The sequence below is a fragment of the Streptomyces sp. SAJ15 genome (assembly GCF_007595705.1).
Classification (GTDB): Bacteria; Actinomycetota; Actinomycetes; order Streptomycetales; family Streptomycetaceae; genus Streptomyces.
Map to the genome: position 1 here is coordinate 1 of NZ_NISY01000010.1, position 57,671 is coordinate 57,671.

Consider the following 57,671-nt stretch of genomic DNA (forward strand, 5'->3'; position numbering starts at 1 on the left):
CCCGGCGGTGCCGAACGGCCGCAACCGGTTAGGGACGAGGGTGCGCCGCGCCGCGCACCGGGGGGTCGGGGTCGTGGGGGCGGCTGGCCCCCACATCCCGCCGCGATGGCGAGAAGCCCAACGTCGGAGCCCGGCGGTGCCGAACGGCCGCAACCGGCTGGGGGCGGGGGGTGCGCCGCGCGCCGCGCACGGGGGTCCGGGGGCGTGGGGGCGGCTGGCCCCCACATCCCGCCGCGATGGCGAGAACCCCGACGTCGGAGTCCGGCGGTGCCGAACGGCCGCAACCGGCTGGGGCGGGGGGTGCGCCGCGCCGCGCACGGGGGTCGGGGGCGTGGGGGCGGCAGGCCCCCACATCCCGCCGCGACGGCGAGAACCCCGACGGCGGAGCCCGGCGGTGCCGAACGAGCCGCAACCGGCTCGGGAACGGGGGTGCGCCGCGCCGCGCGCTGCCCGCGAGGGCGCCCGCCCCAGCCCGCCGCGAAGGCAGACACGTCCCCCGACATCGAACCCCTAGCGGGAGGCGCCCCCGTACCCGGCGATGTCGCGCGGGCTGCGCGCGCCCGGGCCCACGTAGCGGGCCGACGGCCGGACCAGTCGGCCCGTCCGCTTCTGCTCGAGGATGTGCGCGCTCCAACCGGCGGTGCGGGCGCAGGTGAACATCGAGGTGAACATGTGGGCGGGGACCTCGGCGAAGTCGAGCACGATGGCGGCCCAGAACTCCACGTTGGTGGCGAGCACCCGGTCCGGCCGCCGGTTGTGCAGCTCCTCGAGGGCGGCCCGCTCCAGGGCCTCGGCCACCTCGAAGCGCGGGGCGCCGAGCTCCTTGGCCGTACGACGCAGCACCCGGGCGCGCGGGTCCTCCGCGCGGTAGACGCGGTGGCCGAAGCCCATGAGCCGCTCGCCGCGGTCGAGGGCGCCCTTCACGTACGCGACCGCGTCACCCGTGCGCTCGATCTCCTCGATCATGCCGAGCACGCGGGACGGAGCGCCGCCGTGCAGCGGGCCGGACATGGCGCCGACGGCGCCGGAGAGCGCGGCGGCGACATCGGCGCCGGTGGAGGCGATGACGCGGGCGGTGAAGGTGGACGCGTTCATGCCGTGCTCGGCGGCGGAGGTCCAGTAGGCGTCGACGGCGGCGACGTGCCGCGGGTCGGGCTCGCCGCGCCAGCGCCGCATGAACCGCTCCACCACGGTCTCGGCCTTGTCGATCTCCCGCTGGGGCACCATCGGCAGGCCCTGCCCGCGGGCCGACTGGGCGACGTAGGAGAGCGCCATCACCGCGGCCCGTGCCAGGTCCTCGCGGGCCTGCTCGGCGTCGATGTCCAGGAGCGGCTTGAGTCCCCAGACGGGCGCCAGCATGGCGAGCGCGGACTGCACATCGACCCGGATGTCACCGGAGTGCACCGGGATGGGGAAGGGTTCGGCCGGCGGCAGACCGGGATCGAAGGCGCCGTCGACCAGCAGGCCCCAGACGTTCCCGAAGGAGACGTGACCCACCAGGTCCTCGATGTCGACGCCCCGGTAGCGGAGCGCGCCGCCCTCCTTGTCGGGTTCGGCGATCTCCGTCTCGAACGCGATGACTCCTTCGAGCCCAGGCACGAAGTCGGACATCAGGCGGCTCCTCGTGATGTGGTCGACATGAGCGGTCGACAGTCGACTAAAAGCGGCTCAATCGGCTTCTTGACGGGTGTACCCGGTCTTGCGGTGCTTTTCGGTTACCCCGGTGATGCCCCGTGCGGGGAGGGGCTCATCCTGCCCCGGCGCACGGCGGCGGGAGCCGCACGGCCACAGTGGACCAGCACAAGATTTTGCGCGGTCGGGCACCGACGGGGAAGGGTGAGAAGCGGCACACCGTGCCATTTGGGCCGGAGGGGTTACGCGCGTCGGCCCCGAGGGAAGGCCGATACCGTCCCCTGTCGTCGCCCGGGGATGCTGCAAGATAAGCGCGTGCCTCACGACGACTCCCACGACGTCCCCCGCCACGATTCTCCCGCCCCGCACGATTCTCCCGCCCCGCACGATTCTCCCGCCCCGCACGATTCTCCCGCCCCACGCGACTCCGCGCCCGAGCGGCCCGATTCACTCGCCGGCTACACGCTCGACCCGGCCGCGATGCGCAAGCACTACCGCACCGAGGGCCTGACGGAGGCGGAACTGGCCGCCACCCCGTTCGAGGAGTTCACCCGCTGGTTCGCGCAGACGGTGCGCAGCGGGCTGCCGGAGCCGAACGCGATGGTCGTCTCGACGGCGGACGCGACGGGCCGGCCCAGCTCTCGTACGGTGCTGATGAAGTCGTACGACGACCGCGGCTTCGTCTTCTACACCAACTACGACTCCCGCAAGGGCCGAGACCTGGCAGCGAACCCGTATGTCTCGCTGATCTTCCCCTGGCACCCGCTGGCCCGACAGGTGGTGGTGACGGGCGTGGCCGAGCGCACCGGGCGCGATGAGACGGCGGCCTACTTCCGCACCCGCCCGCACGGCTCCCAGCTGGGCGCGTGGGCCAGCCCGCAGTCCACGGTGATCGGCTCCAGGGAGGAGCTGGACCGGCTCTACGCGGACCTGGCGGACCGCTATCCGCCGGGCGAGCAGGTCCCGGTGCCGCCGCAGTGGGGCGGCTTCCGGGTGGTCCCGGAGACGGTGGAGTTCTGGCAGGGACGAGAGAACCGGCTGCACGACCGACTGCGGTACGTGCGCGTCACGGGCGACGAGGGCGACCGGGGCTGGCGTGTGGAGCGGCTCTGCCCGTAGCGGGTCCGTGGGTCGGCGGCAGGGCCCATCCGGCAAGGCCGGCCGCCGGGCCCGTTAGCCGTGGCCGTGAGCCGTGGCCTGTTCGGCGCGGCCCGTTAGCCGCGGCCCGTTCCGCGCGGCTCGTTCGTCGGCGGCCGCCCGGCGGGGCCGCGAACGCAGACGACCCGCGAGCTCAGTCCCTCGCGCCGGCTGGTGCGAGGGGCCGGCCGGACGTACCGGCGAGCCCGCGGGTCGGGTGACTGCTGGGAATTGGACCGGCGACTACCGCCGGTACCGCGCAAGAGCGCGACGACGGGCCGTCAGCCCGCAGTCACCTCACGCGTCCGGTTGCCATACATCTGCCGAACCACCTCCCTTCTCGTGTACCTCACACACTAGGAACCCCTCCGCGCCCGCACAACCGAATTTCTGGCGGGCAACGATTTCGGCGAACCCCGTGTGGCACGCGTCACGTTCGAGTTCAATAGCCCGACGTGCAGCAGATGCAGCCGCAGCCGCGGACCGCGCGTACAGCAGGGGGTGTCGGGTGACCGCTCCGCAACGTTCCGAACCCGCCCGGTCGAAGCCGACGACGGCACTGGCCGCGGAAGCGGCCCCGCCACCACCGGAACCCGATCGCGGCGACCGCTCCGACCGCGACGACTCCGTACTGCTCGCGGCCCTGCTCGACGGCATGGACGCCGCGCTCTGCGCCTTCGACGCGGAGGGCACGGTCACCCACTGGAACCGCGAGGCGGAGCGCATCCTGGGCTGGACCGCGGCCGAGGCGGTCGGCCGCCGGGGGATCACCGGGTGGGCGGCGCGGCCCGCCGACGGCCGCGAGGTGGAGGCGCGGCTGATGGGCGCGATGAGCGCCGCCGGCCGCCAGGTGCACGAGTTCGCACTGCTCACCAAGGAGGGCAACCGGGTCCTGGTGCGCACCCAGACATCGGTCGTGCAGGGCCCGGGGGGCCGGCCTGCGGGGGTGTACTGCGCGTTCAGCGAGGTGCACACCCAGATCGACCTGGAGCGGTCCATCGCGCTGAGCGAGACGCTGCTGGACGACGCCTCGTGGGGGGTGATCCTCGTCGACGCCGACCTGCGGCCGGCGGTGGTCAACGACCATGCCGCGCGGGCGCTGCGGACCGGCCGTACGGCGCTGCTCGGGCGCCCGCTGGGCGATGTCCTGGCGCAGGGCGTGGAGGAGGCGGAGAGCGCCCTCCAACACGTCCTGGCCGAGGGCACGCCGCCCGCACCGGCCGAGATGTGGGTGACACCGCGTGCCAGGGTCGGCGGCGGGGACGCGGGCGAGAACGACGGCCCCGGGACGGGCTCCGGCTCCGGTTCCGGGGCCGGTTCCGTGAGCGGGGAGCGCGAGCTGGAGCGCCGCTGCTGGCGCAGCGGGTTCCTGCGGCTGGCCTCACCGCTCGCCGAGGAGCCGGCGCCGCTCGGCGTGGCCTGGATCTTCGTGGACGTGACCGACGCCAAGCAGGCCGAGCAGGAGAGCTCGCGGCTGCGCTTCCGCAGCAACCAGCTGCACCGCGCGGCGCGCGCCGCCGCCGAGTGCGAGGACCCGGTGGAGGCGGCCACCGTGCAGTTGGACTTCGCGCTGGCCGGCTTCGCGGACCATGCGCTGATCGACCTGGTCTGGGAGCCGCCCGCCGTCGCGCCCGTCGTTCCGCCGACCGTCGCGCGGCGCGGCGGGCCCGCGCGGTCCGCCGGCGGGCCGGACGCCCCCGGCGCCTCCCCGGCCGTCGGCGGGACGGCGGACGGCGCCCGCGGCGGCCTGGCCGGGCTGGCGGGCGACGGGTCCGCCGGGCTGCCGGACACCACCGGTCCGGTGCGGCTGGTGCGGACGGCCGCGACACCCGCCGGCGCGAGCGGGCTGAGCCCCTGCCCCTGCCAGCCGGTGCTCTCGGGCGGCATTCCGGTCGCCTATATGGAGGGCCACCCGGCGCTCCAGGCCGCCGAGCGCTGCGGTTCGGTGCGGGCCAGCTCGGGGCGGATGGAGGGCGCCGCCGCCGCGCAGTGGGCGGCCACCCGCAAGTGGCCGGAGGGCACCGCGCACGGCCTGTGCTCGGTGCTCCGCAGCCGGGGCCGCACGCTGGGCGTGGCCACCTTCCTCCGCGGACCGAGCCGCCGCCCCTTCGACCGCGCGGACGCGGCGTACGCCGAGGACGTGTCCGTACGGGTGGCGGCCGCCCTGGACCTGGCGCGCCAGCTGGGCGGGCCGAGGAGCTGAGCCGCTGGGCCACCGAGCGGCGGACCGGCAGTGGTGGGCGTGCCCCGGCGGGTGGGGCGCGCCCGCGCGGCAGCCGGGTCGCGGTGCGGACGCCGCGCCCCGGGCCCCGCCGCCGCTACCGCCGGTAGAAGATCCGGTCGGCGTACTCCGCCATGACCCGCCCGTTCCACTCGTGCCCGCCGTCGACGTTGCCGGAGCGGAGCATCGGCGGGTCGATGCCGCGCGCGGCGAGCTCGCCCGCCGCCGTCGCCACCACGGCCTGCATCAGCGCGCTGGTCACGACCGTCGAGGCGGGGCCGAAGGGAGCGCCGATCCCCTCGGCGGTCAGCTCCGCGTCGCCGAGCGGGATCTTGGTGTCGAGGACCACGTCGCAGTGGTCCTTGAGGAAGGTCCCGGAGGAGTGCCGGGACGTGGTGCCGGTCGCGTACACCAGCGACGTCACGCCGATCACCTTCAGCCCGAGCGCCCGCGCGTTCCGCGCCATCTCCACGGGCAGCGTGTTGCGCCCGGAGAGCGAGATGATGACCAGCAGGTCGCCGGCCTCGACCGGGCTGGTGTCCAGCACGGCGCCCGCCAGCCCGTCCACCCGCTCCAGCGCGCTGCCGAGCGTGGCGGGTACGACATCGACGCCCACCACGCCGGGCACCGGGAGGAGATTCATCAGCGCCAGCCCGCCCGCGCGGTAGACGACATCCTGAGCGGGCAGCGAGGAGTGCCCGGCGCCGAAGGCGAACAGCCGGCCTCCGGCGACCACGGTGTCGGCGATCATCGCCCCCGCGGCGGCGATGCGCTCGTCCTCCTCGTCCCGCACCCGCTGGAGCAGGCCGATGGCCGCGTCGAAGTACTGCCCGGCCAACTTGGGGTCGCTCATCGGCGCGGTGCCCTTTCCGTCTCCGTGGGTGCGTACGCTGGGTGGCGCGGATCACGTTGCGGTCTGGACCATCCGTCTGTCAATACGGAGTGCCGCTCTGGACCCCGTTGTCGGTGGGATGCGTCAGAATTAACGGCAGGGCCACCGCACGACACCATCGAGGGGCACGCATGTCCGGACTCATCGACACGACGGAGATGTATCTCCGCACCATCCTCGAGCTGGAAGAGGAGGGTGTGGTCCCCATGCGGGCCCGCATCGCGGAGCGGCTCGACCAGAGCGGTCCGACGGTCAGCCAGACCGTGGCGCGGATGGAGCGCGACGGGCTGGTCCAGGTGGCCGGCGACCGCCACCTGGAGCTGACGGACGAGGGCCGCCGGCTGGCCACGCGCGTGATGCGCAAGCACCGGCTGGCCGAGTGCCTGCTGGTCGACGTCATCGGCCTGGAGTGGGAGCAGGTGCACGCGGAGGCGTGCCGTTGGGAGCACGTGATGAGCGAGGCGGTGGAGCGCCGCGTGCTGGAGCTGCTGCGCCACCCCACCGAGTCGCCGTACGGGAACCCGATCCCCGGCCTGGAGGAGCTCGGCGAGAAGGCCGAGGCCGACCCGTTCCTGGACGAGTCCATGGTCAGCCTCACCGAGCTGGACCCGGGCGCCGAGGGCAAGACCGTCGTCGTGCGCCGTATCGGCGAGCCGATCCAGATGGACGCCCAGCTGATGTACACGCTGCGGCGCGCCGGCATCCAGCCCGGCTCGGTCGTCAGCGTGACGGAGTCCGCGGGTGGCGTGCTCGTGGGCAGCAGCGGCGAGTCGGCCGAGCTGGAGCCCGAGATCGCCTCCCACGTCTTCGTGGCCAAGCGCTGACCGTGCCGCGCTGACCGCCGAGCGCGGAATCGTCTCTCCGCGCTCCAGAGCGGCCCGAGAACCGGGTCCGCGCCGTCTCAGCGCCCCCTCTGTCTCCGCGTCTCCCGCGTCTCCGTCGCGCGTACCGGCCCCTACCGCACGGACGTTGACCACGCGTCACGCTCCGTGCGGATTTTCGTCTTTCACCGGTGTTCCCCGCGCGCGGGGTCGGTCCTCGGCTCAAGTGGGGTCGACGGCGCGCGAGGCCGTGCGATCCAGACCGTGGTCGTGGGCCGTGGGCCGCGGGCGGGCGCGATCCGGGGCGGTGCGACGCCCGTACGCGCGGCCGTCGACTGACGGGCCGTGGGGTCGGGCGCGGGGCGCGGAGCGGACGGGAGCGACCGCGCGGCAGCCGACGGCGACGTCAGCGGAGGGACACGTTCACCCTATTCGGCCGAGTTTCCGCCCGCGACCTGCGGTATCGAGGCACCTACCCGGTGGAGTTGCCGGAAAGCGAGCGGGCCGGTCCCGAGCGTGCCACCCTGGCGCTGACGCATATGCGTGCGGACGCATATGTGCGCGGACGCGCAGGGGGCGCGATGGACCCATGGGGCGAGACGGGCAGAACGACCGCCCGGGCGGCAGGGAAGTCGGCGGAGCGGGCACCGGGGAGAGCGGGCGCGGCCCGGCGGATGGGCGGCCCGGAAGGGGCCGACATGCTGCGGGGCCCCGGTGGCCTGCGCCGCCGGGGCCCCGCCTCCCCATGTCCCCCCACTTTTCCCCTCATTGCCTCCGGCGGCAGGGCCCGCTGTGCAGCGCGCCCTCCCGCCGGAGGCGGTGGCGACCCAAAGCCCCGAGCTCTCAGGGTCTGCCCTGGCGGACCCCCTTCCCCAAGTGGTCCGCCTCCCGCTCCTTGTCTCCCCTTGGCGGAGGGGTCCAATCCTCTTAGCCGGTCACTCAAACGAGGGGTGTTACGCGCCAAAAGCCTTTGTTCGAATACGAGTTCGATAGCCTGAGTCGGTCAGAGACAGTCGAGAGGCGAATGGGGGTGCCAGGACCCATGGTGCGGCGCATCAACGTCATCGGAGCCGGCAGCGTACGGCTCGCTGCCTGGGAGTTCACCGACCCGCCCAAACCGGCGGGCGGCGACCAAGCGGAGGCCCACCGCTCCGGAGTCCTGCTGTTGCACGGGCTCATGGGTCGCGCCTCGCACTGGGCGGAGACGGCCCGCTGGCTCGCCACCCGACATCGCGCGGTCGCCCTGGACCAGCGCGGCCATGGGCGCAGCGACAAGCCCGCTGACGGCCCGTATACGCGGGAGGCGTACGTGGCCGACGCCGAGTTCGCCGTGGAGCGGCTCGGCCTCGCCCCCGTCACCCTGATCGGCCACTCCATGGGCGCCCTCACCGCCTGGCAGCTCGCCGCCCGGCGCCCCGATCTCGTGCGGGCCCTGGTCATCGCCGACATGCGGGCCTCCGCCCTCGGCGCCGCGTCCCAGCGCGAGTGGGCGGACTGGTTCCGGTCCTGGCCGCTGCCGTTCGCCACGCTCGCCGACGTCCGCAGGTGGTTCGGGGAGGACGACCCCTGGCTGGAGCGTCCCAACGCGTCCCGGGGCGAGTTCTTCGCCGAGGTGATGACCGAGCGCGCCGACGGCTGGCGCCCCGTCTTCTCCCGCCGCCAGATGCTCACCTCGCGTGAGACCTGGGTGCATGACGCGCACTGGGAGGAGCTCGCCCTCGTCGAGTGCCCCACCCTGGTCATCCGCGGCCTGGACGGCGAGCTCGGGCGCGCCGAGGCCCAGGAGATGGTCCGCGTCCTCCCGCGCGGGCAGTACGCCGAGGTGCCGGACGCGGGCCATCTGCTCCACTACGACCAGCCGGAGGGCTGGCGCCGCGAGGTCGAGTCGTTCCTGGCGGCGGCGGTGCCGGCGTAGCGGCGGCGCGCCCGGCTTCCGGGCCCGGCGGTGTCTGACCCTGTGACAGCGGCGCCCCGCCGAACGCCCCCAGCACCCGCGGCGTGCGCCGCCACCTCCCCAGTGGTCCCTGTCCGTCGAACGGGTGACGTACTGTTCACTCCGCTGCCGTGCTGGCGGCGGTGTCGGTCGCCTCGCTGACGTGCGAGGCGTGTGCGAGGAAAGGGACAACGGGGCCATGGGGGTTCGGGACAGACTGCGCGGTTTGGGCGATGCGGTGACCTCGGCGGCGACGACGGCGGGCAAGGACATCGTGAACCGCGCCAGCCAGGCCGGCCGCGGTGGCGCCACGGCCTCCGGCGACTGGGTGCACGGCGTTCTCGGTGCGCTGCCCGCTCCGGCGGCGCCCGCCGTCGAGCAGTGGGAGTTCTCGCTGGGCGCCCTGGTGTGCCGCCATCCGCGGGTGCCCGCCATCACCGCGAAGGCGCTGCGGTCGCTGGACGGCATCGGCGCGCTGCGCTTCGGCCCCGAGTCGGTGGGCTTCGACGGCGAGGACATCCCCTGGGACAAGGTGGTGCGGATCCAGCTGCACAACGCCTTCGCCGCCATGACCACCGACGCGCTGGACAACGAGGTCGACCGGGTCCGCGAGCTGCTGCCGCCGATCCCCGGCCGCAAGTGGGCGGTCACCAAGGTCGTCGAGGGTCTGGCCGCGGTCGTGCTGGCCTCCCTGGAGCAGGCCGCCGACGAGCGCCTGGACGCGGTCAACGTGGCCTGTGAGATCACCTACCGCGGCGGCATGCTCGGCCGGGAGAAGACGCTGCGCGCCAACCTCTTCACCACCGCGCTCCTGGCCCACCAGGCCGACGTCGCGTACAGCCTGGTGGTCACCGCCCAGGCCAAGGGCGTGCCGGTGCTGCCCGCAGACCCCGGCGCGCTCAGCGTGGAGATGGTCGAGCGGGTGCGCGCGCTGCGGGCGCGCACGGACACGGTGGCGGCCGAGCTCCAGGCGGAGCGAGAGGACGACGGACAGCCGGGCCCGTCGGCCCTGCCGGGCCAGCAGGGCCACCCGGGGCAGCCCGCCTGAGCACGGTCCCCGACGGGGGCTGATGGGGCTGGTCGGCGGCGCCCGACCCGGTCGGCGGCGCCCGTGCGGATCGCCGTCCGAGTCGATCGGGCGGCGATCGGGGCCGGGCCGACCCGCCGGTCGGCCCGACCGTCGATCACGGCCCGGGTCACCGCCGATCTGCCCTCGACAGGTCCGGGCAGGTCCGGGCAGGTCCGGTCAGCCGGCGTCGCCGGAGCCGCGACCGGTGCGGACAGGCGGTCCAGGGCGGTCCAGGCGGACTCGGGCACGGTGGGTGGGCAACGGCCTCACCCGCCCTCCCGGAAAAGATCGATTCCGCATTCACCGGCGGCCTTCCGGCCCGATCTCGCTATTCGGCCTTCCGCGGTCTTCGTGTGAATGCGGAAGTCCGGTGATGCTAAGGTTTTCGATTGTGTGACCGATTGCATCTCGTATACGGGGGAGATTGCGTGAAAATTCAACACAAATTTTCGATAGTGGCGGTTTCGGTCGCGCTGAGCTTCGGTGGCGTGGTCGCGATGGCGCCCACCGCCTCCGCCGTCAACTCCTCGGCCTGCCGCTTCAATTCGCCGGATGTGAACGTCAAGGTCGACTCCACCGGGGCCCGACTGCGGAGTGGCCCGGGGAAGCGGTACGCCTCCAAGGGCGTGCTCACCAAGGGTGATTCCTTCCGCTACTGGTGCCGCACGGGTGGCATGAAGGACTACGACAAGAGCTGGTCCTACGGAAAGATCCTCAAGCGCACCAAGTCGGGGATCCCGGCGGGCACCCGCGGCTGGGTCTACAGCAGATACCTCGATATGTGACCGCATATCGCGCGGCGAATGCCCGCCGGCGCCGGCCCGGTGAAACCGACTCACTTCTCCCACGGATACGAGCGGTTGGCGAAGTGCGGACTCACGGGCCGGCGGGGTTCGGTGTCGTCACCCCTTGGTGACGGCCGTCAGGATCTCCGGCAGGCGCGCCGCCGCCCGGGGCGCGGCCAGCCGCAGCCCCGCCTCAGCCACCCCGTAGCCGTACGCCACGCCCAGCGGCAGCACCGTCCACAGCCAGTCCTGGCCGCCCGCCTGGTGCAGCCAGACGGTCAGCGCGATCAGCGGCGCGCAGATCAGCACGCCCGCGACCATCCCGCCCAGGATGGAGAGGGTCGCGATGCCGCTCTGGCCGGGCGCGACGTTCTTGAAGCCGCTGTCCTGCGGGATGGTGTACGCGTAGTAGACGGAGGAGAAGGCTCCGGTGGCGATCAGCGCGCCCGTGAGTGCCAGGGTCAGCCCCAGCGCCTCCGGGAAGGCCGCCCAGTCCTGCGTCAGGGCCGCCGAGCCCAGCACCACCAGCGTCGCGTACGGCAGCGCCACCAGGCCCAGCGCCAGCGCCCGCCCGCGCAGCTCCAGATAGGCGTCACGCGGCGTGGCGATGGTCTGCGTGACCATCCAGAAGGCGGAGTGGTCCTGGCCGAACTGGTTGTACATCTGCAGGCCCATGAGCCCCGTCGCCCAGCACGCCGCGTAGACCGAGCCGGTGCCCTGGAGCACGGTGACCACCGGGACCAGGATGCCGACGCCCAGCCCCGACACCCAGCCCGCCTTGGACTTCGGGTCCCGCCAGGCGTAGCGCAGGGTGCGCAGCGCGGCGATGCCGGTGCGGTCCGCCGGCAGCAGCCCGGCCAGCCCGCCGGACGCCTCTCCGGCGCCCCGCCGGCCCGGCTCCGCCGCCTGGAGGGTGGCCGAGTCGGGCGAGCTCATCAGTCGGGTCAGGGAACCCGCCCACCACCACAGCAGCAGCATCAGCGTGGCGGCGGCCAGCGCGAGTTGGCCGAGGGCGGCCCCGTACGCACCCTCCCCGGCTCGCCACACCGCGTCGATCGCGGAGGCGGGCGGCACCCAGCGCAGCACCTCGGCGGCGGGCGTCAGACTCTCCAGGCCGTCCTCGCCGGAGAGCTTCTGCCAGCCCAGGTTCACGAATTGTGCGCCGATCGCGATGAACAGGCCGCTGAGCAGGGCGAGATCGCGTCCCTTGCGGCTGGTGAGCAGCCGTACGTTTGCGGTCGCCACGGCTCGCGCCAACGCGACGCAGACCAGCAGCACGAGCGGCACGGCGACGAGCCCGACGGCCACGGCCGCCCCGCCGTGCGCCACGCTGACCACCGAGCCGGCCGCCAACGTCAGCGTGAACAGCGGGCCGATGCCGATCAGCGAGGAGAGCAGCAGCGCCACCACCAGCGGGCGCGGCCGCAGCGGAAGCATCACCAGCCGGGTGGGATCCAGCGTCTCGTCCCCGCTGGAGAAGAACAGCGGCATCACGGCCCAGCCGAGCGCCATGAGCGCGGTGAGGCAGACCACCAGCGCCTCGGCGTGGTCCACGCCGCGCAGCAGGATCAGCCCCAGCAGTTGGAGGGCGGCGAAGAGCGCGGTGAAGACGAGCGAGGAGATATACGCGGCGCGCCGGCCCGAGGACATGCGCAGGCCGTTGACCAGCAGGGACAGCTTGAGCCTGGCGAAGACCGGGATGGTGGTGCGGGCCGTGACCAGCCGGGCCCGGTCGGCCGCGCCCGGCGCGGGGGTCGGGGCGAGGGTGCTCATCGGGCGTCGCCGCCCAACCAGTCCAGGTCCTGCCCGGCGGCCTGGTCGCCCGCGCCCACCAGCTCCAGGAAGGCGTCCTGGAGGGTGGCGGCGTCACCCCGTACGACCTCCAGCGGGCCCTGGGCGCGGATGCGGCCGGTGGCCATCACCGCCACCCAGTCGCACAGCGACTCGACCAGCTCCATCACATGGCTGGAGAAGACGACGGTGGCGCCCGAGGCGGTGTAACGCTCCAGCACCTTGCGGATGGTCTGCGCCGACACCGGGTCCACGCCCTCGAACGGCTCGTCCAGGAAGAGGACTTCGGGGTTGTGCAACAGGGCGGCGGCGAGCCCTATCTTCTTCCGCATGCCGGTGGAGTAGTCGACGATCAGTTTGTGCTGCGAGCCCGTCAGGTCCATCACGTCCAGCAGCTGGGTGGCGCGCTTGTCCACCTCGTCGCCGGGCAGTCCGCGCAGCCGCCCCATATAGCCGAGCAGCTCCCGTCCGGAGAGCCGGTCGAACAGCCGCAGCCCCTCGGGCAGCACGCCGATGCGCGACTTCACCTCGACCGGGTCCTGCCACACGTCGTGGCCGACGATCTCGACGCTGCCGGAGTCGGGCCGCAACAGCCCGGTGACCATGGAGAGCGTGGTGGTCTTGCCCGCGCCGTTGGGGCCGACGAGGCCGATGAACTGGCCGGCGGGCAGCTCGAGATCGATGCCCGCGACGGCGACCTGTTCGCCGAATCGTTTCCACAGCCCCGATATGCGGACGGCGGCCCGGCGGCCCGATGTCTCCTGCGTCTCCCGCGTCATGTGTGCTGAGCCCTTCGACGTGCGCGCGGGGGCTCCGGCGCGGGCCCCCGTCCGCAGCACACCATAAGGCCGGAGGGAGCATGCTGTCGGCGGGGGCGACGGCACCTCCCGGGGCGGCCTGCTGAGGTGACGGTAGCTCAGCGGCCGCGGGCCGCGGAGGCTTCCCTTCCGCAGGCGTACGCCAGGGCGCTGACCAGTTCCACCGCGTCCGGCAGCCAGCGGTTGGCGGCGGTGGGCTGACGCGCCCACTGCACCGATCCGCGCGAGCCCACCCGGGTCGGCGGCGCCGCCACGTAGGCGCCCTCGCCGTGCGCCACCAGGTCGATCGAGGCCGGCGGCCAGCCCAGCTTGCGCACCAGGTCGGGGACCTTGGGGGCGGCGCCGGGCAGCACGAAGAAGAGCATCCGGCGGTCCGGAGTGGAGGTGATGGGCCCGAGCTCGACGTTCATCCGCTCCATCCGGGCCAGCGCCAGACAGCCGGCGCTCTCCGGCACGTCCAGCGCGTCGAAGGTGCGGCCGGTCGGCAACAGGATCGAGGCGCGCGGCGTCTTGCCCCACACCCGGCGGGCGGCCACGGCGCTGCCGGTGGCCTGGCTGGCCCAGTCCGGTCGGGAGGGGTGGGCGCCGGGGGCGGGACAGTCCAGGGACCCGCACGAGCAGCGCTCCATGCCCCCGTCGGCCTCCAGCCAGGTGCCGGGGAACACGTCCCAGTGCCGCTGCTCGGCATAGCGCACGGCGGCGTCCAGCATGCGCTCGCCGCGCTGCTTGGGGATCTGCGGAGTCTCTGTCACGGTCACGCCCATGGTCTCTTCCACGTGTCTCTCAACTTTCGCCCGCCCCAAGGGTTACGGCTTTCCACCAGGTCAGGAGGGGAGCACCGACATGTCATGCGGGGCGCATGGATGCATGGGCGGGGGCGCGTGGCCGGGCGCGGCGCGGTGAGTGGGTAACCACCTTCAGTGACGGGGGCCGAAGCGCCGCCGACCGTACCGCAGACCCCGGGTGGACGCGGAGAAACCCGTCCGAAGCGCAAGCACGACGCGGATGCACGTTGCGGGTGAATACGGGCAAGTCTTGCATTCCCCGTATATCCGCTGGGCATTGATCACCAGGGTACGCGTTCGTCGTGAACGCTTCAGCAGTCACAGGGGGTAGAGCCATGGCCGCTAGGCCGCTCGTGGCGCGACAACCGAACGAACGGTTGCAGGCGCTCATTCAGGAAGCCGGCTGCTCCAACGCCGGCCTGGCCCGCCGCGTGAACATGTGCGGCGCCGAGCACGGACTCGATCTGCGCTACGACAAGACGTCGGTCGCCCGCTGGCTGCGCGGCCAGCAGCCGCGGGGGCGGGCGCCGGGCATCATCGCCGAAGCCCTCGGCCGCAAGCTCGGGCGCACCGTCACCATCGACGAGATCGGCATGGCCAACGGCAAGAACCTCGCCTCGGGCGTGGGCATGCAGTTCTCGCCCACCGTCCTCGGCGCCATCGAGCAGGTCTGCGAGCTGTGGCGCAGCGACGTCGGCCGGCGCGACTTCCTGAGCGGTTCGACCGTCGCCGCCTCGGCGCTGGTGGAGCCCAGTCGGGACTGGCTGATCACCGGCCCGGACGCCCAGGTCGCGCGGACGGCCGGGGCGCGGGTGGGGGTCTCGGACGTGGCCGCGGTGCGGGCCACCACCGAGGCGATCGTGGAACTCGACCACCGTTACGGCAGCGGGCATGTGCGGCCGGTGGTCGTCCACTATCTGAACAGTGTGGTCTCGGGTCTGCTGGCCGGCTCCTACCGGGAGTCGGTGGGGCGAGAACTCTTCGCGGCCGTCTCGCGGTTGACCGAGCTGGCCGGCTACATGGCCGTCGACACCGGCCAGCCGGGTCTCGCGCAGCGCTACTACATCCAGGCCCTGCGGCTGGCGCAGGCCGCCGGCGACCGTGGATACGGTGGATACGTGCTGGCCGCGAGCATGAGCCACCTCGCCGCCCAGTTGGGAAACCCGCGGGAGATCGCGCAGTTGGCGAAGGCCGCCCAGGAGGGCGCCCGCGGTCAGGTGCCGCCCCGCGCGGAGGCGATGTTCCACGCGGCGGAGGCCCGCGGGCACGCCCTGCTCGGCGACGCGCGCGCCTGCCAGCTGGCCAGCGGTCGCTCCATGGACGCCCTGGAGCGTGCCGACGGCCGCCCCGACTCGGGCGACGAGCCGGCCTGGATCCGCCACTTCGACCACGCGTACCTCGCCGACGAACTGGCGCACTGCCACCGCGACCTGGGCCAGGCCGAGCTCGCCCGGCGGCGCGCCCAGGAGTCGTTGGACGGCCACCCGGAGGGTCGGGTGCGACGCCGGGCCATCGGGCTGTTGTTGCTGGCCACGGCCCATGTGCAGCGGCGCGAGGTGGAGCAGGCGTGCCACACCGGCGCGCGCGCGGTGGACCTCCTCGGCCAACTGCGGTCCAACCGCGGGGCTGAGTACCTCGACGACTTCCAGCAGCGCCTGGAGCCCTATCGCGACGAGCCGTCGGTGCGTGAGTTCGGCGCCCGCCTGGAGGTGCAGGCGGCCTGACCCCGGGACGAACGGGGGAGAAGGGAACGACCCCGGCGCCCTGCGCCGGGGGGCGCCCCCCGCGGGTGGGGGACGTGCCTGTCGCGCGGAGTGACCCGGTAGCGTGGCCCGTCGATTCCGTACCCGCACAGCCCTAGGAGTCCCGGTGACGCAGAGCGGACAGGGAAACGATCCGCAGCTCCCCGCGGTCCCGCCCGCCCACGAGGGCGTCGTGCTGCCCGCCCACGGCGACCAGGGGGACCAGGGCCGGCAGCAGGCGGCTCCCGCCGGCGGTCAGCCCTGGGGCCAGCCATGGGGCCCGCAGGCCGCGCAGCAGCCGCCGGCGCAGCCGCAGCCGCCGGTCCAGCCGCAGCCGTACGGACAGCAGCAGCCCGCGGCGCAGCCGCCGCAGCAGCCCGCGGCCTACGGCTACCCGCCGCAGCAGGCCGGCGGTTACGGCTACCCGCCGCAGCAGGCCGGCGGCTACGGCTACCCGCCCCAGCACGCCGGAGGGTACGGCTATCCGCCCCAGCAGGCCGGCGGTTACGGCTACCCGCCGCAGCAGGCCGGCGGTTACGGATACCCGCCCCAGCAGGCGGGCGGTTACGGATACCCGCCCCAGAACGCCGGAGGGTACGGATACCCGCAGCCGGCGCAGCCCCAGCAGCCCCAGCAGCAACCTGCGCCGCCGAACCCCGCGCAGCCCGCCCCGCCGCCGTACGCGTCGCAGCAGCCGTACGTCCCGCAGCGGCCGGCGCAGCCGCAGCCGCCCGCGTACGGCCAGCAGTCGCCCGCGGCACCCCAGCCGGGCCCGCCGCCGGTGGCGCACGCGGAGTCGACCACCGTGCTGCGCCCCGTGCCGTCCGCGGGGCCGCAGCCGCCCGCGGCGCCCGCGGCGCCGGGCGTGGGTGACGCGACCCAGGTGATACCCCCCGTGACGCCGACGGACATATCCGCGGCCCCGACGGCCGCCATGCCCGTGGTACCCCCAGCGCCCGCCCCGGGCGGCGACGGCGACGCGACACAGCTGATCCCCCCGGTCGGGGCGTCCGCGCCCGGCGGGATGCCGCTGCCCCCCGGCAACGCCCCCGCGGTCCCCACCCCGTCCGCCTCCGTGCCGCTGCCGCCGGAGCGCCGTCGGGAGGCGCCCGCGGAGTCCACCACGGTGCTGCGCCCGATCCGCGCGGACGGCCCGCAGCCGCCGCGCGGCGGCGCGGCGCCGGCGCCCGGCGCCGCGGAGGAGACCACGGTGCTGCCCGGCCCGATCCCGGCCGCCGGCGGCACCACGCCGCAGCCCGGCGGGGCCCCGTTCGCGGTCCGGCCCGGGCGGCCGGGGGAGCGGCAGCCGCCCATGGAGTTCGAGGGACTCTTCCGCGACGGCGCCGCCGCGTCGGCCACCCCGGAACGGCCCGACTCCACCCAGCAGCTCCCGGTCTTCGACGACCGGATGGACCTGAACCCGCCGGGCGCCGGGCGCCGGGACGCCGAGCCTCGACGCGGTCTCTCGCGCGGTGCCCTGATCGGCATCGTGGTGGCGGGCTGCGCGGTCGCCGGGCTGGCGGCGGGCGCCCTGCTCAGCGGCGGGGACGAGGGCGGCGACGACGACAAGAAGAGCGTCAACGCGAGCTCCCAGCCGTCCGCGGACGAGGAGGAGCCGGCGCCCAAGGAGAGCGCCTCGCCCACCGCCGACCCGGTCGAGGCGCAGGCCAAGGCGCTGGACACGCTGCTCGCTGACAGCAACGACAGCCGCGCCTCGGTGATCGCCGCCGTGGAGAACATCAAGACCTGCGAGAGCCTGGGCACCGCGGCCAGCGATCTGCGCACGGCCGCGCAGCAGCGCAACAACCTGGTGACCCGGCTGGGCCAGATCTCCGTGGACAAGCTGCCCAACCACACCCAGCTCACCGAGCAGCTCAACAAGGCGTGGAGGGCCTCGGCGTCGGCCGACAACCACTACGCGGCCTGGGCCAAGCAGGTCGCCGGGAAGAAGGGGTGTCACAAGGGCAAGGCCCGCAGGACCGGCCAGGTCGCCCTCGCCGAGCAGGCCAGCGTCCAGGCGACCGAGGCCAAGACCAAGGCCGCGGACCTGTGGAACCCGATCGCCAGGAAGTACACGCTGACCGAGCGCCGCAAGGAACAGCTGTGATCAGCCGTCGCGCCGCTCCAGGGTCTTCGTCACGTTGACGAAGCCGTCGCGGACCGCCACCAGCCTGCCGCCCCGGACCACCTGGTAGGTGACGTTGGCGTTCACGATCCGCGGGTAGGCGGGCACGGCCAGCAGGTCGCCGTAGCCCCAGCGCAGCTTCGGGGTCAGACCGCCGGTGTCGACGGCGTGGCCCCGGTCCAGGGCGCGCTTGACCGCGCGGGCGTCGATGTCGTCGGGGTCCAGGGACATCAGCACCGAGCGGAGCGCGGTGTAGGCGATCCAGGTGGTCTGCGAGCCGGGGTCGGCGGCGTCGATCCGGTCGTCGTCGAAGGCGTACTCGGTCACCACGCGGTGCATGGCGCGCCAGCCGGGGTCGTCGGCGGCCGGGTACCAGCCGGTGGCGTACGCGCCCTCCAGGGCGCTGGCCTTGCCGCCGGTGCTGTCCACCAGGGACTGCCGGACGCTGCCGAGGACGGAGGCGATGCGCACCTTCGGCGTGCCCTCCTGGAGCCGCCGGAAGGAGTCGAAGAACGTGTTGGTGCGCTTGCCGAGGGCGGCGGTGACGCAGTCGCGTCCGGAGGCGTCGCCGGAGAGCGTGCCGGCCCCGTCCGCCGTCGTGCCGCCGGTGCCGCCGCCCAGGCCGTCCAGCGCGCGCCGGGCCTGCGCGGTGTAGTCGGAGGCGTCCTCGGGGGCGCGGATGTCCTGGGCGGGCCGGCGGCCGCCGGCCCGCAGCCCCGCGTCGAGCAGCCGCGGCAGCTCGTCGCCGGCGATGGTGTCGGGGCGCACCAGGGAGACGTGGTCGCAGACGGACGCCAACTGCCGTCCGTTCCCGGCGAGCAGGGCGGCCTGGCCGCCGTTGACGGGGTAGGAGAAGGGGCTGGAGAACTCCTCCTCGGAGAGGCCGTAGCCGCCTATGTAGGGGATGCCGGCGACCTCCAGCGGGCCCATGAAGGAGCGGCCGTGCTGGCTGTAGGAGCCGACGACGGCGACGGCCTCCGCGTCGGCGGCCTGGTCGGCGCAGCGCGCGGCCTGCACCGTGTCGTTGCGCTCGTTGCAGGTGATGACCTTGAGCTTGCGGCCGTGGATGCCGCCGTTGTCGTTGACCCAGCGGACGTACGCCTGCGCCATCGCCGGCATGCCCGGCATGTTGGTCGCCGCGGTGGCCTCGGGGGCCCAGGTCATGACGACGATGGGGGAGTCGTCGGAGGAGGAGGCGGTGCCGGGGAGCGCGCCGCACCCGGCGAGTGCCGCGGCGCCGAGCATCGTGCCCAGCGCCAGCGTGGCCCTGGTGCGGAGGGAGCGGGAGGCCGTGGTGCGGAGGGGGCGGGAGAGGGGGCGTCGCCGTCCGGTCATGCCCAGCGAGTCTGCTGTTCGACCAGGAACGCCCTTGCTATGGAAAGCCGACGCGAGGTGACCGCGCGGTGAATTGCGGGGGCTCGATCGCTCGCATTTGTGAAGAACGTACGATCGGACATCGTGCAAGGTTCGGAGAAGTCTTCCCGTCGCGGCCGTCGCTCGACCACCATGGGCGCCATGCCGCTCAATGACATGCCGTGGTGGCGCTGGCGCAGCAACGTGCGCTCGGCGCTGCACATGCTCTCCGACCCGGTCTTCCAGCGGGAGTGTTGGCTGACCGGCCAGGACGGGTACGGGGACGTGACCGACGCCGTCTACCGCCTGGTCGAGGACACCTGGCTGGACAACTGGTCCGCCGAGAAGTACGTGGGGACCATATTCCGGGACGCGGAGGAGGCGGCCCTGGTCGACGCCGCCGTGCTGCGGGTGTTGCGGATCCTGCACCAGGTCGGCGCGGACGCCCCGGTGTCGGCGTATCTGGAGCACCCCGGGTGGCCGGAGGTGGTCGCCGCGGCGCGCGACGCCCATGTGCGGCTCGCGACGAACGACGGCGAGGACCCGAACGTGCCCCCGGCGTCCTTGCAGGTTCTGGCCATGATGACCAGAGCGTTTCTGTGAGCTTTACGGATGTGCGACGCTATGGAGTCATGACCGACCCGCGCCCCGCCGCCTCTGCACACGCCTCTGACCAGTACGTTCTCATCCTGTCCTGTCCGGACAAGCAGGGCATCGTGCACGCGGTGTCCAGCTTTCTGTTCATGACCGGTTGCAACATCGAGGACAGCCAGCAGTTCTGCGACCGCGACACGGGTCTCTTCTTCATGCGGGTGCACTTCCGCGCGGAGGCCCCGGTGCGGCTGGAGAGCCTGCGGGCGAGCTTCGCCGCGGTGGGCGAGTCGTTCCAGATGGACTGGCAGATCCACGAGGCCGAGCAGAAGATGCGGATCCTGCTCATGGTCTCGAAGTTCGGCCACTGCCTGAACGACCTGCTCTTCCGGGCCCGGATCGGAGCGCTGCCGGTGGAGATCGCCGCCGTCGTCTCCAACCACACCGACTTCGCCGAGCTCGTCGGCTCGTACGGCGTCCCGTTCCACCACATCCCGGTCACCAAGGACACCAAGGCGGAGGCCGAGGCGCGGCTGCTGGAGCTCGTCCGCGAGGAGCGGATCGAGCTGGTGGTGCTGGCCCGCTATATGCAGGTGCTCTCCGACAGCCTCTGCAAGGAGCTCTCCGGGAAGATCATCAACATCCACCACTCCTTCCTGCCGAGCTTCAAGGGCGCCAAGCCCTACCACCAGGCGCACGCGCGCGGGGTGAAGCTGATCGGTGCCACCGCGCACTACGTGACCGCTGACCTGGACGAGGGGCCGATCATCGAGCAGGAGGTCGAGCGGGTCGGCCACGAGCTCACCCCGGATCAGCTGGTCGCGGTCGGCCGGGACGTGGAGTGCCAGGCGCTGGCCCGCGCGGTGAAGTGGCACAGCGAGCGCCGGGTGCTGCTCAACGGGCACCGCACGGTGATCTTCTCCTGACCCCTCGGTGGGCTCGCGGCCCGCGCCGGCGGGGTCCGCGTCCGTAGGGGGTCAGATCGGTGGCCGCTCCCGTCCCGGGGCGGCCACCGGCGCGTTCGCCGCCCCGCGGGGCGGTCCGCGGCCGGCACGGGGGCGCTACGGGACGCGCGACGGCGGTGGCCTCGCCGTCTCACCGTCTCGCCGTCACGGCGGAACGGCTGAACGGGGGGCGGGCCGCCCGGGCTCGGTCACATACGGGACAGGGCCGCCGAGGTGAGCAGGACGTCGTGGACCGCCTCCGGATCGCCCGCGGCGCCCGCGGCGGCGTCCCGCGGGTCCACATGCCCGGCCATCAGCTGGTAGAAGGCGTCCAGGTCCATGGCGATGTGCGCCACCTGGCGCTCCGGTCCGGCGACCGCCGCGGGTGAGTCGAGCGGGATGTACCAGCGGCCGCCGCCGCTCCCCTCGACCTCCAGGCACAGCGCGCGCCCCGGCCTCCCCGCCTCCACCAGCTCCCTGACCGGGGCGGCCAGCCCGGCCCGTCGACGCTCGGCCAGTGCGCCGGGCAGTTTGTCCGCCCAGAAGCCGATCATCTCGTGCAGATGGTCGGCGGCCGGCGGCTCGTACGGATAGCTCACGGCGTCCGCGATGTCCCCGGCGTGCACCCAGCACTCCAGGGCGCGGTCGAGGAACGAGTCGCGCATCGGCAGCCGGACGTCGCCGAACGGCACCGAGAGCTCGGTGCCCCCGCGACCGGCGAAGGAGACGTTCCGCACCATCGCGTGGGCCTGCTTCCGCCAGGGGCCGCGGATGGCGTCGGGTGGGGCGGCCGAGGCGCCGCCGTACGGGCCGCCCGCGCGGTCCGCGCCGTCGCGGGTCCTGGTCGGCCTCGGGCGGCCGCCGGACGGCTCCGGGGGCTGGCGCTGCCATATCGCCTCGGTGCGCTCCATCGGGCGGTCGGGGGCTCCCGGGCCGAGCGGATCGGGCATGCCGAGGGCCGAGGCGAGGATCCCGTCGACCGCCATGAGATGGGCGATCACCCCGGCGACGGTGGTGGCGCGGGCAACCGTCCGCCCGCCGTCGAACCAGCGCAGCCGCACCTCGGCGCGCCACTCGGCCGGGCCGAAGTCGCGCAGCAGCGCGTCCAGTCGGGCGCCCTCCGTGTCGAAGACGGTGGCCCACTCGGGCACCGGAACGCGCGGCGGACGGCGCACGAGACAGCCCTCCAGGACCCGGCTGCGGAGCCGGGGGTCCAGGTCGAGGCTCTCCTCGGCGCGCAGCAGCGCGACGGCCTCGCGCAGCCGCAGCGCCTCCTCGGCGCACGGCACACAGTCGTTCAGATGTGCCTCCACGGCGGCGGTCTCCTCCGCCGAGCAGGCGGCCAGCGCCCAGGCGCCGAGCAGCGACCTGAGCACGTCGTGCGAGGGCCGCTGGCCGGGCGGGGGCGACTGCCGGCGCCGCGCGGTGTCGGCCGTCGCGCCGCCGGACGCCGATGCCGCCGGGCGCGCCGGGGCCGGTGCCTCCTCCGCAGTGGTGGGCCGCTCGCCCGGGGCGCCGGCGGACGTCCCGCCGGGGGCCGCACCCTCCACCGTCGGTTCCGGCGGGACCGGTTCGGCCAGTCCGCTGTCGCCGTCGTCTGCGGCCGCCCGGGGTGGTGCTGTCCGCGGTCGGCCGCCGGGCCCGCTCCGGTCGGGGCCGTTCCCGGCCCCGCCGAACCCGTCGTACCGGTCGAAGCCCTTGAATCCTTTGAGGCCCTTGAAGCTCTGGAAACCCTTGAAGCCGTCGAACCTGTCGAAGCCGTCGAACCCGTCGAAGCGGTCAGGTCCTCCGGGGCCGCTCACAGCGACCGCCCATAGCCGGGCGGTGTGGACGGGGAGTGCGTGGCGCTCACGTTCGCCGAGGACAGCAGCTGGAGGCCCAGCCGCAGGCGGCGCCGCGCCTCGTCGTCGCTGACGCCGAGCGCCTCGGCGGCCTGTCGGTAGTCGCGGCGCTGGAAGTAGGCGAGCTCCAGGGCGGCGCGCAGCGGTGCGGGCATGGAGGTGCGGATGAAGTCCGCGCGGGCCGCGGCGGAGGCGTCGCGGATCTTCGCCTCGACCTCCTCCTGCGCGGCCTCGCAGTCGTCGTCTATCAGGGCGGCCTCGTGCTCGCGCAGCCGTCGCACGGCGGCGCGGTGGGTGAGGCCGGCGACCCAGGAGCGCAGCGAGCCCTGCTGGGGGTCGTAGGCGTCCGGGTTCTCCCAGATGGTGCCGAACACCTCGCGCGTGACGCGGTTGGCGCCGCGCTCGTCGTCGAGCACCCGATAGGCGAGGTGGTGGACGAGGGGGCCGAAGCGGTCGTAGAGCTCACCCAGCGCCGCGGCCTCACCGCGGGTGAGGCGCTGCTGCATCTTGCGGTCCCAACGGGGCGGTGTGTCGTGCGCCATGCGGCCCCCATCCCTGTCGTCCCGGCCGCGCGGGCCCCGGCCATGGTCTGGTTGGCCCCGGCCATGGTCTGGTTGGTCATGACCATTGTTCCCAGCCCCGCATCGAATGTAGTGCGGACAGGGGACAACGCACCCCTGTTTGGGGCAATGTGGCTCATGATCACGGCTGCGGGTGGTATTGGGGCGATCACTTTACGCAGGATTCATGGGAGGGAAGGCGCGGGTGGGGCATAAGGTCACTCGTGCGGGTGGTGCCACGGCGTGTTTCACGGGGGATGGGGCGGGCAGCCGCATCTGGGAACGGGAAGTTCCGATTGGCGCGGGCTGGCGACGGGATCCGACCGGCGATCGAGCGAAGGGCATCGGGCGCGTGACGTTGAAGGTGATGGAGGGCGAGCGGGGTGAGTGGGTCGTGTTCCAGGTCGCCGGCGAGCTGGATCTGGTGACCTCCCCGGCCGTTCGGCAGCATGTGCACAACGCGGTGGCCCATGGCCGGCACGCCGTCGTCCTCGACCTCTCCGAGGTCCGCTTCTGCGACTCCAGCGGGGTCGGCGTGCTGATAGCCGCCCGTCGCCTCATGCGCTCCTGCTCCGGCCGGCTCCGGCTGATCCTCCCGGCCCAGGGCGCCCGCGACGGCTCGCATGTGAACCGCGTCCTCGCCGCCCTCGGCGTCCGTCGCCTCTTCGACGTCTATCCGGATCTGGCCGCGGCCACCACGAGCACGGCGGGGCCGCTCTCAGCCTGACCGCCTCCCGGCGAGGGCCCGTAGGCCGACCTGTGCTCACACACGCCGAGCTCACCCGCGCCCGCGCGAGGCGTGCCCGCCTCCCGGTGAGGGGCGTGACCGGCGCGTTGTTCCCGCCGCGACGGTGGGATGCTCGACGGCGGAGTCCGGCGGTGCCGAGCTCACCCGCGCCCGCACGAGGCGTGGCCGCCTCCCGGCGAGGGGGCGTGATCGGCGCGTTGTTCCCGCCGCGACGGTGGGATGCTCGACGGCGGAGTCCGGCGGTGCCGAGCTCACCCGCGCCCGCGCGAGGCGTGCCCGCCTCCCGGTGAGGGGCGTGACCGGCGCGTTGTTCCCGCCGCGACGGTGGGATGCTCGACGGCGGAGTCCGGCGGTGCCGAGCTCACCCGCGCCCGCACGAGGCGTGCCCGCCTCCCGGTGAGGGGCGTGGCCGGCGCGTTGTTCCCGCCGCGACGGTGGGATGTCCGACGGCGGAGTCCGGCGGTGCCGAGCTCACCGCCGCCCGAGAAACCGGCAGGCCCCCGCAGGGCCCCGCAGGCCCCCGTAGGGCCCCCGCGGTCAGCGAGTCCCGCAAGGGAAGACCGCCAGGACCAGGAAGCCCCCCTCGGGCGTGGCGCCGGCGTCCAGCGTGCCGCCCAGCAGTTGCGCCCGTTCCCGCAACCCCACCAGCCCGTGGCCCCCGCCGGGAAGCTCGGGGGCCGGGGCGGTCGCGTCGGGCGGTCCGTTGCGGATCTCGACCCGCAGCCCCGGTCCCTCGGCGTGGGTGTCGCGGATCCGCACCCGCACCCGCGCGCCGGGGGCGTGCTTGCGGACGTTGGTGAGCGCCTCCTGGACGGTGCGGAAGGCCGCCCGCTCGACGGCCTCCGGGCGTGCCGTGCCGTCGGTGGCCTCCGGGGTGTACTCGGCCTCGTAGTCGACGTCGAGCGCGCTCACCTCGATCAGATGCGGCAGGTCGGCGAGGCGCGGCTGCGGGGTGAGGTCGGAGCCGTCGCCGCTGGCCGCGCGCAGGATGCCGACCATGTGGCGCAGCTCGTCGAGGGTGCGCACGGCCAGCTCGCGTATCGTGCGGGCGCCCTCGCGCGCCTTGGGGTCGGCGGAGCTGATCTGCACCGCCCCGGCCTGCAGGCTGATCAGGCTGACCTGGTGGGCGACGACGTCGTGCATCTCGCGTGCGAGCCGCGCCCGCTCGGTGCCGACCACCTGGGAGGCGAGCAGCTCGTCGGCGTGCCGGCGGGAGCGGGTGAGCTCGTCGATCCGGGCGGCCAGCTCGCCGCGGGTGCGGACCAGCAGCCCGAGCGCGATGGGTGCGATGGCGGTGACGCACGAGTCCATCAGGGTGAGCGTGTTCTCGCGGTACGCGGTGGGGTCCAGGTCCGACACCGGCCACGGGACGAAGTGCGCGGCGGCCAGCAGTGGGGCGCACATGCCGAGCAGCAGCGGGCCTGAGCGGCGCACGGCGACGGTGTAGAGCGCGATCATGGGCGCGAACCACACATAGCCGATGAGGATCCCCGGCAGGGTGGTCAGGAAGACCGTGAGCGGCAGCCGCCGGCGCAGCAGCAGCGCGCCGGCCGCGAGTAGCGACACATTGAGTTCGAGGCCGAGCTCGACGCCGTTGACCAGCAGCGCGTCGGCGACGGCTATCAGGAACGGGAGCAGCAGCAGCGCCCAGTGCGCGATCCGGTGTCGGGGCGACCGGGCGGGCCGGGCGGCGGGCGCGGGATCCGGGGCGGGGGCACCGGTGGGCGCGGGCAGCCCCGTCCGGCTCTGGCGCGGCGCCAGGGGGAGCCGCCGGCCGCGGCGCTGGACCTGGCGGGGGACGCGGGGGGTCCCCTTCGGCACCAGCCGGGCGACGGCCTGCTGGGGGCCGCGGAGGGTCGCGCGCGCCGCGCGGAGCGGTCTCGCGATCACCGGGCGCCGCCGCTGGGCGGGCGCTCGGCGACGGGCTGCCGTCCCCCGGCGGGGAGCGGTCTCCCGGCGGGGACCGGGCCGGCGGCCGGGAGCGGTATCCCCGCGGGGACCGGCCCGGCGGCCGGCGGGCGGCCGGCGACCAGTCCGGCGCGGTCGGCGACGATGGCCGCCTGGACGCGGTTGAGGCCACCCAGCTTGCCGAGGACCGCGCGGACGTGGTCCTTGACGGTGCTCGGGGCCAGACCCATCCGTTCGGCGATCTGGGGGTTGGCGAGGCCCTCGCCGAGCAGCGCGAGCACCTCGCGCTCGCGCGGGGTGAGGACCCGCACCGCGGCGGAGGCGGTGACCTCGGCCTCGGCGGCGAGGAAGCCGCCGATGACGGCGCGGGTGACCCCCGGGTCCAGCACGCTGCCGCCCTGGGCGAGGGTGCGCACGGCCCGGACCAGCTGCTCCGGGTCGGTGTCCTTGAGGAGGAAGCCGGCGGCTCCCGCGCGCAGCGCGGCGGCGAGGTACTCCTGGACGTCGAAGGTCGTCAGCATGGCGATGGCCGGGGGGTCGGGCTTGGCGAGCAGCCGCCGTAGCACCGTCAGCCCGTCCACCTCGGGCATCCGGATGTCCAGCAGCACCACATCGGGCGCGCAGCGCTCCACCGTGGCGACCGCTTCGGCGCCGGAGCAGTCCGCGACCACCTCGATGTCCTGGGCCGTACCCAGGATCAGCCGCAGTCCGGACCTGACGAGCTGCTCGTCGTCCACCACAGCAACACGGATCACCCGCCGCTCCCTACTCCTCAGCCGCCTCAGCGGTCGTTGTCCAAGAGTGCCCCACCGGTCCGGCATGTGGAGTAGCCCCCTCCGTCCTCTCGGGGGGAGCACCCCCGCCGACCGGCGGGGGTAAGCCGAGACCAGCGGCGGATTCCGCCCCGGACCGCTACCCGGCAGAGTGCCTCACATGCTGCACCATCCTGCGGGAGTCCTCAGGATCCCCGCACGTTCCACGCGACGCCGCGCCTCTGTGCGCACGCTGGCCGCTCTCGCGGCCGCGGGTGTCGTCACGGGACTGATAGCGGGGTGCAGCACACAGTCACAGGCCGCCGCGCCCCCCACACGCGGCGGCCTGTCGACTGCGTACGGACCGGCCAAGGGCGTCGGCCAGGAGCGGGTGCGGGACTTCCTGCGGACGCGACGGCTGCTGGAGCACGTGGCCGGGCGGCTGGGCGACCGGCTGCGGTTGCCACCGCGGGTCGAGATCGCGCTCACCGGCCGCTCGTGCGGCAGCTCGGACGTCGCGTACGACCCGGAGAAGGGGCGGGTGGAGCTGTGTTACGAGTTCGTCGACGAGGTGCGGGAGCTCTTCGAGGACGAGGCCGCGGGTTCGGACGCCGCCGGCTCGGTTGACGCGGACGCGGAGGGGGCGTCCGCGGCCCGGGTCGCGGACGCCGTCGCGGACAAGACGGCGGGAGTGGTCACCGAGACGCTGTACCACGAGGTGGCGCACGCGCTCATCGACCGGCTGGACCTGCCGATCGTCGGGCGCGAGGAGGACGTCGCGGACCAGTTCGCGGCGTTCAACCTGATCCCCCAGGGACCCGCGGGGCGCGCGGCGGTGTTGGCGGCGGCCGAGAACTACGCGCTCTACGCCGAGGAGACCGACCCGCGGGACATCGACTTCGCCGACGAACACCTCCCCGACGCCTCCCGCGCGGCCAACTACCGCTGTTATGTCTACGGCTCCGCGCCCCGGTCCCACGACGACCTCGTCGACGGCGAGCTTCTGACCAAGGCTCGCGCCGAGTTGTGCGAGGACGAGTACGCGGACCTGAGGCGCGGTTGGGGCGAGCTGCTCGCCCCGTACGAGAACGCCCGCTGACCGGCCCCTTCGCGGGGGGAGGGGCCGGCCGGCGGGCGGTCGCCCACCGGCGTCGTTCGACGCCGGGTCGTTCGAGTGTCTCGCCGTCGCGGCGGAGGAGGGGTTCCCGCCGCGACGGCGAGCTGCCACGTCGCCGGAGGCCGCCGGGGCCGGTCCGACCGGCCCGTTCGGCGCCCCGCGGGTTCGGCCGCCGCCGGGCCGCGACGTGGAGGTCGAGCGGATGTCCGCGCGGTGGCCGGTCGGGATCGGCGGTCAGCGCCCTGGACTTCGCCGAGGTCGGCGAGGGCGTTCCGACGATGCCGACGATGCCGGCGAGGAAGGTGACCACGAGGGGCATCCGGTCCGGCTGCCAGACGAAGGCGGTGTGGGGGCGGGCAGCCTCGACCGTCGAGCGTTCGAAGAGCCCGAAGACGTCCATCGGACAGCCGAACCGGCGGCGAGCGGCATCACCGCGGCCAAGCCGACCGGCAGCGCGCTGAGGGACCGCCACCCCCGGGCCGGGCGTGCCGCGCCACCGCGGTGGAGCCGAAGGCCGGGAGCGGCGTGCCGGCCCGCGCGGAGGCCGTCTTCGGCCCGGGCGCGGTCACGGTGCCCGACCGGCGTGATTCCGCGGGACATCCCGCGCGGGACGCACCGGGGCGTGGTGCTGGACTCCCCGCCGCGAACCCCACCCGGGTATGGGAGGCGGGGCGCGGAGGCCGGGGCGCCGGGGTGCCGGCGGCCTGGCGTGGCGGCGTGGCGTGGCGGCCGGGTGCCGGACGTCCCACCCCGTCCTCGGGCCGGGCGTCAGAAGGGGTCGGCGGGGGCCGGGCCCAGGGTGGTGGTGCCGGGCGCGGCGCGGTGGCCGAGGCCGGTGCGGTAGGCGTCGAGGGCGGCCTCCACCCGGCCTTCGCGGCGCAGCAGGTCACCGAGGAGGCGGCAGAGGTCGGCGAGGTCGCCGGCCGCGCCGGTGCGCTCCAGGAGGGAGAGGGCGGCGCAGTAGTGCTCTTCGGCGCACTCGGTGTCGCCGCGCTCTTCGGCGATCAGCCCGAGCAGCCGGTGCGCGCCGCCGGCGTGCACCGCGCCGCGTTCCGCGGACAGCTCCGCGACCTCCAGCAGCGGCCGCAGCAGCGCCTCCGCCTCGGCCGCGCGGCCGCGCCGACGCAGCACGTCGGCGAGCTCCACCTCCACCTGGACGGTGAAGAGCGCCGCCCGCTTGGAGGCGAGCATGTCCCGCGCGGTGCGCAGCTCCTGTTCGGCGCGCTCCAGGTCGCCGTCCTGGGCGTGGACGTAGCCGCGCATCCAGTGGCAGTGGGCGAGTTCGGTGCGGATGGAGAGCTGCCGGTAGAGCTCCTGGGCCTTGGCGAGCGAGGCGTCGGCCTCGGCGGTGCGGCCCTCGGCGATCAGGGTGCGGGCCACGCCCCGGTGCATGCCCGCCACCAGCGCCGGATCGCTCACGCGCGGGGCCAGCGCGAGGGCGAGTTCGGCGGCGTGCGCCGCGCGGGCGTGGGCGCCCATGTCCATGTAGGGGGCGATGGAAGCGGTGTAGAGCAGCAGCAGGGCGTCCGGGTCGTGCAGTCCGGAGGCGTTGAGCTCGTCGAGGGTGGTCTCCAGCAGGTAGCAGGCGTAGCGGAGTTCCCCGGCGAGCAGGTGGGCGGTCGCCCGGCCGCGGACGGCGGGGACGCGGCGCGGCAGCGGCTCGTGGGCGAGCAGCCGCTCGGCCGCCTCGAAGTGGTCGCGGGCGACGGTCAGGTCGCCGCTCTCCAGGGCGCAGTCGCCGAGTCCCAGCAGCGCCGCGGCGCGTTCGGCGGTGAGCTCCAGCCGCTCGGCCTCGTGGAGCAGGTCCCGGAAGCCGGCGGCGGCGTCCTCGGCGGCGCCGGTGGCCAGCTCCCGGCGGGCGTCGGTGAGCCGTGCCCGCAGCCGGGTGGCCTCGTGCGGGGAGCGGCCGGTGGCCAGCTCCTCCACGGTGACCCCGAGGCGGCCGGCCAGGTGCCGCAGGGCCGCCTCCGAGGGTCGCACCTTGCCGGCTTCCAGCGTCGAGACGTACGCGGCGCTGTAGGCGGGCTCCGCCAGCTGCCGCTGGGTGAGCCGGCGCTCGGTACGCAGCCGCAGCACCCGACGTCCTATCTCCTCCGGAGACTGTCCGAGCAGCCCCGCGTCCCCGCCCTTCGCGGCCCCACGGGCCGCCGGCCCTCCGCCCCCGGCCCGCGCGCCCGCCTCCCGGTCTGCCCGACCGGTGGCTTCCGCCGCGGCGGTGGTGCCGGTCGTTTCGCCGGTCGGTTCGGGTCCGGTTCGGGTGGGGTGGCGGGTCGGAGTCGCGGCCGGTGTGGTGTTCGCCGGGTGCGCGGCGTCGGCTCCCCGGGCGGTCTGGCCCGACGCCTTCGCCGACTCCCGTGTGGAGTCCGCTCGTTCCGGGCCGGGGGCCCCGGCTCCGCTCCGTCCCCGCGGGGCTCGGCCCCGCGGGTCCCGTGTCCGGTCGTCGCCGGCGATCGGTTCGGTCACCGTGCCCTCTTCTCAGCCTCTCGCCCGCCGCCCTGTCAGCGGTAAGTTAATTGCTGAGCTAAGTCCATTGACGTGAGGATTGAAAGATGTCGAAGGCGATGGATTCAGGTCTGCGACGCGCCGGTGACGCCACGATGACCGTCCGTCAGCCGGGGCTCGTCCTCACCGATCACTCCTTCGACGTCCCGCTCGATCATGCCGCCCCGGAGGGGGAGCGGATCCGGCTGTACGCCCGTGAGGTGGTGGCGGCCGACCGGGTCGGGCGGGCTGAGGAACTGCCGTGGCTGCTGTACCTCCAGGGCGGTCCCGGGTTCGGGGCGGACCGGCCGGTGGGGCGTACGGGCTGGCTGGACCGGGCCCTGGACGAGTACCGGGTGCTGCTGCTGGACCAGCGGGGGACCGGGCGGTCCACCCCCGCCAACCGGCAGACGCTGCCGCTGCGCGGGACGCCGCGGGAGCAGGCCGACTACCTCGCGCACTTCCGCGCGGACGCGATCGTGCGGGACTGCGAGCTGGTACGGCGTCGGCTGACCGACGGCCGACCGTGGACGGTGCTGGGGCAGAGCTTCGGCGGCTTCTGCGCCGTGAGCTATCTGTCGTACGCGCCGGAGGGGCTCGCCGCCGCGCTCATCACCGGTGGGCTGCCGGCGCTCGACGAGGACGCCGACGCGGTCTACCGCGCCGCCTACCCCCGCATGGAGCGCAAGACGTCGGCCCACTACGCGCGTTACCCGGGGGACGCGGAGATCGCGCGTCGGATCGTCGCTCACCTCGCCGTCCACGAGGAGGTGCTGCCCGACGGCGGCCGGCTCACCGCGGAATCGTTCCAGCAGTTGGGCATCGTCCTCGGCACGGGCGACGGCTCGCACCGGCTGCACTACCTCCTGGAGGACGCCTTCGTCACCACCCCGGAGGGCCCGCGGCTGAGCGACGCCTTCACCGAGCAGGCCGCCGCCCTGCTCTCCCGCGCGGGCTCGCCCCTGTACACGCTGCTCCACGAGTCCATCTACGCCCAGGACGGCCGACCCACCGACTGGTCCGCGCACCGGATGCGGGCCGAGTTCCCCCAGTTCGACGCGGACAAGGCGGTCGCCGACGGGCGTCCGGTGCTGTTCACCGCCGAGACCGTGCACCCCTGGATGCTGGAGACCCACGCCGCCCTCCGCCCGCTGCGCCACACCGCCGAACTGCTCGCCGCGCGCACCGGCTGGAGCCCCCTCTACGACGCCGAGCGGCTGGCCGTCAACACCGTGCCGGTGGCCGCCGCGATCTACCACGACGACCTCTACGTCGACACCGCCCACGCGCTGCGCACCGCGCGGGCCATCCGCGGACTGCGCACCTGGGTCACCGACGAGTTCGAGCACGACGGGGTGCGCGCGGGTGGGCGCCGGGTGCTGGACCGGCTGCTGCGACTGGTGCGGGACGACGCCGCGTAGCCGGGGCCGCACCAGATGGCCGCGGGGGAGCGACCCCGGCCGTGGTGTGTCGATCGTCGTCCGCGAGGTCCGGGCGCGGGGTGTGAGCGACTCGGTACGCGGAGTGTGCGTCAAAAGCCCTGCCTCATAACGCACTTCGGCGACTTTCGCATCTGCCATTGCCCTGCGCCACAGGAGCGTTCTAAGTTGAGCGGCGAATTAATCCGCCTTAACTCGCCGCTTACCCATGGGCGGCGGGCAAGCGCGGATCGCAACTCCCCCCACCACAAGACAGACTTCGGAGCACCCACGTGCCTACCCCCCAGCGCAGAGGCGCGCGCGCCCGCGTACGCACCGGCATACGCAAGCCCGTCAACATCCTGGCGCTGACCGCGACGGCCGGCGCCGTCGTGGCCGCGTCGCTGGCCGCCTCCGCCGACGCCACGCCCACCCCGAAGGCCGCGCCCCACCCGGCCCCCGTGACGCAGACGTCCGAACGCACCCACCACGTCGAGTACTTCACCGGTCCCGACGGCCACCCCCGGCACACGGAGGTCCCCGCCGCCACGCCGAAGCGGCTCACCCGCTCCGCCGTGCCGCTCTCCCCCGCGCAGCGGGCCGCCGACGGCGATGTCTCCTCGATCGTGTCGAACGGCTCGACGGAGGACATGGTCGACGTCGTCTTCATCGGCGACGGCTACACCGCCTCCCAGCAGGAGGACTTCCGCGCCGACGTGCGCGCGAAGTGGGCGGAGATGTCCGCCGTCAAGCCCTACGCCTCGTACAAGAAGCTGTTCAACGTCTGGTCCGTGGACGCGGTCTCCCAGCAGTCCGGCGTCTCCGGCGACCCGCAGCAGGGCGTGGTCAGGGACACCGCCCTGGACTCCTACTTCTTCTGCGACGGCATAGAGCGGCTGCTCTGCGTGGACACCGCCAAGGTGGAGTCGTACGCGGCCAAGGCCAAGGACGCCGACCTGGTCATCGTGCTCGCCAACTCGACCAAGTACGGCGGCGCGGGCTACAACGACGTCGTCTCCAAGGTCGGCTACGACGGCATCGCCACCGCCTCCTCCGACAACGAGGACTCCGTCCAGGTCGCCGTCCACGAGACGGGCCACTCGTTCGGCAAGCTGGCGGACGAGTACGTCTACGACGAGTACGGCGACTACACCGGCGCCGAGCCGACCGGCTCCAACATCAGCAAGCTCAGCGCCGAGGAGCTGAGCGCGCAGCGGAAGAAGTGGTACCGCTGGATCGGCCAGGACTCCCCGGACGGCGGCAAGGTCGGGACGTACGAGGGCGGCGGGTACTACCCCAGGGGCATCAACCGCCCCACCGAGAACTCGATCATGCGGACGCTGGGCCGTGAGTTCAACCTCCCCGGCCGCGAGGCGATGATCGCCGGCTTCTACCGGCACGCCAGCGTGCTGAGCAGCACCACCCCCAAGGGCTCGGTGCTGACCCGCAACGCCAAGCTGACCGTCTCCCTCCCGGCCTCGGCCTCCGTGCGGTGGTACGTGGACGGCAAGGAGGTCACCGCGGCCGCGGGGAAGACCACCGTCACCCCCGCCTCGCTGGGCGCCCCGGCCGACGGTCGTAGCCACACCCTGAAGGCCACCGCGACCGACCGGACGAAGGCGGTGAAGGACCCGGTGCTGCGCAAGCTGCTCACCGACTCGCGGACCTGGAAGACGAAGGGCTGATCCACGCGGCCCGCACCGGCCGGCCGCCCCGTGGCACCCCGCCGCGGGGCGGCCGGCCGCCGAGGCCGCGGACCCGCTCCGTCGCGTCGGCCGGCACAAGGCCGGCCCGCGCGGCGGCGCACGGCGGGTCGTTGATCCGGCCCGCGCGGCGGCTCCCGGTCGGGGCGTGCGGCGGCTCCCTGGCCGTGCCCGCGCGGCGGCGCCCGTGCGCGGTCGTACGGTGGTCCCTGGCCCGGCCCGCGCGGCGGCCCGCTGACCGTGCCCGCGCGGTGGCTCCCTGATCCGGCCGCGCGGTGGCCGACGGCCGGCGTCCGCTAGGCCAGCACGGTTCCGGTGCCCGCGCAGCCGCTGCACTGGGTGGTGATCTTGTTGCCGAGGTGGGTCTCCCACTCCACCTCGCCCGTCCCGCCGCAGTCGGGGCAGGTCTTCTCCGGCGGCAGCCCGTCGCTCATGATCAGTTCTCCTTCACCGGGTCGCGCCCGTCCATCATTGCGCAGCAACGCCCGTGTTGGGGGTGTTCAACCCGACAACTCCCGCTCCAGGGGGGTACGGAAGCGGGGCGTGATCCGTGCCTCGCCCAGCCAGCCGGCCAGCCGCTCGGCCTCCGCCGCCACCGCGCGCTCCGCCTCCCGACCCGCGTCGACCAGCAGCCGCCACACCGGCTCGCCGTCGGGGCGCTGCGCCCAGCCGCCCACGATCCGGCCGTTCCACCACACGGTGGGGCCGATGTTGCCGTTGCGGTCGAACAGCGCCGGAACGTGCTCCGGGTCCAGGTACCAGTCGCGGCCCCGCCAGCCCATCGCCGTCGGGTCCAGGCTCGGCAGCAGCGCGGCCCAGGGCTCGGGCTCGGGGAGCTCGGCGGTGTCCCCGGGGGCCGTGAACCCGGGCCCCTCGGCCAGCTCCACCGGCTCCGCGCCGAGGTCGGCCAGGGCCCGACGGGCGTCGGTCAGCGTCCAGCCGGTCCACCACTTCAGATCGGCCTCGCTGGCCGGCCCGTACGCCGCCAGCCAGCGCCGCGCCAGCTCGGCCTTGGCCTCGCGCACCGGCAGCTCGGGCAGCGGGGGGACCGGCGCCCAGGGGTAGCGGCTGCTGGTCCACGAGCCGCGCGGGCGGCAGCGGCGGATGTGGCCGTCGGAGGCGAGCAGCCGCAGCAGCCGGCTGCCGACGGACTGCTTGGCGGCGTAGGAGGTCCCGGCCCCGTACTCGATCTGCTCGCGCAGCGCGGGCACGTCCCGGGACAGCTCGGCGGCGGTCGCCTCGCCCCGCGCGGCGAGCGCGGCCAGCACCGCGCGCTCGGTCGCGGCCAGCCGCTCCTCGTCCCAGCCCTGGGCCCAGTCGGTGAGGTGCTTGAGCAGGGTGGCCCGCTCCTTGGCGGCGATCGCCCGCGCGGTCGAGGAGTTCACCACCGGCGCGAGCCCGGTCGTCACCGCGAACAGGGTGCGCCGCATGCTCAGCAGCTTCACCAGCGACACGTCCTCGTACAGCGCCCGGTCCACCGCCGCGGCGTCCGGCGCCGCCAGCCGGGCGCAGGCGGAGAGGTAGACGGTCGCCGCGTCGGTGGCGTGCAGGCCGACCACGGCCTCCACCGCCTCCTCCACGGTGGCGGCGCGCCGCGAGGGGGCGAGGAGGTGCCGCCGCCCGAGGCGGGCACGGCGCTGGGCGGGTCCGATACGGGGCGGGCGTGCGGGGCTCATGGGGCGACGGTAGGGGACGGCACCGACAGTCGCCCGCGTGAGCGTCGCCTCCGGGAGCGCGGGCGGACGGTGTGCCGGACGGTACGTCGGGTTCGCGCCGTTGGCCGGTCTCGTGCGGCAACGTCTTCGTCACAGCTTTCCGGTGGGTCCGACCTCGGTGACGGGGCTCGTGGAACTCCGGGTCATGATGGTGGCCATGACGAACCTTGGGGGACGGGCGAACGAGCCCACGAGTTACGGGCTTCAGCCGCCGCAGGCCCCGGCGTCGGGTGAGCCGGTCGTACCACCGGCCGGGGCGGGGCCGCGAGCGGGCGGCTACGGGCCGCCGCACCCGGCGGTGCCCGCGCAGGACGCGCCGGCGCGCCCCCTGCCGACCGCCACCGTCACCGACGCCGCCGGCGGCCCGGACCCGCGGCCCGGCATGGGCGCGGGCACCGGCGCGGCGGAGCCCGACTCCGGACGGGTCATCGGCGGCCGCTACCGGCTGCTCTCCCGGCTCGGCCACGGCGGCATGGGGACCGTCTGGAAGGCGCACGACCAGGTCGTGGACCGTCATGTCGCGGTGAAGGAGCCGCGGGTGCCGGACCATCTGTCGGAGCAGGACCGGCAGAACGTCTATCTGCGGATGCAGCGCGAGGCCCGCGCGGCGGCGCGCATCGACCACCCCTCGGTCGTCACCGTGCACGACGTCGTCATGGAGGACGGCCGCCCCTGGATCGTCATGGAGTTGGTCTCCGGCCACTCGTTGGGCGACCGGCTCGCCGAGGGCACGCTCGACCCGCGCGAGGCGGCCCGGATCGGCGCGGCCGTGCTGGGCGCGCTGACCGCGGCGCACGAGGCGGGGGTGCTGCACCGTGACGTGAAGCCGGACAACGTGCTGCTGGCGCGCAACGACCGGGTGGTGCTGACCGACTTCGGCATCGCCCAGGTCGAGGGCGAGCAGGGCCTGACGGAGACCGGCGCCTTCGTCGGCTCGCCCGAGTACATCGCGCCGGAGCGGGTGCTGGGCCAGCGGCCGGGCCCCGAGTCGGACCTGTGGTCGCTGGGCGTGGTGCTGTACGCGGCCGTGGAGGGCATGTCCCCGTTCCGCCGCTCGCACACCCCCGCCACCCTGCAGGCGATCCTGTCGGCGGAGCCGCAGACGCCCGCGCGGGGCTCCGGGGCGCTGGGTACGCTGATCATGCAGCTGCTGCGCAAGGACCCGGCGGCCCGGCCGACGGCGAGCGAGGCGCGGCAGACGCTGGAGTCGGTGGTCCGGCCGCCGCAGCCGGACCCGACGCTGCTGGCTACCCGCGTGTCCGGAGCGGACGGCGCCGCGACGACCGGCGGCAGCCGGTTCGTCCCGCCCGTGCTGCACAAGAACCGCAAGGCCCAGTTGGGGCTGGTCGCGCTGGTGTTGGTGGCCGCCGCGGGCGCGGCGCTGGCCGTGGTGAACCCGTTCCGCGGCGAGGGCGGGCTGCCCGCCGGCTGGACGGTCCGGGAGGAGCCGGAGGTGGTCACGGCCTCCCTGGCGGTGCCCGAGACCTTCCGCCGTGTCGTGGACGACGACGAGACCGACGGCACCTCGGTGACCTTCAACGACCCCAGTGGCGTGTTCACCATCAGCCTGTCGCGGGTGACCAACGATCACAAGATCGCCGCCTCCACCGCCGCCTCGGACCTGATCGAGTGGTACGAGGAGGGCGCCGGCAGCGAGATGAAGGACGCGAAGAGCAAGAAGGGGGCCTCCAGCAAGGAGGGCGACGTGACGACCGTCGACGTCACCACCACCTACCGGGAGTACGGCTCCTCCGACGACGCGATCCGCTACGCCTACCGTGACCACCTGGTCGCCAAGGGCGATGTCGTCTGGCAGCTGTCCGTACAGATGCCGGCCGCCGGCGACGCCCGCGAGGACGGCGACCGGCTCTTCGACGAGGTGAAGAAGCACCTGGACATCGACGGGCTGGAGAAGAAGGCGTCGTAGCGGCGCGGCCTCCGCGCCCACCCGCGCGGAGGCCGTACGCGCGTCCGAGCGCCCCGGGGGCACGCGCGTCCGGGCGGGCGTCGGCGGCGTCCCGGGGGGGCGTCCCGGCGGCTCCCGAGGGAGCGTGCCAGCAATCGCTGGCACGATGGCCGAAAAACGGTTACCGACGGGTACCCAAAGGGATCGTCCCGCAATACGCTCATCGCATGACGGACTCGCAGGACAGCGCAACCGCACCGGTTCCGGCCGCGGCCTCGGACCCGGCCCCCGGCTCCGCCCCGGGTGGCGGCAATCCGGCCGCCGCCGCGGGCACCCGCACCGCCGCCGACGTCATCACCCCCGACCTGGTCGCCCGGCTCACCCGGGACGTCGTCGGCGGCGCCACCACCACCGCCGGCCGCGCGCCCTTCACCGGGGAGCCGCTCGCCGAGCTGCCCGAGGCCACTCCCGAGGACGTCGCGACCGCCTTCGAGCGGGCCCGCGCCGCCCAGCGGGCCTGGGCCGCCATCCCCGTGCGGCGCCGCGCCGCCGTCCTGCTGCGCTTCCACGACCTGGTGCTCAGACGCCAGTCGGAGGTCCTGGACCTCATCCAGTTGGAGACCGGCAAGGCCCGGCTGCACGCCCACGAGGAGATCCAGGCCGTCGTCCTGTCCGCCCGCCACTACGGGCTCAGGGCCGCCGCGTATCTGCGACCCAAGGGCCACCTGGGCGTCATGCCGACGCTCACCAAGGTCACCGAACTGCGCCACCCGCGCGGCGTCGTCGGCCAGATCGCGCCCTGGAACTACCCCCTGGAGCTCTCCGTCGGCGACGCGCTGCCCGCCTTCGTCGCCGGCAACGCCGTGGTGATGAAGCCCGACACGCAGACCGCGCTCACCGCCCTGTGGGCGCGTCAGCTGCTCATCGAGGCCGGACTGCCGCCCGCCGTGTGGCAGATCGTCATCGGCGAGGGCCCCGTCGTCGGCCCCGCCGTGGTCCGGCACGCCGACTACGTCTCCTTCACCGGCTCCACCCGCACCGGTCGCGAGGTCGCCCAGGGCGCCGCCGCCCGACTGATCGGCTGCTCCCTGGAGCTGGGCGGCAAGAACGCCATGCTGGTGCTGCGCGACGCCGACCTGGACCGGGCCGTCGACGGAGCCGTCCGCGGCTGCTTCTCCTCCGCCGGCCAGCTGTGCATCTCCATCGAGCGGCTGTACGTCCACGACTCGGTGGCCGAGGCGTTCATCGAGCGGTTCGTCGCCCGCACCAAGGCGATGCGGCTCGGCACGGCGCTCGCCTACGGCGCCGAGATGGGCTCGCTGGTCTCCACCCGCCAACTGGAGACCGTCGGCCGCCATGTGGAGGAGGCCGTCGCCAAGGGCGCCACCGTGCTCGCCGGCGGTCGGCCGCGCCCCGACATCGGCCCGCTCTTCTACGAGCCGACCATCCTCGACGGCGTCGAGTCCCCGATGGCGGTCTGCGCCGAGGAGACCTTCGGCCCGGTGGTCTCCGTCTACCGCTTCAGCGACGAGGACGAGGCCGTCGAGCGCGCCAACGCCACCCCGTTCGGGCTCAACGCCAGCGTCTGGACCCGGGACGGCCGGCGCGGCCGCGCGATCGCCGCCCGGCTGCGCGCGGGCACCGTCAACGTCAACGAGAGCTACGCCGCCGGCTACGGCAGCGTCCGCGCGCCCATGGGCGGCATGGGCGACTCCGGCCTCGGCCGCCGCCACGGCTCCGAGGGCATCCTGAAGTTCACCGAGCCGCAGACCGTCGCCCAGCAGCGGGCGCTGCCGCTGGGGCCGGCCTTCGGGCTGACCGACGAGAAGTACGCGGCGTTGATGAACCGCGGTCTGCGCGCCCTCAAGGCGCTGCGGCTGCACTGACCCCGCCCCCGACCCCCGGCCGGCGGGCCGCGTACGCACGACCGGGCCCGATCCGCGGCCAAGCGCTGACCAGCACGTTTCCAGGAGGTACCGGTGTCAGGGGACAAGCGCGCCCGAAACCAGGAGCTACCCGACGGCGGCGACCTCACCGACGACGCCTCCGTCGACTCGGACGTCGACTACGACGTGATCGTGGTCGGCTCGGGCTTCGGCGGCTCGGTGTCGGCCCTGCGACTGACCGAGAAGGGCTACCGGGTCGGCGTCCTGGAGGCGGGCCGCCGCTTCACCCGCGACACCCTGCCCAAGAGCTCCTGGCACCTGCGCGACTACCTGTGGGCGCCGGCCCTCGGGCTCTACGGCATCCAACGCGTCCACCTGCTGGGCAAGGTGATGGTGCTCGCGGGCGCCGGGGTCGGCGGCGGCTCGCTCAACTACGCCAACACCCTCTACGTGCCGCCGCCCGCCTTCTTCCAGGACCCCCAGTGGGGCCACATCACCGACTGGGAACAGGAGTTGCGCCCCTACTACGACCAGGCCCGGCGGATGCTGGGGGTGCGCCTCAACCGCACCCTCACCCCCTCCGACGTGCATCTGAAGGACGCCGCGGAGCGGATGGGCGTCGGCGACACCTTCCACATGGCGCCGGTCGGGGTCTTCTTCGGCGACGGCCACGACGCGGACGGCGCCACGAGGGCGGCGCCCGGCGAGACCGTCCCCGACCCCTACTTCGGCGGCGCGGGCCCGGACCGCGCGGCGTGCGTCGAGTGCGGGGAGTGCATGACCGGCTGCCGCCACGGCGCCAAGAACACCCTCAACGAGAACTACCTGTACCTGGCCGAGCGGGCGGGCGCGGTCGTCGAGGAGATGACCACGGTGGTGGCGGTCTCCGACCACCCCGGCGGCGGCTACCGGGTCGCCACCGTCCCCACCGACGCCCGCCGCCGCGGCCCCCGCCGGACGCTGCGCGCCCGGCGGGTGGTGCTCGCCGCCGGCACCTACGGCACCCAGACGCTGCTGCACCGGATGCGCGACCAGGGCCTGCTGCCGCGCGTCACGGACCGGCTGGGCATGCTCACCCGCACCAACTCCGAGGCGCTGGTGGGCGCCCAGACCACCGAGCGCCGCTACCGGCGGCGGCACGGCCGTCGGCCGGACTTCACCCGGGGCGTGGCGATCACCTCCTCCATCCATCCCGACGACACCACCCACATCGAACCGGTCCGCTACGGGCGGGGCTCCAACGCGATGGGCGCGCTGTCCATCCTGCAGATCCCCCACGGCGGACGGCTGCCGCGGCTGCTGCGCTTCCTCGCGGCCAACCTGCGCCACCCGGTGCTGTGCGCCCGCTCGCTGTCCAACCACCGCTGGTCCGAGCGGACCATCATCGGCCTGGTGATGCAGACGCACGACAACTCGCTGACGACGTACCGCCGTCGACGCGGCCCGGGCAAGGGGCTGCTCACCGCCCGGCAGGGGCACGGGGAGCCCAACCCGGACCACATCCCCGAGGGCGCGGAGGCGGCCCGGCTCATCGCCGCGTCCATCGACGGCTTCGCCGGCAGCAACGTCGGCGAGCTCATGGGCACCCCGCTCACCGCGCACTTCCTCGGCGGCTGCCCCATCGGGGAGGACGCCGAGCACGGAGTGATCGACCCCTACCACCGGCTCCACGGCCACCCCGGCATCTCCGTCGTGGACGGCGCCGCCGTCTCCGCCAACCTCGGCGTCAACCCCTCGCTGACCATCACCGCCCAGGCCGAACGCGCCATGGCGCTGTGGCCCAACAAGGGCGAGCCGGATCCGCGCCCGGCCCCCGGCGCCGGCTACCGGCGGCTGGCCCCGGTGCCCCCGGCCCACCCGGCCGTCCCGCCGCACGCCTTCGCGGCGCTGAACCTGCCGGTCCTCCCGGTCCCCACGGTGCCGCCCAAGCGGTGACCGGCGGCGGCCGCCACCCCCGGGGCACCCGGCACGGGTGCCCGGCGGTCAGCCGGTGGCGGCCCGCAGCGGATTGGGCACGGGCACGTAGCGGGAGCTGCCGCCGTCGGCGTCACGCCAGCGCAGCAGCAGATTGGCCTTGGCGGGCAGGTGCGCGGCGGCCAGCAGCTCCCGGACCTCGGGCGGGTCGCCGTGGTCCGCCGCGTAGTCGGCGAACACCGCCCGCGCGCGGCGCCACAGCTCCCCGCCCAGCTCCGGGTGGCGCTCGTGGATCGCGCCGGCGATCTCGGCGAGGTTGTTGACCACCAGGCAGTAGACCAGCCGCTCCCAGCCGCGCTCCGCGCTCACCCCCGGGTTCGGCGTCCCCGGCCCGAAGCGGCCCAGCACCGCGCGGTGGCGCTCGGCGACCAGCTTGACGCCCTCGTGGTCGCGGAAGAGCACCTGCGCCGGAAGGCCCTCCTCGTCGACGCAGACCAGGACGTTCTGCAGATGGCACTCCAGCACCACGCCGTGCCGCAGCCCGGCGTGCAGCACCGGCGGGACCACGTGGTCGAGGTACCGCTGCCACCAGCCCAGGGCCGCCTCCGGGGTGGTGCCGTCCAGCGGGTTGCCCGGGAAGCCCTCGCTGACACCGGCGGCCAGCAGCGGCGTCACCCCCGGCTTGAGGTGCGCCCCCAGGCCGTCGCGGACGACCACCGCCAGCGCCTCGTAGGCGTCCCGCCCGCCCAGGTCGGCCGTGCGGTAGCCGCGGTCGGACAGCACCGACGCCAGCGGCAGATACGGGGGCAGGTCGGCGAAGGCGGTCGCCAGCAGCTCGTCCACGATCCGCAGCCACCGCAGGTCGCGCAGCCACAGCCGGCGGATGTCGTTGGTGATCCGCACATCCAGGCTGAACTTGCAGAACAGGTCGGCCTCCGGCAGGTAGACCGTGCGCAGCGAGGAGGTCGGCACGGCGAGGCCGGCGGTCCGCCCCAGCCGCAGCAGCCGCCCGTCGCGGAAGGCCGGCAACGCGCCGAGCAGCGTCAGCTGCCAGGGGTGCGCGGGCAGCAGCCGGTAGCCGTCGGGCGGTGCCGCGCCGAGGACGTCCAGCGCCGAGGCGTCGCCGTCGCCCGCGACCAGGTCCTCCCGCACGCCGAGCAGCTCCAGCGGAAACCGGGCGTACGCCTCCGGGGCGTACGGCAGCCAGCGGTCCGGGGAGCCGGCGCCGCGCGCCTTGGGGGCCGGGTGGTACCGGTGCCCCGCCAGCAGCGCCTGCTCGGAGCGGAGGTACGGGTCCTCGGGGGGCGTCGCGGCGGCGCGGGCCGCCAGCAGCGCCGCCATGACGTCCCGGCTGTCGGCTATCTCGGCGGGCAGGGCGGGGTTGCCGTGGCCGGTGTGCCGGCCGAGCTCCTCCGCGGCCAGCTCCACCAGCCGCGCCAGCGTCAGCGCGCGCCAGCCCCCGGCCGTGCGCAGGGCCGGCTCGCCGGGGTGGCGCCCGGCCCGCACCCGCAGCAGCCTGCCGGTGGCCGGCAGCCGGTACGCGCGATGTCCGGCGGCCTCCTCCGGGTCCCGTTCGGGCCGGGCCACCTCGCGGATCAGGCAGTTGAGGAGCGCGGTCGTCGACAGGGCCTCGGCACGTGTCCCGTCGTCACCCATGACACCTCCCTTCCGTGCGAACCTTCCGTACGGATACGACGCGCACCGCACCAGTGTCCACATGGTGTTGCCCGGTGTCCTGGCGGGTAACTCACCGCGCGCGGGACCCGATGAAGGGCGGTGACTCCCATGGGCGCCGGAACCGGCCATGTCCCGACGGGCCGGCCAGACGGGGCGGGCCGGCCGCTGGAGGCGGCCTTCGCCGCCGAGCTGGCGGCCGTCCGGCCCGAGCTGGGCGACGCCTTCACCGAGGCGCTGCCACGGGCCCGCTCCGCCGTGCTCGGGCGGCTGTGGCGGGCGCTGCTGTACGAGCCGCTGCCGGGGGTGGCGGGCCGTGACCCGGCGGCGGGCGTGGTGCGGCTCGACGACGGGCGGCGGCTGAGCGGGCCGCCGCGGCTGCCGCACGACCTGGACCGGCCGGAGGAGGCGCTGACGATCCGGTCGGACGGCCGGCCCCACACCCATCCGGCCGGGCTGCTCGCCGCCGTCGCGCTGCCCGGCGCCGCCGCGCTGACCGCCGAAGTGGATCACAGCGTCGCCTCGTTGGCGCTCTCCCTGGCCGGGGCCGCGGCCCCGCGCCGCGCGTCCATGGAGCCGCCGGGGGCGGACGAGGAGCTCGCCCACGTCGAGCAGGGCGTGGTCGACGGCCATCCGTACCACCCCTGCTGCCGCAGCAGACCCGGCTTCTCGGTGGCCGAGCAGCTCGCCTACGGGCCGGAGCACCGGCCGGTCGTCGGTGTGGACCTGGCGGTGGTCCCCGCCGACCGCTGCCGGGTCGTGGGGGAGTGGCCGGCTCGGCTGCGGGACGGCGACCGGCTGCTGCTGCCGGTCCACCCCTGGCAGGCGGCGCATGTGCTGCCGGGGCTCGGTGAGCCGCCGCTGCGCACCGGGGCGATCCCGGCCCGCCCGCTGATGAGCGTGCGGAGCTTCGCCCCGCTGGCCGGCGGGCCCCATCTGAAGACGGCGCTCTCCATGCGGCTGACCAGCCAGGTCCGGGACATCTCGGCGGGGTCGGTGGCGGACAGCGCGGCGCTCTCCGCGCTGCTGACCCGCGTGGTGGGGCCGCTGGACGGAAGCCTGCGGATCACCCGCAACCTCGGCGCGGTCTCGGCGATCGTGGACGGCGCGCCCAGCCCGGACCTGGCCGTGCTGCTGCGCGAGTCGCCGGCGGAGGTCGCACGGCTCGGCACGGGGGAGCGGGTGCTGCCGGTGGCGGCGCTCGCGGCCCGCCCGGCGGCCGGCGGACCGCCCCTGATCCACACGCTGCTGGGATCCGCCGGCGTCTCCGGCGTCTCCGGCGTCTCCGGCGCCTGCGGCGCCTGCGGCGACGTCGCCGTCGACTGGCTGGGCGCCTTCGCCCGGCTGCTGCTGCCGCCGCTGCTACGGCTGCTCGACCGGGGTGTGGCGCTGGCGGCGCACGGGCAGAACCTGCTGGTGGTGCTGGACGCCGCGGCCCGGCCACGGCGCTTCGTCTACCGCGACCTGGCCGACGGCCGGGTCAGCCCGGCGCGGCTGGGCCGCCTCGGGTTCACCCCGCCGCCGCTGGGCGGCCGGGGGGTCGAGGACGACCCCGCGGTGCTGCGGACGAAGCTCTACGGCGATCTGCTCGGGTCCACGCTGGCCGCACTCGTCGCCGCGCTCGGCGCGGGGGAGCGGGGCGTGGAGGCCCGGCTGTGGGCGGCCGTCGCCGGCGCGGCGCGCGAGGCGTTCACGGAGCTGCCCGCCACCGCGAGGAGCCACGCCGACCGCGCCGCGCTGTTCGGGGCCGAGGTGCGGGTGAAGGCGCTCACCACGATGCGGTTGGAGGGGGTCGCGGGGGAGCGCTGGATGTCGCTGCCCAACCCGCTGGCCTGAACACCGCGCTCCCGGCCCCGGAGACACCCGGCACGGGAGACACCCGGAGACACGGCGAAGGGCCGCTCCCCCTCGACGGGAGAGCGGCCCTCAGCGGGCGCGCCGACGGGCCGACCCGTCGGCGCGCGGCGCACTCCGTCAGGCGGAGCGGCGGCGGCGCACGCCGTAGACCGCGCCCGCGCCCAGGACGATGGCGACACCGCCGACGATGCCGAGGGTCGGCAGCGCGGAGGAGGAGCCGGTCTCGGCGAGCTCGCCGGAGACCGGCAGCTCACGCCGCTCGCCACCCTGAGGGGCGGGGCGGTTGGTGCGGTCGCTCGGCTTGCCCTCGGCCTCGTCCACATCGCCCGGCTCGCTGCCGGCGACCAGCACGTCGAACTCGTAGTCCTTGGCGTCGGAGAAGCCGCAGACGTCGTCCTCGTCGTGGTAGGCGCCGATCGCCACCGCGAAGCCGTAGCTGCCCGGCGTCTTGGCGTCGACCTTCAGCCGCAGCCTGGCGTCGGCGTACTCGCCCGGCTTGAGCTGCTCGACGGTGGCGAAGTAGCCGGCCTCCTCGTCGCTGATGGTCGTCCAGCGGCCGGCGTCCGCGTCGTACCACTGGAGCGTGAGGAAGGCCGAGACGTCGTCGAAGTCGTCCTTGGCGATCGCGCCCACGGAGGCGTACGCGTCGACGGTCTTCATCGCCTTGTCCGAGGTGTTGGTGGTGCGGAAGGTGAGGTTCACCCAGCCCGCGCCGGCCACGACCTTGCTCGGCAGACCCCGCAGCTCGGTGCTGACGGCCACCTCGTCGGTGACGTCCTCGCACACCTCGTCGTCATCGGTCGGCTCGGGGCTCGGCTCCGACGTCGGCTTGCCGGTCGGGCCGGGCGTCGTCGGCGTGGGCGCGGTGTCGGTGGGGGTGGGCGCGGTCTCCGTCGGGGTCGGCGCCGTGTCGGTGGGAGTCGGCGAGGTCTCCGTCGGAGTGGGCGTGCCCGTCTCCGTGCTGGTCGGCGTCTCGGTCGGCTCGTCGGTGGCCGTCGCGGTGTCGGTCGGCGTCGGGGTGGCGGGGCTCGACGTCTCGCTCGTCGGCGTCTCGGTCGGCGTCTCTGCGTACGCGATCGGGGCGCCGACCAGCGCGGCGGGTGCGATGGCGGCCGTCACAGCGGCGGCCGCGAGAGCGCGGCGAAGCTTCATGAAGCCCTCACTCGGGGTCCGTACGGGAAGGCCGGCGCGTTGGGGGGCGCGGTCAGGCCGTGCGTTTGCACGTACATGACCAGTGGTGGCGAGAAATGGTTGCGCGGCGGACGGAACTGCTGGGGCGTGAGGTGGATCACTGGCAGAAGGGGCCGGTGGGGCCGTTGGCGCCTGTGGTTCCAGCAGTAGGGGACGGCCTGGGAGTGAGCCGGGTGAGCGAAGGGCCCCGGGGCGCCCGCGTGCGGCGGGCGTCCACGGGGCCCTCGGCGATCAGCACCGGCGTCAGGGCAGCGCCGGTGCCGATGAGCGGCGCCGGGGGGTAGCGCCGCTGGCATGGGGCATGGCGTGAAGACGTGGTGACAGCGCGCTGTAGTGCGGTCTTGACAGTCAGCGAAGGGGGCGTTTTCGCCGGCACTGCGATGACTGCATCGTGGTGGATGCGCCACATCGGGCGCAACCGTTTCGACCGGATACGGTCGGTCCCAGGCGTCCCCGGGACCGACCGTCCTTGAGTGGTGACCGGGCTGCTGTCCCCTGCTGACCGGTCACCGCGCCGCAGCGAGGTCCCACGACGCGCGCCACCCGGATCACCGCAGGGGGGCCGCGTCTCATCGCCGCGGCGGATCTGAGCCACGCGCGGACTGTGGTGCGGACCGCTCCTGGCTGGCGCGGTCACCGGTACCAACGAGGGGTCTCCGCCGCCGGTCACGCGCCGTACGGGTGACGGAGCGGGGCGTCCCGTCACGCCGCCGCGAGCCCCGGTCGACGCGGGCCCCGCCGCCCCCGAGCACTTCCGGGCCGGGGCGGCACCTCGGACACCCCCGCCGGGCCTCAGGCGCGGCCGCGGCACAGCTCCAGCAGGGTCATCCCGAGCGCCGTGCCGTGCCGGCCCAGGCCCTCGCGGTAGCGGCCGAGGATCTCCATCTCGCGGCTCAGGCTCAGCCGCGGCCCGCCGGAGGCGATCCGGGACCGCTGGATGGCGGCCGAGACGGCCATCCGTTCCTGGATCAGCCCGATGATGCGTCGGTCGAGATCGTCGATCTCCAGCCGGGCCTCGGGCACGGAGACGGCGGCCGCCTCCCCGGCGGCGGCCTCCCCCGCGGCGGCGTCCTCGGCGGCCGGGGTGGCGGGGCGGGTGTCGCGCACGGTGGCGGTCTGCGGGCTCATGGTGTCTCTCCTGGGGTGTCTCGGCCCCGGGCGGCCCGGGTGAGCCGCAAAGACTCGGAGAAACACAGAGCGCCCCGGGCCTTTGTCGGCCCGGGGCGCCTGGGAAGTCGCTTGTCAGATGTTCAAGCAGCACGACCATGGCAGCCGGACGGGCCGGTGCCATAGGTAAAGACGGAGGTCAGCTGCGTGAACATGGCCAACAGTATGAGCCCGTTAGAATCGAAAGTCCAAACCCCATTTGCACGACCCGCCGGAAGGCCGCCGCAGTGCCCTCAGCGACCCCAGCCGCCACGCCCGACACCGTCCTGGTCGTCGACTTCGGCGCGCAGTACGCACAGCTCATCGCCCGCCGCGTCCGTGAGGCCCGGGTGTACAGCGAGATCGTCCCGTCCACCATGCCGGTGGCCGAGATGCTCGCAAAGAAGCCGAAGGCGATCATCCTCTCCGGTGGTCCCTCCTCCGTCTACGCCGAGGGTGCTCCCATCCTCGACCGCTCGATCTTCGAGGCGGGCGTGCCGATCTTCGGCATGTGCTACGGCTTCCAGTTGATGGCCACCACCCTCGGTGGCACCGTCGACAACAACGGTGCCCGTGAGTACGGCCGCACGCCGCTCACGGTGTCCAAGTCGGGCTCCACCCTCTTCGAGGGCACCCCCGTCGAGCAGTCGGTGTGGATGTCGCACGGCGACGCCTGCTCCGCCGCTCCCGAGGGCTTCACCGTCACCGCCTCCACGGACCAGGTGCCGGTCGCCGCCTTCGAGAACGACGAGCTCAAGCTCTACGGCGTGCAGTACCACCCCGAGGTGATGCACTCCACCCACGGCCAGCAGGTCCTTGAGCACTTCCTCTACCGGGGCGCCGGCATCGAGCCGAGCTGGACCACCGGCAACGTCATCGAGGAGCAGGTCTCCGCGATCCGCGCGCAGGTCGGCTCCAAGCGCGCCATCTGCGGCCTCTCCGGCGGCGTCGACTCCGCCGTGGCCGCGGCCCTCGTCCAGAAGGCCATCGGCTCCCAGCTCACCTGCGTCTACGTCGACCACGGCCTGATGCGCAAGGACGAGACCGAGCAGGTCGAGAAGGACTTCGTGGCCGCCACGGGCGTCCAGCTGAAGGTCGTCGACGCGCAGGAGCGGTTCCTCACCGCGCTCGCCGGGGTCTCCGACCCGGAGACCAAGCGGAAGATCATCGGCCGTGAGTTCATCCGCGTCTTCGAGCAGGCGCAGGCCGAGATCGTCGCCGAGGGCGCGGCCGACGGCGAAGAGGTCGCCTTCCTCGTCCAGGGCACGCTCTACCCGGACATCGTCGAGTCCGGCGGCGGCACCGGCACCGCCAACATCAAGTCGCACCACAACGTGGGCGGCCTCCCCGAGGACCTGGAGTTCGAGCTCGTCGAGCCGCTGCGCCAGCTCTTCAAGGACGAGGTCCGCATGGTCGGCCAGGAGCTCGGCCTGCCCGAGGAGATCGTCCAGCGCCAGCCCTTCCCGGGTCCGGGTCTGGGCATCCGCATCGTCGGCGAGGTCACCAAGGAGCGGCTGGACCTGCTCCGCGAGGCCGACGCGATCGCCCGCGAGGAGCTCACCGCGGCCGGCCTGGACCGTGAGATCTGGCAGTGCCCGGTGGTCCTGCTCGCCGACGTCCGCTCGGTCGGCGTCCAGGGCGACGGCCGCACCTACGGCCACCCGATCGTGCTGCGCCCCGTCTCCTCCGAGGACGCCATGACCGCCGACTGGTCGCGCCTCCCGTACGACGTGCTGTCGCGGATCTCCACTCGCATCACCAACGAGGTGGACGAGGTCAACCGCGTGGTGCTGGACATCACCAGCAAGCCGCCGGGCACCATCGAGTGGGAGTGACCTCTCACCGACCGGTCAACGCCGACGCCGTCGCTCATTCGTTTGGGCGGCGGCGTCGCCGTTTTCCGCTCGATACGCTGTGCACACGGCCGAGAATCCCGTCCATGGGAGGAACCATGACCGCTGAGATCGCGCACGCCTGGCCGATGCCGCCGCAGGACGGTTACACCGTGGACGACCTGCTGACCCTGCCCGACCTCCCGCCGCACACCGAGCTGATCGACGGGAGCCTGGTTTTCGTGAGTCCGCAGCGTTTCTTTCACACGCTGACCATGTACCTGCTGGAGAAGGGGCTGCGCGCCACCGTACCGTCCGAGCTGCGGGTCGCCCGGGAGATGACCGTGGTGATCGACAAGCGCAACGGCCCGGAGCCCGACATCTCCGTCGTGCGCGCGGAGGCGTTCCTCGACAACGACCAGACGTACTTCAAGGTGGCGGACGTCGTCCTGGCGGTGGAGGTGGTCTCACCGGACTCGGAGTCCCGTGACCGCGACACCAAGCCGCACAAGTACGCCCGGGCGGGTATCCCGCACTTCTGGCGGGTGGAGCGGGCGGGCCACAACGGGAGGCCGGTCATCCACGTTCACGAACTCGACCCGGAGAGTCGCACGTACAGGTTCACCGGCATGTACCACGACGTACTCAAGCTCTCCGTCCCCTTCGACATCGACATCGACCTCACCGAGATCGACCACCTCTAGCGGGCGCCGCCTCCGCCCCCCTGTGTTCCCGCCGTGACCGCGGGTAGCTTGCGGGGGCGGACGGACGTGGAGGGGTGCTCGTCAACGCGGAGGGTCAGGTCGTCGAGGGACGGTACCGCGTCAACCAGGCGGCGTTCGGCGTTCACTCGTACGTGCATCGGGCCCGCGCGGATGTCGTCGCCGTCGCGCACAGCCACACGGTCCACGGACGGGCGCTGTCCGCGCTGGGCGAGTCGCTCGATCCGATCACCCAGGACGTATGCGCGTTCTTCGAGGATCACGCCGCGTACGACGCCTCTTCGGGCGTGGCGGCCGACCCGGCGGAGGGGCGGGCGATCGCGGCGGCGCTCGGCCCGTACAAGGCCCTCATCCTGCGGAATCGCGGCTTGTTGACGGTCGGCGACTCGGTCGACGCGGCCGCCTGGTGGTTCATCGCGATGGAGCGCGCGTGCCAGGCGCAGCTGGCGGCGAAGGCGGCGGGCAGGCCGGTCCCGATCGACCGCCGCGGCGCCGCCCCGATCCGCGAGCAGCTCGGAAACGATCTCGCCGCGTGGATCAACTACCAGCCGCTGTACCAGGAAATCACCCGCGCCGAACCCGACCCGTTGACCTGAGGTCGGCTGTACGTGCGGCACAATTCCCTCGCGACGCACGACAGTTGGGAGAAGCCCCGTGGCGGTGGAACAGGCGCGAGACGCCACGACGGGTACGGCGGTGGACCCGCACGGCTACCCGGACCCGCGCGCGACCCCGTACGCGAAACCCGCGCACCCCCCGAGCCCTCCGCACGCCTCCGCGCACCCCGCCGGTCACGGCGAGGACTGCGGCTGCGCGCGCGGCGCCCGGGACGCCCACCGGCGGGCGGTGTCCGCCTTCGCCGAGCTGCGCGACCGGCTGGCCGACGGCCAGGGCCTGCCCGCCGCGCTGGCGCACTCCGCCGGGGCCTCCCGGCAGTGGGTCTCCGACGAGCTGCGGCAGGCGGCCCGCGGGGTCGCCGAGCGCGGCCGGGCACAGGGCGCGGCCTGGCTGGCGGCGGTGTGGAAGCGCGCGGTGGCCTGGGTCTGGGGCGTGATCGGCGTGCTGCTGCTGGTGCAGTTGGTCACCGCGCTGGTCGCCGGCGACGGCTGGTCGGTGGCACGCACGGCGGGGCTGGTGGCCTCGCTGGTGGTCGGCGTGCTGTTGACCCTCGCCGCCTGGCTGCACCGCTCGCGCGGCGGCCCGCTGGCGCCGCTGATCGGCGAGGACAACCGGCTGTCGACCTCGCGCGCGGTGGCGGTCGGTTGGGTGCTGCTGGCCGTCTTCGCCGTCCTGCTGCTCGCGGTGGAGCGCGCCGCGGACTCCCGCCGAGGCTCCGCCGCCGTCGACGGCCTCGACCTCGCCCGCTCCGCCGCCCTGCTCACCGTGGTCGCGCTGACCTGTCTGGTGGCCGTGCTGGCCCGGCTGGTGGTCGCCAACCGGGTGCGCGGGCAGCGGACGCAGAAGGTGCGGGCCGACCGCCCGCGCGCCGCCGACCTGCTCACCGATGACGCGGGCCGGGGCAGCTTCACGGACGCGCAGTACGTGGTCGTCAACGCGGCGGCGGTCGTCTTCGCCGCCGTCCTCCTCGCCCGGGAGCCACGCCGGCTGCCCGAACTGCCCTGGGCGTTGGCGGTGCTGGCCGTGGTGTCCGCGGTGACCTACCTCGCCGGGAAGTACGCCGAGGGCGGCCGGCCCACCGTGCTCTCGGTGGTCCGGGCTCGCGAGGCGGGCGACCTGGACGCGCCCATCCGCACCGGCGACGACATCGAGATCCGCGGCAGCGGCTTCGTCCCGCCCGGTGCCCAGGAGCCGGACCGGCTGGCTCAGACGGTGGTGCGGATCGGCACGGTCCACGTCCATGTGCCGCTGATCCCCGTCGCGGGCGGCTTCACCAACCCCACGGACACGGTGCTCACCGTCCCGGTGCCGGTGGACGTGGAGCCGGGCCGGGTCGAGGTGCTCGTCATCACCGCCTCGGGCGCCGAGACCAACCGCTATCCGATCGACGTCGTCGACTGAGCGTTCGCCGCCCGCCGTCCGTAAGACCGGGTGACGGCACGAGGGAAGGGCGGCGGACGGCATGGCGAAGGGAAACCGCAGGGGGCGGACGCGCGGCGCGGGCGGCGGCGCGGCGACGGTCCGTCGGGCGGTCGCCGCCCGGTACGCGCTGGTGCCGCTGCGCCTCTTCCTCGGCGTCACCTTCGTCTACGCGGGCCTCGACAAGCTCACCGCGCCCGGCTTCTTCGCGGCCACCGGCGTCGACTCCCTGGGCGCCCAGATGCTGGGCGTGCGGGACTCCGCCGCCGTGCCCTGGCTGGTGGACCTGGCGCTGAAGAGTCCGGAGGGGTTCGGCTACGCGATCGCCCTCGGTGAGCTCGCGGTCGGCCTCGGCACCCTCTTCGGCCTGCTGGCCCGCGTCGCCGCCCTCGGCGGCGCGCTGATCTCCCTCAGCCTGTGGCTCACCGTCAGCTGGCAGACCGAGCCCTACTACTACGGCAACGACCTGGCCTATCTGATGGCCTGGCTGCCGCTGGTCCTGGCGGGCGCGCCCCGGATCTCCCTGGACGCCGAGATCGCCAGACGGCGGGGGCGGCGGCTGCCCGTCTGACCCCGGGCGGGGGGCGGGCCGGCCGGCGGCACCCGCGCTGTCACCGGGCCGGTCCACCGGGCCGGTCCACCGGGCCGGCCCGGCCGCGGTCGGGCCAGCCGGTCCGCAGTCGGGTCAGCCCGTTCGCCGTCGGGCCCGTCTGCGGCGTCCCACGTAGGTGAGCCAGGTGGCCAGTCCGGCCAGGGTGAGCCCGGCCGGGAGGGCCAGGAGCGGGGCGAAGGCGGGAACGTCGAGCTCGCCGGCGGCGTCGAGGGCGTACAGCCCGGCCAGGCCCAGGAAGAGCAGGCCCGCGATGAGCTTGCCCGGCTCGAACGGGTGGGGCCTCATGCGCGGTCCACCTCCACCTGACCCAGTCCGACCTTCAGATCGAGCTCCAGGGTGCCGCGCGGTTCGCGACCGTCGGCCGGCTTCAGGGTCACCCTGGCCTCCTCGCCCGGCGCCATGTCGATATCGCCCTCGGTGTCTTCCGGGAGCGAGATGTCGCCCAGGCCCACCTCGACCTCCAGCTCCACCGTCACATCCGGCGGCACGACCACCGCCAGTCGACCCGCGCCGACCTCGGCGGTCACCGCCGCCGTCTGGCCCTTCCGCAGCCCCAGCCCGGTCAGCCGCAGGGTGCCCACGCCGGTGCCCAGTTCATACGGGGCGCGGGAGGCCGCGGCCGCGCTCGTCGGCGCCCAGGTCCTGCGCGTCCAGTCGGTCGTCACGGACTTGGGCAGGGCGGCGGCGCCCGCCAGCAGCACGCAGGTCAGCACGGCGGAGACGAAGGTGCCCGCGCCGGTGCGCCCGTACCGGGTGCTGACGAGCAGGCCCAGAGCGAAGACACCGAGCGCGGCGGCCAGCCCGATCTCCAGGGTGGTGCCGAGCGGCCGCTCGCCCCAGGTGGCGCCGATGCCGGCCGCCGCCGCCAGCAGGGCCGTCAGGAAGGTCCAGCCGCCGATCGGGACGCGCTCCCGGGGTGGGCGGGCGGGCGTCGGGACCCGCTCCCTGTCGGGCGGCCCGTACCGGCGGCCGAGGCCGGCATCGGTGGCCGGCGCGGCCGCGGGGGTCTCCGTGCCGTCGTCGGGACCCCACAGATAGCCCGTGCCGACGTGCCCCGTCGTGCCGTCCTTGACGATCGGGTCGCGCCACCAGGAGGGGCCGCCGCCGGGCGGCGGCGGGGCCAGCGTCTCGGGCGGCGCGTCCGCCACCGCCTGGGCGGTGGCGGCGTCGACGACGCCGGCGCCGCTCTCGGCCTGGCGGCGGTGGAGCGACCAGTAGCCCGCGCCGATGGTGGCGAGCGACAGCATGAGAGAGAAGGTGACGACGTTGCCGTTGTTGAGCATCGACAGGAACAGCCCACAGCCGATCAGCGCGCACAGCACCGCGGTCAGCGCCGTCCCCTCCACCCGTCCGGACAGCAGCCTGCGCCCCTCGTTCTCCTCCTCGCCGTAGAGCGGGATCAGCAGCCAGCAGAAGCCGTAGGCGATCAGGCCGAGGCCGCCCGCGACGGCGAGCACCGACAGCGCCACCCGGAAGATCACCGGGTCCATGTCGCAGTAGCGGCCGAGACCGCCGCAGACCCCGCCGACCACCTTGTGCTCGCGGCTGCGCCGCAGCGGGCCGGAGGGGGGCGGCGGGGCGGACGGGTCGCTCGCGTCGCGCGGGCCGTGCGCGCCGGGCGGCCCGGACGCGTCCGCCACGGGGTGTGCGTCGGTCATGCGGTCCATGGTGACAACCGGGGGCCCGGTGCGACACACGGGGCGACCCTGGACCTTCCCTGAGATCATCCCTGAGACGGCTGCGGCTATCTTGTTCCTTCGAACACATGCGGGGCAGGCATGTGGACGCGGGGCAACGGCGGGGCAGATGGGGCTAAGGGGTACGCGGTGTCGGAGGGTGGGCGGCTGGTCGCCGGACGCTACCGGTTGATCGAGAAGGTCGGCCGCGGGGGAATGGGCGCGGTATGGCGCGCCGAGGACGAGTTGCTCGGCCGTCAGATCGCGGTCAAACGGCTGCACGTCTCCCCGCACCTCGCCGACGACGAGCTGGCGACCCTCTACGAGCGCACCCGCCGCGAGGCGCGCAGCGCGGCCCGCATCACCCACCCCAACGTGGTCGTGGTCCACGACGTCGTCGAGGACGGCGGCCGGCCGTGCATCGTCATGGAGTACGTCCCGGGCTCGACCATGGCCGACCTCCTCAAGGGCGGCCAGACGATACCCGCGGCCGAGGCGGCCCGCATCGGACTCGCCATGGTCTCCGCGCTGCGCGCCGCGCACGCCGCCGGGGTGCTGCACCGCGACGTCAAGCCGGGCAACGTCCTGCTGGGCGCGGACAAGCGGGTGGTCCTCACCGACTTCGGCATCGCCATGGCGACCGGCACCTCCACCCTCACCAAGACCGGCGAGGTCGTCGGCTCCATCGACTACATCGCCCCCGAACGCGTCAAGGGCCGCAAGCCGGGTCCGGCCTCCGACCTGTGGGCGCTCGGCGCGACGCTCTATCAGGCGCTGGAGGGCCGCCCGCCGTTCCGCCGGGACACCGCCATGGAGACGGCGTACGCCATCGCCGTCGACCCCGTCGATCCGGTGCGCAACGCCGGCCCCCTCACCTCGCTCGTCGAGGCGCTGCTCGACAAGGACCCGGAACGGCGGCCGTCCGCGGACGCGGTGGAGCGGATGCTGCGGGTGCCGCTCTCCGACACCGACACCACCCTCTTCCCTGCGGTCTCGCTGACCCAGCCGACGGCCGCGCGGCCCGCGCCCCCGCCGGTGCGGGAGTCGGCGACCCCGGAGCCCCCCAAGGCCCCGCCCGGCCGCAACGAACCCGCCTGGGCGCGGGAGCCGGCGCGAGCGCCGGAGCCCGAGCCGGAGCCCGTCCGCGACGAACCGGCGCGGGCCCCGGAGCCGGCGCGGGCCCCGGAGCCGGCGCGGACGACGGCGACCACCCGGACGCCGGAGCCCTCGCGCACCACCGTGACCACCCCCGCCTCGGCGATCCCGTACAGCGGCGGGACCAGCCGCCGCGCCGGCATCCGCACCTTCCTGAGCGTGGTGGCGGCGGGCGTGGTCGGCGCGGCCGTGGTGACGGGGATCTACCTGGCCTCGGGCGGGGACGGCAGCGGGACGAAGGCCGAGGGGAAGAACGGGACCAAGTCCCCCACCCCGGTGAGGACGAAGCACACCGCCCCGCCGGTCCCGGAGGGGTACGTGCTCAACCGCGTGGGCGAGCTCGGCCTCTCGGTGCCCGTCCCGAAGGGCTGGACCCTGGACTCGATGAGCGGCCGGGCGGTGAACTTCGTCGATCCCACCGGTGAGGCGAGCCTGCGGATCAACGTCCTGGACTTCGCGAGCACCGACCCGGTCGGGCACTTCAAGGAGGTCGAGAAGGACCTTCGCGACAAGTACTCCTCGTACCAGCGCAAGCGGCTGCAGGAGACCAAGTTCCGGAACCAGCCCGCCGCCATATGGGAGATGGAGTTCCAGGGCGACACCCAGCGGATCAGCGCCATCGACCTCGGCTGGGGCCGGGTGGGGGAGAAGGAGTACGCGCTCTACCTCTCCGCGCCCACGGACGTGTTCGACTCGTACCGCGTCGTCTTCGACCGCGCCAAGGAGGGCCTGCGGCTCCCCGGGGACGTCGAGCCCCGCGGGGCCGGGAAGTCCTCCGGGTCCGATCAGGGGTGACCCTGATGCCGTCGGCCCGCTGACCGTGTGACGATCGGGACCATGACCACCGCCACGCCCCCCGCCCCCGAGCCGCCGCTGCGCAGGTTCTACCGCAGCGCCGAGGGCCGGATGCTCGGCGGTGTGGCGCGCGGGCTGGCCGGCCATCTGGGCCTGCCGGTCTCCTGGGTGCGGATCGCCTTCGTCGCCCTCTTCCTGGCGGAGGGTTTCGGCGCGCTGGTGTACGCGCTGTTCTGGTTCGTGGTGCCGCTGGGCGTCGGCGGCGTGGACACCGAGCGGCCGTCGCCGCTCTCGGGCGTCGCCACCGGGCCCGACGGCAGGCGCCGCCGGTTCGCCCGCAAGCCGGACAAGGGGCAACTGCTCGCGCTGCTGGCGCTGCTGGTCGGCGCCGGGATCTTCGTCGAGAGCTTCCACCTCGGTCGGGCCAACGCCTATATCTGGCCGCTGCTGTTCATCGGCGCGGGCGTCGCGCTGGTGTGGCGCCAGGCGGACAACGCGCGCCGCGCCCAGTGGGTCGAGCTCAGCCGCAGCAAGCGGGTGCTGCCGGTCGCGCGGGGCGCGGCCGGGGTGCTGCTGGTCGGTGTGGGCGTCACCGGAATCGTCGTGATGCAGGGCTCCGGCCGGCATCTGGGCGCCGTGCTCCAGGCCACCCTCGCGGTGGTCGTCGGCGTGGCGCTGCTGGCCGGCCCGTATCTGGTGCGGATGATGCGGGACCTGTCCGAGGAGCGGCTGATGCGCATCCGCGCGCAGGAGCGCGCCGAGGTCGCCGCCCACGTCCACGACTCGGTGCTGCACACGCTCACCCTCATCCAGCGCAACGCGGACGACGCCCGCGAGGTGGCCCGGCTGGCCCGTGCCCAGGAGCGGGAGCTGCGCGCCTGGCTCTACCGGCCGGAGGGCACCGGCAAGGACGAGGCGGAGCAGCCGCGGACCCTCGCGGAGGCGGTCCGGGCCACGGCCGCCGAGGTCGAGGACTACCACGGGGTGCCGATCGAGGTGGTGGTCGTCGGCGACTGCCCGCTGGACGAGAGGCTGAACGCCCAGCTCCAGGCCGCGCGCGAGGCGATGGTCAACGCGGCCAAGTACGGTGGCGACGGGGGACCGGTGCAGGTCTACGCCGAGGTCGAGGGCCGTACGGTGTTCATCTCCGTGCGGGACCGGGGGCCGGGCTTCGACCTGGAGGCGGTCCCGGACGACCGGATGGGCGTACGGGAGTCGATCGTCGGTCGGATGCAGCGCAACGGCGGCACGGCGCGCCTGCGCTCGGCGCCGGACGGGGGCACGGAAGTGGAGCTGGAGATGGAGAGGGCGGAGACGACATGACGACGACCGAGGCCGAGGGGACGCCGCGCCGGGTGCGGGTCGTGCTCGTCGACGACCACCGGATGTTCCGCACCGGCGTGCAGGCCGAGATCGGCCAGACGGACCGCACCGGGGTGGAGGTCGTCGGCGAGGCCGCCGACGTCGACCAGGCCGTCACCGTCATCAACGCCACCCGCCCCGAGGTGGTCCTGCTCGACGTCCATCTTCCGGGCGGCGGCGGGGTCGAGGTGCTGCGCCGCTCCACCGCGCTGATGGCCGACCCGAACCGCCCGGTGCGCTTCCTCGCGCTGTCCGTCTCGGACGCCGCCGACGACGTGATCGGGGTCATCCGCGGTGGCGCGCGCGGCTATGTCACCAAGACCATCACCGGCGCCGACCTCGTCGACGCCGTCTTCCGCGTCTCCGAGGGCGACGCCGTCTTCTCTCCGCGCCTGGCCGGCTTCGTCCTCGACGCCTTCGCGTCGACGGACGCCCCGCCGGTCGACGAGGACCTGGACCGGCTCACCCAGCGCGAGCGCGAGGTGCTGCGGCTCATCGCCCGCGGCTACGCCTACAAGGAGATCGCCAAGCAGCTCTTCATCTCGGTGAAGACGGTCGAGTCGCATGTCTCGGCCGTGCTGCGCAAGCTCCAGCTCTCCAACCGCCACGAGCTGACCCGGTGGGCGACGGCGCGACGCCTGGTGTGACGGCTGCGGCCGCCGACGGCGGAGATCCGCCGGTCACGGGGGCGCGTCGCCCCGTACCCGGCACGCCACAGGACCGGGGTCTGAGGGGATGGCGACTCAGGACGACGGGGCCCGCGCTGCACCGACCTCGGTGCCGACCGCCTCGTCACAGTCCAGAGCCCGGGCCGCCTCGGGAGGGACGGGCGCGGCGATGATGGTGTCCAACATCTCGCGTGCGACCCGTAGTTCCTCCATGGCGGCGCTGATCCGGTTCCGCTCCCTGACCAGGTCCAGCAGCAGGTCGGGGCAGGCGGCCGCGAGTTGCCCGCCCTCGTCGACCATGCAGGGAAGCACGTCGGCGATGGTCGCGGTGCCCAGACCCGCGGCGAGCAGTGTG

The 57,671-nt window shown here is 74.3% G+C and carries 44 protein-coding genes and 1 pseudogene (1 of these 45 running past the window's edge); 26 read left to right on the forward strand and 19 right to left on the reverse strand.

The features are described 5' to 3' along the window. Positions 1-510: 510 nt before the first annotated feature. Positions 511-1,611 carry a citrate synthase 2 gene (locus tag CD790_RS23390; protein WP_186319194.1) on the reverse strand — a complete coding sequence of 367 codons (1,101 nt, stop codon included), beginning with the start codon at positions 1,609-1,611 and terminating at the stop codon, positions 511-513. 501 nt (positions 1,612-2,112) lie between these two features. Between CD790_RS23390 and pdxH the strand changes: the two genes are divergently transcribed. Then, positions 2,113-2,751, forward strand: a complete 639-nt coding sequence (gene pdxH, locus CD790_RS23400; RefSeq protein ID WP_144385294.1) for a pyridoxamine 5'-phosphate oxidase — start codon at positions 2,113-2,115, stop codon at positions 2,749-2,751. A gap of 526 nt (positions 2,752-3,277) precedes the next feature. Then, positions 3,278-4,972 carry a PAS domain-containing protein gene (locus tag CD790_RS23405; protein WP_144385295.1) on the forward strand — a complete coding sequence of 565 codons (1,695 nt, stop codon included), beginning with the start codon at positions 3,278-3,280 and terminating at the stop codon, positions 4,970-4,972. Between the two features lie 115 nt (positions 4,973-5,087). On the opposite strand, the gene CD790_RS23410 is transcribed toward CD790_RS23405, so the two are convergent. Further along, the gene (locus tag CD790_RS23410) at positions 5,088-5,843 is read right to left on the reverse strand and encodes an SIS domain-containing protein (RefSeq protein WP_144385296.1); all 756 of its coding nucleotides are present in this window, start codon (positions 5,841-5,843) and stop codon (positions 5,088-5,090) included. A gap of 170 nt (positions 5,844-6,013) precedes the next feature. Here CD790_RS23410 and CD790_RS23415 point away from each other — a divergent pair, with 170 nt between their 5' ends. The 4 genes from CD790_RS23415 to CD790_RS23430 all read left to right on the forward strand — a co-directional run bounded on the left by CD790_RS23415 (position 6,014) and on the right by CD790_RS23430 (position 10,490). After that, positions 6,014-6,706 carry a metal-dependent transcriptional regulator gene (locus tag CD790_RS23415; protein WP_144385297.1) on the forward strand — a complete coding sequence of 231 codons (693 nt, stop codon included), beginning with the start codon at positions 6,014-6,016 and terminating at the stop codon, positions 6,704-6,706. Between the two features lie 1,039 nt (positions 6,707-7,745). Beyond that, positions 7,746-8,618, forward strand: coding sequence for an alpha/beta fold hydrolase (locus CD790_RS23420; RefSeq protein ID WP_144385298.1), 873 nt, complete (start codon positions 7,746-7,748; stop codon positions 8,616-8,618). Positions 8,619-8,862: 244 nt separating this feature from the next. Further along, positions 8,863-9,684, forward strand: a complete 822-nt coding sequence (locus CD790_RS23425) for a hypothetical protein (RefSeq protein WP_144385299.1) — start codon at positions 8,863-8,865, stop codon at positions 9,682-9,684. A gap of 476 nt (positions 9,685-10,160) precedes the next feature. After that, positions 10,161-10,490, forward strand: coding sequence for an SH3 domain-containing protein (locus CD790_RS23430; protein ID WP_260867810.1), 330 nt, complete (start codon positions 10,161-10,163; stop codon positions 10,488-10,490). Positions 10,491-10,607: 117 nt separating this feature from the next. Here CD790_RS23430 and CD790_RS23435 read toward each other — a convergent pair whose 3' ends face one another. The 3 genes from CD790_RS23435 to CD790_RS23445 form a co-directional block, all read right to left on the reverse strand. Beyond that, the gene (locus CD790_RS23435; protein ID WP_260867811.1) at positions 10,608-12,263 is read right to left on the reverse strand and encodes a transporter; all 1,656 of its coding nucleotides are present in this window, start codon (positions 12,261-12,263) and stop codon (positions 10,608-10,610) included. After that, complete coding sequence (locus tag CD790_RS23440) at positions 12,260-13,060, reverse strand: ABC transporter ATP-binding protein (RefSeq protein WP_144385301.1); 801 nt, start codon at positions 13,058-13,060, stop codon at positions 12,260-12,262. The genes CD790_RS23435 and CD790_RS23440 overlap by 4 nt, the downstream gene beginning before the upstream one ends. Positions 13,061-13,197: 137 nt before the next feature. After that, positions 13,198-13,863: a bifunctional DNA primase/polymerase gene (locus CD790_RS23445; protein WP_144385302.1), complete on the reverse strand. Its 666-nt coding sequence runs from the start codon at positions 13,861-13,863 to the stop codon at positions 13,198-13,200. 356 nt (positions 13,864-14,219) lie between these two features. On the opposite strand from CD790_RS23445, the gene CD790_RS23450 reads away from it, so the two are divergent. After that, positions 14,220-15,608 carry a transcriptional regulator gene (locus tag CD790_RS23450; RefSeq protein WP_144385303.1) on the forward strand — a complete coding sequence of 463 codons (1,389 nt, stop codon included), beginning with the start codon at positions 14,220-14,222 and terminating at the stop codon, positions 15,606-15,608. A gap of 145 nt (positions 15,609-15,753) precedes the next feature. Then, entirely contained in the window at positions 15,754-17,733 is a 1,980-nt protein-coding gene (locus CD790_RS23455) for a hypothetical protein (protein WP_144385304.1), read from the forward strand. Here CD790_RS23455 and CD790_RS23460 read toward each other — a convergent pair whose 3' ends face one another. Continuing rightward, complete coding sequence (locus CD790_RS23460; protein WP_144385305.1) at positions 17,734-19,086, reverse strand: ABC transporter substrate-binding protein; 1,353 nt, start codon at positions 19,084-19,086, stop codon at positions 17,734-17,736. Between the two features lie 180 nt (positions 19,087-19,266). Between CD790_RS23460 and CD790_RS23470 the strand changes: the two genes are divergently transcribed. Beyond that, positions 19,267-19,707, forward strand: coding sequence for an SCO4402 family protein (locus CD790_RS23470; RefSeq protein WP_260867812.1), 441 nt, complete (start codon positions 19,267-19,269; stop codon positions 19,705-19,707). 29 nt (positions 19,708-19,736) lie between these two features. After that, complete coding sequence (purU, locus tag CD790_RS23475) at positions 19,737-20,621, forward strand: formyltetrahydrofolate deformylase (RefSeq protein ID WP_144385308.1); 885 nt, start codon at positions 19,737-19,739, stop codon at positions 20,619-20,621. A 227-nt stretch (positions 20,622-20,848) separates the two neighbouring features. Here purU and CD790_RS23480 read toward each other — a convergent pair whose 3' ends face one another. Together CD790_RS23480 and CD790_RS23485 are read right to left on the reverse strand one after the other, a co-directional pair. Beyond that, positions 20,849-22,441, reverse strand: a complete 1,593-nt coding sequence (locus CD790_RS23480; RefSeq protein WP_144385309.1) for a zf-HC2 domain-containing protein — start codon at positions 22,439-22,441, stop codon at positions 20,849-20,851. Then, a complete protein-coding gene (locus CD790_RS23485) occupies positions 22,438-23,022 on the reverse strand; it encodes an RNA polymerase sigma factor (RefSeq protein ID WP_144385310.1) in 585 nt (194 codons plus the stop codon). The genes CD790_RS23480 and CD790_RS23485 overlap by 4 nt, the downstream gene beginning before the upstream one ends. A gap of 385 nt (positions 23,023-23,407) precedes the next feature. Between CD790_RS23485 and CD790_RS23490 the strand changes: the two genes are divergently transcribed. Next, positions 23,408-23,767 (forward strand): STAS domain-containing protein, encoded by a 360-nt coding sequence (locus tag CD790_RS23490; RefSeq protein WP_144385449.1) that lies wholly within the window; start codon positions 23,408-23,410, stop codon positions 23,765-23,767. A 558-nt stretch (positions 23,768-24,325) separates the two neighbouring features. Here the strand turns inward: CD790_RS23490 and CD790_RS23495 are convergent. Next, positions 24,326-25,447, reverse strand: a complete 1,122-nt coding sequence (locus tag CD790_RS23495; RefSeq protein WP_144385450.1) for a sensor histidine kinase — start codon at positions 25,445-25,447, stop codon at positions 24,326-24,328. A 227-nt stretch (positions 25,448-25,674) separates the two neighbouring features. Continuing rightward, a complete protein-coding gene (locus CD790_RS23500) occupies positions 25,675-26,451 on the reverse strand; it encodes a response regulator transcription factor (protein ID WP_144385311.1) in 777 nt (258 codons plus the stop codon). A gap of 178 nt (positions 26,452-26,629) precedes the next feature. Between CD790_RS23500 and CD790_RS23505 the strand changes: the two genes are divergently transcribed. Beyond that, a complete protein-coding gene (locus CD790_RS23505) occupies positions 26,630-27,547 on the forward strand; it encodes a DUF4344 domain-containing metallopeptidase (protein ID WP_144385312.1) in 918 nt (305 codons plus the stop codon). 786 nt (positions 27,548-28,333) lie between these two features. Here CD790_RS23505 and CD790_RS23510 read toward each other — a convergent pair. Then, positions 28,334-29,677 carry a helix-turn-helix transcriptional regulator gene (locus CD790_RS23510; protein ID WP_144385451.1) on the reverse strand — a complete coding sequence of 448 codons (1,344 nt, stop codon included), beginning with the start codon at positions 29,675-29,677 and terminating at the stop codon, positions 28,334-28,336. A gap of 437 nt (positions 29,678-30,114) precedes the next feature. On the opposite strand from CD790_RS23510, the gene CD790_RS23515 reads away from it, so the two are divergent. After that, positions 30,115-31,467: an alpha/beta hydrolase gene (locus tag CD790_RS23515; protein WP_260867813.1), complete on the forward strand. Its 1,353-nt coding sequence runs from the start codon at positions 30,115-30,117 to the stop codon at positions 31,465-31,467. Positions 31,468-31,757: 290 nt separating this feature from the next. Then, a complete protein-coding gene (locus CD790_RS23520; protein WP_260867814.1) occupies positions 31,758-33,149 on the forward strand; it encodes a M64 family metallopeptidase in 1,392 nt (463 codons plus the stop codon). Positions 33,150-33,463: 314 nt separating this feature from the next. Here CD790_RS23520 and CD790_RS34805 read toward each other — a convergent pair whose 3' ends face one another. Together CD790_RS34805 and CD790_RS23525 are read right to left on the reverse strand one after the other, a co-directional pair. Beyond that, positions 33,464-33,601: a hypothetical protein gene (locus tag CD790_RS34805; RefSeq protein ID WP_186319208.1), complete on the reverse strand. Its 138-nt coding sequence runs from the start codon at positions 33,599-33,601 to the stop codon at positions 33,464-33,466. A gap of 66 nt (positions 33,602-33,667) precedes the next feature. Next, positions 33,668-34,843, reverse strand: coding sequence for a winged helix DNA-binding domain-containing protein (locus CD790_RS23525; RefSeq protein WP_144385313.1), 1,176 nt, complete (start codon positions 34,841-34,843; stop codon positions 33,668-33,670). Between the two features lie 196 nt (positions 34,844-35,039). Between CD790_RS23525 and CD790_RS23530 the strand changes: the two genes are divergently transcribed. The 3 genes from CD790_RS23530 (at position 35,040) to CD790_RS23540 (ending at position 40,609) form a co-directional block, all read left to right on the forward strand. Further along, positions 35,040-36,809, forward strand: a complete 1,770-nt coding sequence (locus CD790_RS23530; RefSeq protein WP_144385314.1) for a serine/threonine-protein kinase — start codon at positions 35,040-35,042, stop codon at positions 36,807-36,809. A 206-nt stretch (positions 36,810-37,015) separates the two neighbouring features. Further along, positions 37,016-38,674, forward strand: coding sequence for a succinic semialdehyde dehydrogenase (locus CD790_RS23535; protein ID WP_144385315.1), 1,659 nt, complete (start codon positions 37,016-37,018; stop codon positions 38,672-38,674). Between the two features lie 93 nt (positions 38,675-38,767). After that, the gene (locus tag CD790_RS23540; protein ID WP_144385316.1) at positions 38,768-40,609 is read left to right on the forward strand and encodes a GMC family oxidoreductase; all 1,842 of its coding nucleotides are present in this window, start codon (positions 38,768-38,770) and stop codon (positions 40,607-40,609) included. A gap of 48 nt (positions 40,610-40,657) precedes the next feature. On the opposite strand, the gene CD790_RS23545 is transcribed toward CD790_RS23540, so the two are convergent. Continuing rightward, entirely contained in the window at positions 40,658-42,244 is a 1,587-nt protein-coding gene (locus CD790_RS23545) for an IucA/IucC family siderophore biosynthesis protein (protein ID WP_144385317.1), read from the reverse strand. A gap of 129 nt (positions 42,245-42,373) precedes the next feature. Between CD790_RS23545 and CD790_RS23550 the strand changes: the two genes are divergently transcribed. Beyond that, positions 42,374-44,098 (forward strand): IucA/IucC family protein, encoded by a 1,725-nt coding sequence (locus CD790_RS23550; protein ID WP_144385318.1) that lies wholly within the window; start codon positions 42,374-42,376, stop codon positions 44,096-44,098. A gap of 138 nt (positions 44,099-44,236) precedes the next feature. On the opposite strand, the gene CD790_RS34810 is transcribed toward CD790_RS23550, so the two are convergent. Then, positions 44,237-45,271, reverse strand: a complete 1,035-nt coding sequence (locus CD790_RS34810) for an LPXTG cell wall anchor domain-containing protein (RefSeq protein ID WP_186319195.1) — start codon at positions 45,269-45,271, stop codon at positions 44,237-44,239. A gap of 831 nt (positions 45,272-46,102) precedes the next feature. After that, the gene (locus CD790_RS23565; RefSeq protein ID WP_144385321.1) at positions 46,103-46,438 is read right to left on the reverse strand and encodes a chorismate mutase; all 336 of its coding nucleotides are present in this window, start codon (positions 46,436-46,438) and stop codon (positions 46,103-46,105) included. A 266-nt stretch (positions 46,439-46,704) separates the two neighbouring features. Here CD790_RS23565 and guaA point away from each other — a divergent pair, with 266 nt between their 5' ends. The 5 genes and pseudogenes from guaA to CD790_RS23590 all read left to right on the forward strand — a co-directional run bounded on the left by guaA (position 46,705) and on the right by CD790_RS23590 (position 51,618). Then, positions 46,705-48,291, forward strand: a complete 1,587-nt coding sequence (guaA, locus tag CD790_RS23570; RefSeq protein ID WP_144385322.1) for a glutamine-hydrolyzing GMP synthase — start codon at positions 46,705-46,707, stop codon at positions 48,289-48,291. Between the two features lie 116 nt (positions 48,292-48,407). Continuing rightward, entirely contained in the window at positions 48,408-48,992 is a 585-nt protein-coding gene (locus tag CD790_RS23575; protein ID WP_144385323.1) for a Uma2 family endonuclease, read from the forward strand. A 74-nt stretch (positions 48,993-49,066) separates the two neighbouring features. Beyond that, positions 49,067-49,606: pseudogene (locus tag CD790_RS23580) on the forward strand (class II aldolase/adducin family protein); the annotation flags it as partial. Positions 49,607-49,664: 58 nt separating this feature from the next. Beyond that, complete coding sequence (locus CD790_RS23585) at positions 49,665-51,029, forward strand: hypothetical protein (protein WP_144385325.1); 1,365 nt, start codon at positions 49,665-49,667, stop codon at positions 51,027-51,029. Between the two features lie 61 nt (positions 51,030-51,090). After that, positions 51,091-51,618, forward strand: coding sequence for a DoxX family protein (locus CD790_RS23590; RefSeq protein WP_144385326.1), 528 nt, complete (start codon positions 51,091-51,093; stop codon positions 51,616-51,618). Positions 51,619-51,732: 114 nt separating this feature from the next. Here the strand turns inward: CD790_RS23590 and CD790_RS23595 are convergent, their stop codons facing one another. Further along, positions 51,733-51,945: a hypothetical protein gene (locus CD790_RS23595; protein WP_144385327.1), complete on the reverse strand. Its 213-nt coding sequence runs from the start codon at positions 51,943-51,945 to the stop codon at positions 51,733-51,735. Beyond that, positions 51,942-53,318, reverse strand: a complete 1,377-nt coding sequence (locus tag CD790_RS23600) for a PspC domain-containing protein (protein ID WP_144385328.1) — start codon at positions 53,316-53,318, stop codon at positions 51,942-51,944. Before CD790_RS23600 ends, CD790_RS23595 begins: the two co-directional genes overlap by 4 nt. A 168-nt stretch (positions 53,319-53,486) precedes the next feature. Here CD790_RS23600 and CD790_RS23605 point away from each other — a divergent pair, with 168 nt between their 5' ends. Genes CD790_RS23605 through CD790_RS23615 form a run of 3 tightly spaced genes read left to right on the forward strand, consistent with a single transcriptional unit; the run spans position 53,487 to position 57,295 of the window. After that, complete coding sequence (locus CD790_RS23605; RefSeq protein ID WP_260867815.1) at positions 53,487-55,286, forward strand: protein kinase domain-containing protein; 1,800 nt, start codon at positions 53,487-53,489, stop codon at positions 55,284-55,286. Between the two features lie 42 nt (positions 55,287-55,328). Next, positions 55,329-56,609, forward strand: coding sequence for an ATP-binding protein (locus CD790_RS23610; protein WP_144385330.1), 1,281 nt, complete (start codon positions 55,329-55,331; stop codon positions 56,607-56,609). After that, positions 56,606-57,295, forward strand: coding sequence for a response regulator transcription factor (locus tag CD790_RS23615; protein WP_144385331.1), 690 nt, complete (start codon positions 56,606-56,608; stop codon positions 57,293-57,295). The genes CD790_RS23610 and CD790_RS23615 overlap by 4 nt, the downstream gene beginning before the upstream one ends. 96 nt (positions 57,296-57,391) lie before the next feature. Here the strand turns inward: CD790_RS23615 and CD790_RS23620 are convergent, their stop codons facing one another. After that, positions 57,392-57,671, reverse strand: the 3' portion of a protein-coding gene (locus tag CD790_RS23620; RefSeq protein ID WP_144385332.1) for a MerR family transcriptional regulator. Its footprint extends 149 nt past the window's final position; only the last 280 of its 429 coding nucleotides appear in the window; its start codon lies beyond the right edge, outside the window — the gene reads right to left on this strand; the stop codon is at positions 57,392-57,394.

Excerpts from the sequence above, each read along its gene's own strand:
- CD790_RS23390 (WP_186319194.1), bottom strand. The coding sequence starts at position 1,611 with ATGTCCGACTTCGTGCCTGGGCTCGAAGGAGTCATCGCGTTCGAGACG.
- pdxH (WP_144385294.1), top strand. The coding sequence starts at position 2,113 with ATGCGCAAGCACTACCGCACCGAGGGCCTGACGGAGGCGGAACTGGCC.
- CD790_RS23410 (WP_144385296.1), bottom strand. The coding sequence starts at position 5,843 with ATGAGCGACCCCAAGTTGGCCGGGCAGTACTTCGACGCGGCCATCGGC.
- CD790_RS23415 (WP_144385297.1), top strand. The coding sequence starts at position 6,014 with ATGTCCGGACTCATCGACACGACGGAGATGTATCTCCGCACCATCCTC.
- CD790_RS23420 (WP_144385298.1), top strand. The coding sequence starts at position 7,746 with ATGGTGCGGCGCATCAACGTCATCGGAGCCGGCAGCGTACGGCTCGCT.
- CD790_RS23435 (WP_260867811.1), bottom strand. The coding sequence starts at position 12,263 with ATGAGCACCCTCGCCCCGACCCCCGCGCCGGGCGCGGCCGACCGGGCC.
- CD790_RS23440 (WP_144385301.1), bottom strand. The coding sequence starts at position 13,060 with ATGACGCGGGAGACGCAGGAGACATCGGGCCGCCGGGCCGCCGTCCGC.
- CD790_RS23445 (WP_144385302.1), bottom strand. The coding sequence starts at position 13,863 with ATGGGCGTGACCGTGACAGAGACTCCGCAGATCCCCAAGCAGCGCGGC.
- CD790_RS23450 (WP_144385303.1), top strand. The coding sequence starts at position 14,220 with ATGGCCGCTAGGCCGCTCGTGGCGCGACAACCGAACGAACGGTTGCAG.
- CD790_RS23460 (WP_144385305.1), bottom strand. The coding sequence starts at position 19,086 with ATGACCGGACGGCGACGCCCCCTCTCCCGCCCCCTCCGCACCACGGCC.
- CD790_RS23470 (WP_260867812.1), top strand. The coding sequence starts at position 19,267 with ATGCCGCTCAATGACATGCCGTGGTGGCGCTGGCGCAGCAACGTGCGC.
- purU (WP_144385308.1), top strand. The coding sequence starts at position 19,737 with ATGACCGACCCGCGCCCCGCCGCCTCTGCACACGCCTCTGACCAGTAC.
- CD790_RS23485 (WP_144385310.1), bottom strand. The coding sequence starts at position 23,022 with ATGGCGCACGACACACCGCCCCGTTGGGACCGCAAGATGCAGCAGCGC.
- CD790_RS23490 (WP_144385449.1), top strand. The coding sequence starts at position 23,408 with ATGGAGGGCGAGCGGGGTGAGTGGGTCGTGTTCCAGGTCGCCGGCGAG.
- CD790_RS23505 (WP_144385312.1), top strand. The coding sequence starts at position 26,630 with ATGCTGCACCATCCTGCGGGAGTCCTCAGGATCCCCGCACGTTCCACG.
- CD790_RS23515 (WP_260867813.1), top strand. The coding sequence starts at position 30,115 with ATGTCGAAGGCGATGGATTCAGGTCTGCGACGCGCCGGTGACGCCACG.
- CD790_RS34805 (WP_186319208.1), bottom strand. The coding sequence starts at position 33,601 with ATGAGCGACGGGCTGCCGCCGGAGAAGACCTGCCCCGACTGCGGCGGG.
- CD790_RS23525 (WP_144385313.1), bottom strand. The coding sequence starts at position 34,843 with ATGAGCCCCGCACGCCCGCCCCGTATCGGACCCGCCCAGCGCCGTGCC.
- CD790_RS23530 (WP_144385314.1), top strand. The coding sequence starts at position 35,040 with ATGACGAACCTTGGGGGACGGGCGAACGAGCCCACGAGTTACGGGCTT.
- CD790_RS23535 (WP_144385315.1), top strand. The coding sequence starts at position 37,016 with ATGACGGACTCGCAGGACAGCGCAACCGCACCGGTTCCGGCCGCGGCC.
- CD790_RS23545 (WP_144385317.1), bottom strand. The coding sequence starts at position 42,244 with ATGGGTGACGACGGGACACGTGCCGAGGCCCTGTCGACGACCGCGCTC.
- CD790_RS23550 (WP_144385318.1), top strand. The coding sequence starts at position 42,374 with ATGGGCGCCGGAACCGGCCATGTCCCGACGGGCCGGCCAGACGGGGCG.
- CD790_RS34810 (WP_186319195.1), bottom strand. The coding sequence starts at position 45,271 with ATGAAGCTTCGCCGCGCTCTCGCGGCCGCCGCTGTGACGGCCGCCATC.
- CD790_RS23565 (WP_144385321.1), bottom strand. The coding sequence starts at position 46,438 with ATGAGCCCGCAGACCGCCACCGTGCGCGACACCCGCCCCGCCACCCCG.
- CD790_RS23575 (WP_144385323.1), top strand. The coding sequence starts at position 48,408 with ATGACCGCTGAGATCGCGCACGCCTGGCCGATGCCGCCGCAGGACGGT.
- CD790_RS23590 (WP_144385326.1), top strand. The coding sequence starts at position 51,091 with ATGGCGAAGGGAAACCGCAGGGGGCGGACGCGCGGCGCGGGCGGCGGC.
- CD790_RS23595 (WP_144385327.1), bottom strand. The coding sequence starts at position 51,945 with ATGAGGCCCCACCCGTTCGAGCCGGGCAAGCTCATCGCGGGCCTGCTC.
- CD790_RS23600 (WP_144385328.1), bottom strand. The coding sequence starts at position 53,318 with ATGACCGACGCACACCCCGTGGCGGACGCGTCCGGGCCGCCCGGCGCG.
- CD790_RS23610 (WP_144385330.1), top strand. The coding sequence starts at position 55,329 with ATGACCACCGCCACGCCCCCCGCCCCCGAGCCGCCGCTGCGCAGGTTC.
- CD790_RS23615 (WP_144385331.1), top strand. The coding sequence starts at position 56,606 with ATGACGACGACCGAGGCCGAGGGGACGCCGCGCCGGGTGCGGGTCGTG.